Origin of the sequence: Lentzea albidocapillata, from assembly GCF_000719115.1 — a bacterium.
Lineage (GTDB): Bacteria > Actinomycetota > Actinomycetes > Mycobacteriales > Pseudonocardiaceae > Lentzea > Lentzea albidocapillata.
This window is the reverse complement of the sequence record NZ_JOEA01000005.1, coordinates 453,659-510,769: the sequence shown is the minus strand read 5'-3', so window position 1 is coordinate 510,769 and position 57,111 is coordinate 453,659. Positions and strand designations below refer to the sequence as shown.

General features: G+C 68.7%; 51 protein-coding genes, 1 tRNA gene and 1 pseudogene (2 of these 53 only partly in view). 31 read left to right on the top strand and 22 right to left on the bottom strand.

The window, feature by feature from the left end; genetic code table 11:
* Together IG04_RS0109175 and IG04_RS0109170 are read right to left on the bottom strand one after the other, a co-directional pair.
* Positions 1-138, bottom strand: partial view of an ASCH domain-containing protein gene (locus IG04_RS0109175; protein ID WP_036014197.1) — the start only. Its footprint begins 279 nt before the window's first position; 138 of the gene's 417 nt are visible here — the first part of the coding sequence; its start codon is at positions 136-138; its stop codon lies off the left edge, out of view.
* 121 nt (positions 139-259) lie between these two features.
* Complete coding sequence (locus IG04_RS0109170; protein WP_084400827.1) at positions 260-2,344, bottom strand: GNAT family N-acetyltransferase; 2,085 nt, start codon at positions 2,342-2,344, stop codon at positions 260-262.
* Between the two features lie 212 nt (positions 2,345-2,556).
* Between IG04_RS0109170 and IG04_RS46370 the strand changes: the two genes are divergently transcribed.
* On the top strand, positions 2,557-2,748 hold the full coding sequence (locus IG04_RS46370) for a hypothetical protein (RefSeq protein WP_144065156.1): 192 nt from the start codon (positions 2,557-2,559) through the stop codon (positions 2,746-2,748).
* A 204-nt stretch (positions 2,749-2,952) separates the two neighbouring features.
* Here IG04_RS46370 and IG04_RS0109160 read toward each other — a convergent pair whose 3' ends face one another.
* From IG04_RS0109160 to IG04_RS0109155, 3 genes are all read right to left on the bottom strand, one after another.
* Positions 2,953-4,938 (bottom strand): hypothetical protein, encoded by a 1,986-nt coding sequence (locus IG04_RS0109160; protein ID WP_030476134.1) that lies wholly within the window; start codon positions 4,936-4,938, stop codon positions 2,953-2,955.
* 261 nt (positions 4,939-5,199) lie between these two features.
* Entirely contained in the window at positions 5,200-5,340 is a 141-nt protein-coding gene (locus tag IG04_RS46365) for a hypothetical protein (protein WP_157512885.1), read from the bottom strand.
* A 1,250-nt stretch (positions 5,341-6,590) separates the two neighbouring features.
* A complete protein-coding gene (locus IG04_RS0109155; protein WP_030476133.1) occupies positions 6,591-7,979 on the bottom strand; it encodes a KamA family radical SAM protein in 1,389 nt (462 codons plus the stop codon).
* A 130-nt stretch (positions 7,980-8,109) separates the two neighbouring features.
* On the opposite strand from IG04_RS0109155, the gene IG04_RS0109150 reads away from it, so the two are divergent.
* Both IG04_RS0109150 and IG04_RS0109145 read left to right on the top strand, forming a co-directional pair.
* The gene (locus tag IG04_RS0109150; RefSeq protein WP_030476132.1) at positions 8,110-8,574 is read left to right on the top strand and encodes an FxsA family protein; all 465 of its coding nucleotides are present in this window, start codon (positions 8,110-8,112) and stop codon (positions 8,572-8,574) included.
* A complete protein-coding gene (locus tag IG04_RS0109145) occupies positions 8,571-9,131 on the top strand; it encodes a GNAT family N-acetyltransferase (RefSeq protein WP_030476131.1) in 561 nt (186 codons plus the stop codon). Before IG04_RS0109150 ends, IG04_RS0109145 begins: the two co-directional genes overlap by 4 nt.
* Here the strand turns inward: IG04_RS0109145 and IG04_RS0109140 are convergent.
* On the bottom strand, positions 9,128-9,523 hold the full coding sequence (locus IG04_RS0109140; RefSeq protein WP_030476130.1) for an SsgA family sporulation/cell division regulator: 396 nt from the start codon (positions 9,521-9,523) through the stop codon (positions 9,128-9,130). The genes IG04_RS0109145 and IG04_RS0109140 overlap by 4 nt on opposite strands.
* 102 nt (positions 9,524-9,625) lie before the next feature.
* Here IG04_RS0109140 and IG04_RS0109135 point away from each other — a divergent pair, with 102 nt between their 5' ends.
* The 8 genes from IG04_RS0109135 to IG04_RS0109100 all read left to right on the top strand — a co-directional run bounded on the left by IG04_RS0109135 (position 9,626) and on the right by IG04_RS0109100 (position 17,896).
* A complete protein-coding gene (locus IG04_RS0109135) occupies positions 9,626-10,585 on the top strand; it encodes a TIGR03885 family FMN-dependent LLM class oxidoreductase (RefSeq protein WP_030476129.1) in 960 nt (319 codons plus the stop codon).
* Complete coding sequence (locus tag IG04_RS0109130) at positions 10,582-12,090, top strand: alpha-amylase family glycosyl hydrolase (RefSeq protein ID WP_030476128.1); 1,509 nt, start codon at positions 10,582-10,584, stop codon at positions 12,088-12,090. The genes IG04_RS0109135 and IG04_RS0109130 overlap by 4 nt, the downstream gene beginning before the upstream one ends.
* Before the next feature lie 70 nt (positions 12,091-12,160).
* The gene (kdd, locus tag IG04_RS0109125; RefSeq protein WP_030476127.1) at positions 12,161-13,171 is read left to right on the top strand and encodes an L-erythro-3,5-diaminohexanoate dehydrogenase; all 1,011 of its coding nucleotides are present in this window, start codon (positions 12,161-12,163) and stop codon (positions 13,169-13,171) included.
* Positions 13,164-14,711 (top strand): amidohydrolase, encoded by a 1,548-nt coding sequence (locus tag IG04_RS0109120; protein ID WP_030476126.1) that lies wholly within the window; start codon positions 13,164-13,166, stop codon positions 14,709-14,711. The genes kdd and IG04_RS0109120 overlap by 8 nt, the downstream gene beginning before the upstream one ends.
* 3 nt (positions 14,712-14,714) lie before the next feature.
* Positions 14,715-16,286 carry a lysine 5,6-aminomutase subunit alpha gene (kamD, locus tag IG04_RS0109115; RefSeq protein ID WP_030476125.1) on the top strand — a complete coding sequence of 524 codons (1,572 nt, stop codon included), beginning with the start codon at positions 14,715-14,717 and terminating at the stop codon, positions 16,284-16,286.
* A complete protein-coding gene (kamE, locus tag IG04_RS0109110; protein WP_030476124.1) occupies positions 16,279-17,031 on the top strand; it encodes a lysine 5,6-aminomutase subunit beta in 753 nt (250 codons plus the stop codon). The genes kamD and kamE overlap by 8 nt, the downstream gene beginning before the upstream one ends.
* Positions 17,028-17,426: a 3-aminobutyryl-CoA ammonia lyase gene (gene kal, locus IG04_RS0109105; RefSeq protein WP_030476123.1), complete on the top strand. Its 399-nt coding sequence runs from the start codon at positions 17,028-17,030 to the stop codon at positions 17,424-17,426. The genes kamE and kal overlap by 4 nt, the downstream gene beginning before the upstream one ends.
* 116 nt (positions 17,427-17,542) lie before the next feature.
* Complete coding sequence (locus tag IG04_RS0109100) at positions 17,543-17,896, top strand: GntR family transcriptional regulator (RefSeq protein ID WP_030476122.1); 354 nt, start codon at positions 17,543-17,545, stop codon at positions 17,894-17,896.
* A 40-nt stretch (positions 17,897-17,936) separates the two neighbouring features.
* On the opposite strand, the gene IG04_RS0109095 is transcribed toward IG04_RS0109100, so the two are convergent.
* Entirely contained in the window at positions 17,937-18,668 is a 732-nt protein-coding gene (locus tag IG04_RS0109095) for a hypothetical protein (protein WP_051769319.1), read from the bottom strand.
* 229 nt (positions 18,669-18,897) lie between these two features.
* Here IG04_RS0109095 and IG04_RS0109090 point away from each other — a divergent pair, with 229 nt between their 5' ends.
* The 6 genes and pseudogenes from IG04_RS0109090 to IG04_RS0109065 all read left to right on the top strand — a co-directional run bounded on the left by IG04_RS0109090 (position 18,898) and on the right by IG04_RS0109065 (position 25,562).
* On the top strand, positions 18,898-20,064 hold the full coding sequence (locus IG04_RS0109090) for an acyl-CoA dehydrogenase family protein (RefSeq protein ID WP_030476120.1): 1,167 nt from the start codon (positions 18,898-18,900) through the stop codon (positions 20,062-20,064).
* Entirely contained in the window at positions 20,061-22,049 is a 1,989-nt protein-coding gene (locus IG04_RS0109085; protein ID WP_051769316.1) for an acetate--CoA ligase family protein, read from the top strand. The genes IG04_RS0109090 and IG04_RS0109085 overlap by 4 nt, the downstream gene beginning before the upstream one ends.
* Positions 22,050-22,128: 79 nt before the next feature.
* Positions 22,129-22,689 carry a DUF4360 domain-containing protein gene (locus IG04_RS0109080; protein WP_036014094.1) on the top strand — a complete coding sequence of 187 codons (561 nt, stop codon included), beginning with the start codon at positions 22,129-22,131 and terminating at the stop codon, positions 22,687-22,689.
* A gap of 259 nt (positions 22,690-22,948) precedes the next feature.
* Positions 22,949-23,965 (top strand): annotated as a pseudogene (gene rho / locus IG04_RS0109075) (transcription termination factor Rho); the annotation flags it as partial.
* A 25-nt stretch (positions 23,966-23,990) separates the two neighbouring features.
* A complete protein-coding gene (locus IG04_RS0109070; RefSeq protein WP_030476116.1) occupies positions 23,991-25,130 on the top strand; it encodes a Glu/Leu/Phe/Val dehydrogenase dimerization domain-containing protein in 1,140 nt (379 codons plus the stop codon).
* A 9-nt stretch (positions 25,131-25,139) separates the two neighbouring features.
* Positions 25,140-25,562 carry an SRPBCC family protein gene (locus IG04_RS0109065; protein ID WP_211257710.1) on the top strand — a complete coding sequence of 141 codons (423 nt, stop codon included), beginning with the start codon at positions 25,140-25,142 and terminating at the stop codon, positions 25,560-25,562.
* Between the two features lie 3 nt (positions 25,563-25,565).
* Here IG04_RS0109065 and IG04_RS0109060 read toward each other — a convergent pair whose 3' ends face one another.
* The 5 genes from IG04_RS0109060 to IG04_RS0109040 form a co-directional block, all read right to left on the bottom strand.
* Positions 25,566-26,120, bottom strand: a complete 555-nt coding sequence (locus tag IG04_RS0109060; protein ID WP_030476114.1) for an EF-hand domain-containing protein — start codon at positions 26,118-26,120, stop codon at positions 25,566-25,568.
* Positions 26,121-26,138: 18 nt separating this feature from the next.
* The gene (locus IG04_RS0109055; protein WP_030476113.1) at positions 26,139-28,535 is read right to left on the bottom strand and encodes an ATP-binding cassette domain-containing protein; all 2,397 of its coding nucleotides are present in this window, start codon (positions 28,533-28,535) and stop codon (positions 26,139-26,141) included.
* Positions 28,536-28,587: 52 nt separating this feature from the next.
* Complete coding sequence (locus IG04_RS0109050; protein ID WP_030476112.1) at positions 28,588-29,304, bottom strand: GNAT family N-acetyltransferase; 717 nt, start codon at positions 29,302-29,304, stop codon at positions 28,588-28,590.
* Between the two features lies 1 nt (position 29,305).
* The gene (locus tag IG04_RS0109045) at positions 29,306-29,860 is read right to left on the bottom strand and encodes an EF-hand domain-containing protein (RefSeq protein ID WP_030476111.1); all 555 of its coding nucleotides are present in this window, start codon (positions 29,858-29,860) and stop codon (positions 29,306-29,308) included.
* Between the two features lie 73 nt (positions 29,861-29,933).
* The gene (locus tag IG04_RS0109040) at positions 29,934-31,997 is read right to left on the bottom strand and encodes a hypothetical protein (protein ID WP_030476110.1); all 2,064 of its coding nucleotides are present in this window, start codon (positions 31,995-31,997) and stop codon (positions 29,934-29,936) included.
* Positions 31,998-32,251: 254 nt separating this feature from the next.
* Between IG04_RS0109040 and IG04_RS0109035 the strand changes: the two genes are divergently transcribed.
* From IG04_RS0109035 to IG04_RS0109025, 3 genes are all read left to right on the top strand, one after another.
* Positions 32,252-33,040, top strand: coding sequence for a bestrophin-like domain (locus tag IG04_RS0109035; protein ID WP_030476109.1), 789 nt, complete (start codon positions 32,252-32,254; stop codon positions 33,038-33,040).
* Positions 33,041-33,144: 104 nt separating this feature from the next.
* Positions 33,145-34,008 (top strand): helix-turn-helix domain-containing protein, encoded by an 864-nt coding sequence (locus IG04_RS0109030; RefSeq protein ID WP_084400824.1) that lies wholly within the window; start codon positions 33,145-33,147, stop codon positions 34,006-34,008.
* A 120-nt stretch (positions 34,009-34,128) separates the two neighbouring features.
* Positions 34,129-34,680 carry a hypothetical protein gene (locus IG04_RS0109025; RefSeq protein WP_030476107.1) on the top strand — a complete coding sequence of 184 codons (552 nt, stop codon included), beginning with the start codon at positions 34,129-34,131 and terminating at the stop codon, positions 34,678-34,680.
* Here the strand turns inward: IG04_RS0109025 and IG04_RS0109020 are convergent.
* The gene (locus IG04_RS0109020) at positions 34,674-34,868 is read right to left on the bottom strand and encodes a PspC domain-containing protein (RefSeq protein ID WP_030476106.1); all 195 of its coding nucleotides are present in this window, start codon (positions 34,866-34,868) and stop codon (positions 34,674-34,676) included. The two genes, IG04_RS0109025 and IG04_RS0109020, sit on opposite strands and share 7 nt — an antisense overlap.
* A gap of 110 nt (positions 34,869-34,978) precedes the next feature.
* Positions 34,979-35,584, bottom strand: a complete 606-nt coding sequence (locus IG04_RS0109015) for a TetR/AcrR family transcriptional regulator (protein ID WP_030476105.1) — start codon at positions 35,582-35,584, stop codon at positions 34,979-34,981.
* A gap of 262 nt (positions 35,585-35,846) precedes the next feature.
* Here IG04_RS0109015 and lnt point away from each other — a divergent pair, with 262 nt between their 5' ends.
* Entirely contained in the window at positions 35,847-37,394 is a 1,548-nt protein-coding gene (gene lnt / locus IG04_RS0109010) for an apolipoprotein N-acyltransferase (RefSeq protein WP_245815869.1), read from the top strand.
* Positions 37,378-38,145, top strand: a complete 768-nt coding sequence (locus IG04_RS0109005; protein WP_030476103.1) for a polyprenol monophosphomannose synthase — start codon at positions 37,378-37,380, stop codon at positions 38,143-38,145. Before lnt ends, IG04_RS0109005 begins: the two co-directional genes overlap by 17 nt.
* A 60-nt stretch (positions 38,146-38,205) precedes the next feature.
* Here IG04_RS0109005 and IG04_RS0109000 read toward each other — a convergent pair whose 3' ends face one another.
* From IG04_RS0109000 to IG04_RS0108990, 3 genes are read right to left on the bottom strand one after another with little or no spacing between them, the layout of a single operon-like run.
* Positions 38,206-38,634 carry a DUF4383 domain-containing protein gene (locus IG04_RS0109000; RefSeq protein ID WP_030476102.1) on the bottom strand — a complete coding sequence of 143 codons (429 nt, stop codon included), beginning with the start codon at positions 38,632-38,634 and terminating at the stop codon, positions 38,206-38,208.
* A 9-nt stretch (positions 38,635-38,643) separates the two neighbouring features.
* A complete protein-coding gene (locus IG04_RS0108995) occupies positions 38,644-38,925 on the bottom strand; it encodes a hypothetical protein (protein ID WP_030476101.1) in 282 nt (93 codons plus the stop codon).
* Positions 38,926-38,975: 50 nt separating this feature from the next.
* Positions 38,976-41,558, bottom strand: coding sequence for an ATP-binding protein (locus tag IG04_RS0108990; RefSeq protein ID WP_030476100.1), 2,583 nt, complete (start codon positions 41,556-41,558; stop codon positions 38,976-38,978).
* Positions 41,559-41,772: 214 nt separating this feature from the next.
* Here IG04_RS0108990 and IG04_RS46360 point away from each other — a divergent pair.
* The 4 genes from IG04_RS46360 to IG04_RS0108975 all read left to right on the top strand — a co-directional run bounded on the left by IG04_RS46360 (position 41,773) and on the right by IG04_RS0108975 (position 48,916).
* A tRNA-Tyr gene (locus IG04_RS46360) sits at positions 41,773-41,857 on the top strand.
* 77 nt (positions 41,858-41,934) lie between these two features.
* Positions 41,935-42,426, top strand: a complete 492-nt coding sequence (locus IG04_RS0108985; protein WP_030476099.1) for a Gmad2 immunoglobulin-like domain-containing protein — start codon at positions 41,935-41,937, stop codon at positions 42,424-42,426.
* 277 nt (positions 42,427-42,703) lie between these two features.
* The gene (locus IG04_RS0108980; protein ID WP_030476098.1) at positions 42,704-48,169 is read left to right on the top strand and encodes an ATP-binding protein; all 5,466 of its coding nucleotides are present in this window, start codon (positions 42,704-42,706) and stop codon (positions 48,167-48,169) included.
* A gap of 60 nt (positions 48,170-48,229) precedes the next feature.
* Positions 48,230-48,916, top strand: coding sequence for a DUF2625 family protein (locus tag IG04_RS0108975; RefSeq protein ID WP_030476097.1), 687 nt, complete (start codon positions 48,230-48,232; stop codon positions 48,914-48,916).
* On the opposite strand, the gene IG04_RS0108970 is transcribed toward IG04_RS0108975, so the two are convergent.
* A complete protein-coding gene (locus IG04_RS0108970; RefSeq protein WP_030476096.1) occupies positions 48,917-49,789 on the bottom strand; it encodes a 5'-nucleotidase in 873 nt (290 codons plus the stop codon).
* Positions 49,790-49,840: 51 nt separating this feature from the next.
* Here IG04_RS0108970 and IG04_RS0108965 point away from each other — a divergent pair, with 51 nt between their 5' ends.
* The gene (locus IG04_RS0108965; RefSeq protein WP_030476095.1) at positions 49,841-50,155 is read left to right on the top strand and encodes a DMT family transporter; all 315 of its coding nucleotides are present in this window, start codon (positions 49,841-49,843) and stop codon (positions 50,153-50,155) included.
* Positions 50,155-50,562 carry a DMT family transporter gene (locus IG04_RS45080; protein ID WP_084400822.1) on the top strand — a complete coding sequence of 136 codons (408 nt, stop codon included), beginning with the start codon at positions 50,155-50,157 and terminating at the stop codon, positions 50,560-50,562. The genes IG04_RS0108965 and IG04_RS45080 overlap by 1 nt, the downstream gene beginning before the upstream one ends.
* Here IG04_RS45080 and IG04_RS48025 read toward each other — a convergent pair.
* The 3 genes from IG04_RS48025 to IG04_RS47635 form a co-directional block, all read right to left on the bottom strand.
* Positions 50,455-51,792 (bottom strand): glycosyl hydrolase family 18 protein, encoded by a 1,338-nt coding sequence (locus tag IG04_RS48025; protein WP_030476093.1) that lies wholly within the window; start codon positions 51,790-51,792, stop codon positions 50,455-50,457. The two genes, IG04_RS45080 and IG04_RS48025, sit on opposite strands and share 108 nt — an antisense overlap.
* Before the next feature lie 113 nt (positions 51,793-51,905).
* Positions 51,906-52,643, bottom strand: coding sequence for an SDR family NAD(P)-dependent oxidoreductase (locus tag IG04_RS0108950; RefSeq protein ID WP_030476092.1), 738 nt, complete (start codon positions 52,641-52,643; stop codon positions 51,906-51,908).
* A gap of 7 nt (positions 52,644-52,650) precedes the next feature.
* Positions 52,651-54,441: a serine/threonine protein kinase gene (locus IG04_RS47635; RefSeq protein ID WP_051769311.1), complete on the bottom strand. Its 1,791-nt coding sequence runs from the start codon at positions 54,439-54,441 to the stop codon at positions 52,651-52,653.
* Between the two features lie 93 nt (positions 54,442-54,534).
* On the opposite strand from IG04_RS47635, the gene IG04_RS0108940 reads away from it, so the two are divergent.
* Entirely contained in the window at positions 54,535-55,200 is a 666-nt protein-coding gene (locus IG04_RS0108940; RefSeq protein ID WP_030476090.1) for a Clp protease N-terminal domain-containing protein, read from the top strand.
* Here IG04_RS0108940 and IG04_RS0108935 read toward each other — a convergent pair.
* Positions 55,154-56,119 (bottom strand): helix-turn-helix transcriptional regulator, encoded by a 966-nt coding sequence (locus IG04_RS0108935; protein WP_030476089.1) that lies wholly within the window; start codon positions 56,117-56,119, stop codon positions 55,154-55,156. The two genes, IG04_RS0108940 and IG04_RS0108935, sit on opposite strands and share 47 nt — an antisense overlap.
* A 103-nt stretch (positions 56,120-56,222) precedes the next feature.
* Between IG04_RS0108935 and IG04_RS0108930 the strand changes: the two genes are divergently transcribed.
* Both IG04_RS0108930 and IG04_RS0108925 read left to right on the top strand, forming a co-directional pair.
* A complete protein-coding gene (locus tag IG04_RS0108930; RefSeq protein WP_030476088.1) occupies positions 56,223-56,639 on the top strand; it encodes a VOC family protein in 417 nt (138 codons plus the stop codon).
* A 33-nt stretch (positions 56,640-56,672) separates the two neighbouring features.
* Positions 56,673-57,111 carry the 5' portion of a hypothetical protein gene (locus IG04_RS0108925; RefSeq protein ID WP_030476087.1) on the top strand. Its footprint extends 35 nt past the window's final position, so 439 of the gene's 474 nt are visible here — the first part of the coding sequence; the start codon lies at positions 56,673-56,675; the stop codon falls past the right edge of the window.

The following is a 57,111-nucleotide window of genomic DNA, read 5'->3' as shown; positions in this document are numbered from 1 at the left end:
GCCGACGACGGCCATCACCGGTGAGCTGGCGTAGAGGATCAGGTGTGTTCCGTCGGGCGCGGACAGTCGGGTGCGCCGCAGTTCGACGGTCTTGGTGCCGTCCAGGATGGCTTCCGCGAATCGCGGACGCAGCGACATCAGCAAAGGGCGCACAGCAGGTGTCCACGCGCTCGATTCCACCGCTGTTGCAGTCACAGGGGGTGACCTTAGCGGTCGACGGGGTCGAAGTGATGTTGCACCACGATGATCGTGGATCACGTCACCGCTTCGTCGTGTTCGCCATGTCGTAGATCGCGGCGAACGTCGCGGTCGGCATTCGAACCGGTCCCTGGATCCGTTTCGGACCGTCCATCGATTGGATCAGGTCGAGGTACTCGGACCAGCGGATGTGACGCGGGAACAGCTCGGTGTAGGACACCCGGAGCGCCTGCGCGCTACCTCGTTGCCCTGCGGCGCCGTCGATGTCAGCAAGGGTGAAGACCCCGTAGTGGGCGAACTGTTCGTGCAGTTCCAGCGGCGCTCCGATGTCGATCGCGTCGAGAAGCGACGTGCCGATGAACCGTCCACCACCGGTGGTGGCGTCCTGCGTCAGGTACCACAGAACTCGACCAGGGGCCTTGAGCACGCTGGGGTGATTGCCGCGGTAGTAGACGTGCTCCCGTCCCAGGGCCAGCGTGGTCGGCCGGTGGGTGAGGGTCTGCGGCTCACCGAGGAGCTCAGCGCTCCAGCGCGGCTGGATCGCGACGGCGAAGTGGGGTAGGTCGCTGTCGGTGATCTTGGCGGGCCACCAGGTCCGTTCGTACTGCGCGGCTGATTCGGGGGCGAGACGAGGTGGAAGCAGGGCGGCAGGCCCGAGACCGACCTGGGCCTGCGCTGCGGAGACAGCGGAGCTGACCTGGGCGCCGGTTCCGGCGGCCTCAACCACCCAGCTGTGCCATGTGTCGTTGACGCGCTGGTAGCTCTCGTGGCTCGCCGCACGTTCGATGGCGGGGGAGAGATAGGGGTCCTCGATGCGTACCACGTGGGCGCCGTGGCTCCGTGCTTCCAGTCGCAACGTCCAAAGCAGGTAGCGAGCCATGGTGTCGGCGTCCGGGTGATCCGGGACGCGTAGCAGCGGTGCTTTGAGGACGTGGTCGTCGACGATCGACGCGTAGCAGCCGACGGTCGTCCCGTCGCTTGCACGCACGATGGAGTGAGATCGCGGTGCACGAGCTAGTGCGTTCAGGCGGGACTTGAGTTCCTGCTTTGTCTCGCCGCCGCGCCGGTCCAGGAAGGTCAGGAGTACCGCCTCGGACTGGGCGTTCGCCAGCTCGGTGCTGAACGAACTGCCGGCGAGCGTCCTGGGTTGGTAAGCCACCGAGTGGGCCAGCTCATCGAGATGAACGACCAGGTGGTGCGGGTCGATCACACGCAATGCCATGAGTTCGGGAAACGCGACGAGCCGGGGGAGCAACGGGGCCATCTGAGACCGCAGTCGTTCGTCCCAGGTCAGGAACACCTGGATGCCTGCCCCGGCGGTCTCAGCGAGATGCCACAGGTCTCCCTTGTCCTGCGGGGTCAGCGCACGGTCAGGTTCGGCCGTTCGAACCGCGTCGAGTAGCACCTCGTGCAGCTCTTCGGCTCGCTTCGGCGGCCCGCTCGGGCGCCGGTAACGCGCGGCGACATCGGCCAACCTGCTGCGCGACTCGGCCGAGTGCCGGTCGAGGTCACGTTCGAGTCCGTGCGGCACGACCATCTCGATCCGGTCCGCTACATCGGGTGCGAGCAACACCTGGGACCGTTCCGCCTGAGGATGGTCCTTGCGGGTGTGCAGGTCCATCAGGATGTTGACGTCGATCGCCACGGCCAGCTCGGTTGGCTCGTCCACCGGAGTGAACAGGTTGGCGTGCTCGTGGTCGAGCCACCACACAGTCATCGGAGCCTTGTCTTCACCACGCCCACGCGCACGTCCGAGGTGTTTGAAGCCGAGCCCACGCCACACCCGCTGGATGTCGGCGTAGCTGTCGCGGCACTTCGCGCGAACGCCCAACCTCGCCCGGTGCCGACGGCTCACCTCGTCGACGAGCAGCTGAGCCACGCCCTTCTCCCGGAAAGGCTTGTCGACGCAGAGGTGCACCAGGGTGACCTCGTTGCGTGGCAAGCGAAACAGCGCGTAACCGACCAGTTCGCCGTCTCTCATCGCGCCGAGCAAGCAGTGTTTGGCCGCGTACTCGAAATACGCTTCGCGCGGGAAGAGACCGAGCGTCTTCTTTGCCGTGTTGCCGAGTTCAACCGCACGCTCGATCGTCGCGGCGTCGGTACCGGCCACGACCTCGATGACCACGTTCGCGGACTTCGTCGACATCACCGCAGTGTGACTCACCTGCGCCGACCTCGGCCCGTATGCGCTGATCAGTCACCTGACAGGCCTATTTGCAGACGCACAAGTGTTCGGTTCGAGCTGAATCGCGGCGCCAGTCGCACATCTGTTCGTTTGCTTTCACCCGAAGCGACCGTCACGATTTCCGGACCACAATCTGACATTTTCAGGACATCCACTCTCTAGCTTCGCTACACATGCGACTTTCTATCGCGTTGGCGAGTGTCGTGGTGGTGGCCGGTTCGAGCGGCGCCGCCGCCGACGTCCCGGCGGTCACCTACCAGGACATCGTTCCCCGCCTTCGGAAGTTTCAGTCGATCGCTGATCAGAACGGCGGCAACAGGGCACACGAACGTGCCCAGGGTTCGCGGCGTCGATCGACCACGTGAAGTCCACGCGGGACGCCGAGGGTTTCGTGACTCGCGTCGACGTGTTCGAACAGAGCGGCGCGGTCGGATGCAACCTTGTCTCGGACTGGCTGGGTGAGGACGAGAACCACGTGCTGAGGCTCGGCGCCCACCTCGACGGCGGCTCCAGACGGGCCGGGCATGAACGCCTCGGGATACACAGGCGTGCTGAACCACTCTGCCTCGCTAGAGATCATCGACAGGGCGGAGATCGTGCTTGGACAAGATAAGTAGCCGCAAGCCTGCCGCATCTGCCAACTCTTGGCTCGTACGCTTGACTTCGCTGGGGATTTCATCGACTGCGGCGAGCAGGTGAGTCTCGGCGCCCAGGCGTGAGCTGACGGAGAGGTCTCGTTTGAGCTGGGCCGGGGTGAAGTCGCTAGCCTTGGTCTTGACCTCGCCGGCGATGAACTGCTGGGCGTGAACACCGAGGACATCTATCTCGTTGACCGTGCCGTTCTGGAAGGTGGCGAGCACGCCACCCAGCAGGTGGGTGTGCGGCTCGCGCTTGTGCAGCGCGGCGACAACCAGCAGATGCGGGATCACTCCTTGATCACTTGCCAAGTCGATGAAGGAGTTCAGCCTGTACTGCAAGGTGAGGCCGGCATCGGTGGACGTGTAGTAGGTGGCGGCTCTGCAGCCAGGACAGCGAGCCACTGAGCTCACGTCGGAGATCGGTACGAAGCTGCTCAGCCCGCAGCGCGCGCAGACAGTCTCGAATCCTCTTTCCGCCCAGTTCATCGCGCACAGCGACTCCAGGGCTTCGACAGGCTGGACCGCGGACTTGCCCAGCCTGTTCGTCAACCCTTCAGCGCTGTCGTATCGCCGTACACCGCGACCACCCCAGCGCGCACCAAACGCCTGCACCTCGTCCTCGGACGTGCCGCTCTTGCGCATCTTCTCCATCTGGCGCAGGTACGAGGTGGAACGAGGCGAGGTCAGATGAGAGATCGCTTCGTGCACGCTGGGCCGTAGCAGGATCGAGAGATCCGAGTCGGCGTTGAGTGCGTCGGCGATCTTGCCTTTCTCCGAGAGGTGCCACTCGGAGGTGTGCTCACCGATGAGGAGGGTTGTCGCCTCGTGCAGCGATGGGAAGTGCAGCTCCAGTTGGTAGGAGTTCATCGCATTCGTTGCGATCTCAAGACGATCGCTTCGCCAGGTCGCTCCGTTCGTGATCCGTTTCGCAAGGATGTCCTTGCGGGGAAACGGATCGAACAGCGGGCTGGACATGCGGAGCAGTGTCTTGCCTGAGCCGGAGAACTCGATCGGCGAGGTGAACCGCAGTCGTGCTCGACCGGCGGTGGCATAGGTCTCTACCTCACGTGACTCTCCGTACCTTCGTTCGAAGAGCAGGAAGTCGCGCAGTTCGAGATTGGTGAGGTAGGTGTGCGGCGGCACGCGAGCGTCAGCGGGAAACCTGATGCGTGACGTCAGCTTCTGCTCCGACACGTGCAGACCGAGGAACTCCTGTGCGAGCGAGTGCAGTCTCTCTTCCGAGACAGAGAAGCTGTTGACGACCACGTCAGGGTCGAACTCGTCCGGTCGATCCAACTGATGGGCGAGATTTCGGTCGAAGCCAATCCAATGAGGAAGGTCGTCGGCCGAGACGATCATCATTGGAGCGGGGTTGTGTCCCCGGTCGTTCAAGGCGCGGAAGTTCCAGAACCACAAGCAGTCGCGGTACGTATCCCTGGTTGTCATCCAGATCAACGCCGGTATGGACGAGGCGCCGGCGGTGTAGTTCTCGGCGAAGTTGCTGACGGTCTGATCGAGACACGTCTGGCCGTGCAGCGCCGCGCGGGCGACTTGATCGGCAGTCGGGGCCCTGCGGTAGCCAAAGCTTCCGTCGAGAGCTTGCTCGTGCTCGGCGGTGAAGTCACCAGCCAAGACGACCTGCCACAACGGGCTTCCGACCGCAGGGATCACCCGGGCCTGCGTTGGGTCGCCGTAGTCAGGAAGACGTGCAGGATGCGTTGAGAAGCGGGTAATTCCGCCCCGGTCTATGTGCTTCAGTTCGGTCACCGGCAGTTTGAACGACTTGGCCACGTCGGCGGCTACAGAGGCGCCGACGTCCACGTCGACAAGTCCTTCGACGCCGGCGAACTCCACGACTTGCCGCCACCATCCCTCGACCGATCCGTCGCGCCGGACAGGGATGATCGGTTCGGCCATGCCGCCCCAGCGTGTGGTGGCTTCTTGGACTGCGCGTCGCAGGCCGCGCCGACTGCCGGCGCGTATCAGGTATGCGGCCCGCGCGGGTAGGAGTTCGGCCCTCACCGCGACTGGGCCGGAGTGCTCTCCAGGAGTCATAGAGCGAAGACTTCACCACATGGGGCGGTGCTCGACACGGCGCCACGCTGAACGGAAGCTGCCACTTCCGAATCTCCTTGTTGACGTGTCTCCAACGGTCTCCAATCTCGGACTTCAAGGTCGTCAACCCGCTTGCCATGGCAGCGCATCCAGCCGCCGGTTGGAGACGGATTCGAAGCGAATCTTGGTCAGCTCGCCGGCGCTCTCTGCCTTAATCTTTCGGTAGATCGTCCCGAATCCCTCAAGCGTCTTCTTGAGGCCCAAGAAGGGGACTCATCCGCTGCGTGACGAGCCGAGTGCTTGAGCTGGCGGTATATAACCCGGTGCGCTTCCTGAGGAGTTGTTCCTCCGTAGTAGTCGGCGAGATCGATTGCCTCCTCGCCGTCACCGAGGTCGGAGTCTCCGATTGCGCCACTCTCCGCGTGGATAGTCGTCAAGTCTGGGCTCGGGCGTAGGAGTCGAAGTGACTGGCGTGAAACTGGTCGTCATCCCTGCCCAGGCGATGTGTGGAATAGCCCGCTCTGGGAGAAATTGCCGAATATGTAGCCCGAACCAGTGCGCGATCTGACCGAGTTTTGGCTCGTAGTTCCGCTAACCGGTCGCGCTCGTGGTTCGGACTGGACATGGGTACGTCTTGTGCTAAGGCCGTGGTCCGCCGGGTATCTGGTCATGTCCGGGTGCCGGTACAGATGAAATCACTGACAGTGCCGGGCTCGGTTCGACAAGCGGGGGAGTCAGGTTGTCCGGCCCCCTCGCCGAAAGTGCGACGTCTAGGAGGGACTGCGCGAGCTTGCCTGGAAGCTGCGCTACAGCCGCCAGCGAGCTCACGATCAGCTCTCGGAGCGCGTGGACTACGAGCTGCCGGTCTTTCGGGTCATTAACATCCCGAAGAACAATAACGAGCGGTGGGCACAGTCCGATCAGGACTGTCAGAACGACCGCGCAGACGCCGATGATGATTGAGAGCACGCACGCAGTCTTGTAGACACACGTCGTCCATTGAAAGAAGGAAGGTAGCAGCTACCCGCTTCAAGCACGCGTATTTTCGCTGAAGTGGCCTAGTGTTCGCGTTACAAGCTTCACCTGGATGACCTAGCGTCGATAGCGATGAACTGCGCTTTCTATTTGTCCGAATTTGGTGACGTGTTCTCGGTCACAAGGACTGCCCGTCTGCGGTCGGTGACCCGTGAGTCATCGACCGGAATCGCGGTGAGGGAGTCAGGGATAGCTCGGTGCGCGAGGGAGCAGTGGTTGGCTTCGCTGTAGGCGCGATCTTCCATCGCGGGAGAACGACCCCTGTCTGATGGCAGACGTGCGAGTCGCCGCGCGCTAGACCATTCGCTGGCCGGCGGTGTCCACTGTGTACCTGAAACAGTGTCCACTGTGGACTTCTGGGGCCCCTTCTGGGCCCCTTCTCGTCGAGACCCAATGAGTCACGATGGGCCTGAACAGGCAAAACATGCCGACGGGGCCGCCTCCGGGAGGTGTCCCGAAAACGGCCCCATCGTGGCCCGTCAGGCCTGGTCGGTCCACCACTTCTGGCCGGCCGCGCCGAGGGTGGAGATCGGGTCGTAGTAGGGGTAGCGACGGTCGAGAGCCTCCGGGTCCTCGAGCTCGATCCCGGTGCGGTAGTTCTTCGTCCAGTAAGAAATGCCCAGCTCACGGTCATATTCGGCGAGCTGGTGCACCCACCGCTTGCCCACGTACGGGACGTCGCAGACGATCCGCGGCGTCGCGTAGCCGGGTAGGTAGCCCATGATCGCGTGCTGAAGTTCTTGGGCTTCCCAGACGGACACCCTCCAATGTTCTGCGTTGGGGATCATGTCGCACATATAGAAGTAGTACGGCAGGATGTTCGCTTCCCCTTGCAGCGCAAAGCAAAGATCCAACAGGTCGTCCGACGTCGCGTTGACGCCCTTCATCAGAACACCCTGGTTGCGCACATCCCGCACGCCGACTTCCAGTGCGGTACGGGCGGCCTCGGCGACGAGAGGCGTCACGGACTGTGCGTGGTTCACGTGCGTGTGGATCGCGAGGTTCACGCCACGCCGGGACGCGGTGCGGGCCACGCGTTCCAGGCCCTCCACCACGCGGGGCTGGAGCCAGTGCTGCGGCAACCCGGCCAGCGCCTTGGTGGCCAGGCGGACGTCGCGGACCGTGTCGATGTCGAGCAGGCGCATCAGGAACGACTCGAGTTGTGGCCACGGCACGTTCGCCACGTCTCCGCCGGAGACCACCACGTCGCGGACGCCCGGGGTCTTCTTCAGGTACTCGATCATCTGGTCCTGGCGGTCGACCGGCTTGAGCGAGAGCTTGTGCTTGTCGATCAACGGCGTGGAGTTGCCGACCAGGTCCATGCGGGTGCAGTGCCCGCAGTACTGCGGGCAGGTCGACACCATCTCGGCCAGGACCTTGGTGGGGTAGCGGTGGGTGAGGCCCTCCACCACCCACATCTCCGCCTCGTGCAGCGAGTCGCGCTGGGAGTGCGGGTGCGACGGCCACTTCGGGTCGCGGTCCGAGGACACCGGCAGCATGTAGCGGCGGACCGGGTCGTTCAGGAACGCCTCGGTGAAGGCGTCGGGAGAAAGTTCGGCGTCGACCGCCATCGTGTTGAACATCTGCGGCGGGATCAGCATCGACATCGTCGCGAAGGCGTCCATGTCCTTGGCGAGGTCGTCGTAGAACCTGTCGGTCAGCAGGTCGCCCGCGACCTTGCGGAGCTGCTTCACGTTCTTCACGCAGTTCACGCGCTGCCACTGGGCGTCGCGCCACTGCGTCTCGGTCACGTGGGACCAGCCGGGGAAGCGCCGCCAGTCTGGTTCGACCAGCTCACGGCGGACGTACGTGTACGGCTGGCGGTCCAGCCGCTCCAGCGCCGTGGGGGCGTCGTGCAGCGCGGTCATCCGTACTCCTCAGCGTCGAGGTGGCGTAAAGATATCCTGTCATATCGCTAGGCTGCCGTAAATATTTCTGCTCAAGGCCTGGTCGAAGGCCGGTCGGGAGCAAAGACGGCCTGTTGTGCGTTGAACGGGCATGCCCCTCTTCGCGCTGCTGCTGCTCGGGATGTTCGCCGAGATCGCGGTCATGGTCGCCGTCGGCAACGCCATCGGCGGGCTCTGGATGATCGCGTTGCTCCTGCTCGGCACACTCGTCGGACTGTCGCTGGTGCGCCGCCAGGGCGCGCAGACGATGGCCGCGTTCTCCGAGTCGGTGTTCAAACGCCGGCAGCCCCACCAGGAGATGGCGGACGGCGTGCTGATCGCGGCGGCCGGTGCGTTGATCATGGTGCCGGGCTTTATCAGCGACGTCGCCGCGTTGTTCCTGCTCTTCCCGCCCACGCGCAAGCTCGTGAGCCGGCGGATCGCGCGCAAGGCGGAGGCGGCGGCGCTCAAGTTCGAGCACGAACGCCGCTTCGGCGCCGGTCAGGTCGTCGAGGGCGAGGTCCTCGACGTCGACACCGAGCCGGTCGTCATCACGGAGCGGCGCGAACTCAGGTGATCCGCACGTACCGGCCCGCTGACCTGGACGCGCTGTACGACATCTGCCTCGACACCGGCAATGGTGGCCTCGGCGCGCGTCACCTGTTCGACGATCCACGCCTGATGGGCCACGCCTACGTCGGCCCGTACGTGGCGTTCGAACCCGATCTGGTGTTCGTGGCGGAGGACGACGAGGGGATCTGCGGATACGCGCTCGCGGCGTCCGACACGGAGGCCTTCGAGGACCGCTGCGACCGCGACTGGTGGCCTGACCTGCGCGTCCGCTACCCGATGACGCCGGACGCGAACCGGATCGTGCAGCAGATCCACCACCCGGCCCGTGCCGATCTGATGATCGCGAGCGACTATCCGGCGCACATGCACGCGAATCTGCTGCCCCGCGCGAAGGGCAAGGGGTTCGGTGGCGCGCTCGTTCGCAGCGTGCTCGAACGCCTGGAGAAGGGCGTCCATGTGCACGTGCGGCACCACAACACACACGCGGTCGGCTTCTGGGAGCACATGGGCTTCCGCGTGGTCGACTCCGCGGAGAAACTGGTCCTGGGACTGCGTCTCTAGCCGAGGAGGTCCTTCATCAGGAGGTCGAAGTCGATCGCCTCACGCCCGGCCGGGACTGCCGCGTAGGTCGAGTCGAGGAACCGCTGCAACTCGGCCGCCGACAGGTGGAACACCGCGTGCGAGTCCTCGGTCAGCAACTCCAGCACGAGCACGTCGCCGTCGCCCGGCCGCAGCCGCACGTCCCCGAGCCCGGTCGGCGACAGCAGCCCGTCCGCGAGCAGTTCGCGGCCGACGAGCCAGGTCGACTCCTGGTCCCGCGCCTGAAAACGCATGGTCACGGCATGCGGATCGTCTGATCGGTACTGGAAGTCGACGTTCATGGGCTCGACCGAGCCGTCCGGCCGGATGAACTCAACGACGGTGGCAGTGCCGACCCGGGTCTCGTTGAACATCGCCGTTCCTCCTCCGCGGTGAGGGTGCTGCACTCAACACGGACGCCGTCCGGAGTCGGTTCAAAGCTTTCCCGAACTTCTTCATTGGGTACCTGAAGTCCCATGACGGTCTATGGCATCCATGCGTCACACGAGCAGATACACCCCGCAGACCTGCTGACCGCCGTGCGCAGGGCTGAGGAGGCAGGGTTCGGCGCGGCGATGAGCTCGGACCACTTCTCACCGTGGAGCGCGCGCCAGGGGCAGTCCGGGTTCGCCTGGTCCTGGCTCGGCGCGGCACTGCAGGCCACCGGACTGCCGTTCGGCGTGGTCACGGCGCCGGGGCAGCGCTACCACCCGGCGATCACCGCCCAGGCGATCGGCACGCTGGCCGCGATGAACCCCGGCCGGTTCTGGGCCGCGCTCGGCACCGGCGAGGCGAGCAACGAGCACATCACCGGCGACGGCTGGCCCCGCAAGGACGTGCGCACGGCACGGCTGCGTGAGTGCGTCGACGTGATCCGCGCGCTGCTGTCGGGCGAGGAGGTCAGCCACGACGGCCTGGTGACGGTCGACCGCGCCAAGCTCTGGACCCTGCCCGGCGAGGTGACGCTGCTGATCGGCGCCGCCGTGAGCCCGGCGACCGCCCGCTGGTGCGCCGAGTGGGCCGACGGGCTGATCACCGTCAACGCGCCGCCCGAACGACTGCGCGAGGTCGCGGACGCCTATCGGGACGCGGGAGGCAAGGGCAAGCTCCACCTGCAGGTGCACCTGAGCTGGGCCGATGACGACGACACGGCTCTCGCGATCGCGCACGAACAGTGGCGCACCAACGTCTTCCGTCCACCGGTCTGCTGGGACCTGGAACTGGCCGAGCACTTCGACGTGGTCGCCGAACACGTCACGCCGGCCGAGGTGGCCGAGGTCGTGAACGTGTCCTCCGACCTGAAGTGGCACGCCGAGCGGCTGAACGAGTACGCGTCGCTGGGGTTCGAGGAGATCTACCTGCACCACGTGGGCCAGGACCTGATCCCGTTCGTCGACGCGTTCGGCGAGCACGTGTTACCGGAGGTGACCGCGTGATCCGCACGTCCGACGTCTGGTGGAAGAACGCCGTTCTGTACTGCCTTGACGTGGAGACCTTCTCCGAAGACGGCTTCCGCGGTGCCACCGAACGCATCGACCACCTCAACGCCCTGGGCGTCACGTGTGTGTGGTTGATGCCGTTCTACCCGACCGCCGAACGCGACGACGGCTACGACATCACCGACTTCTACTCCGTCGACCAACGCCTGGGTTCACTGGGCGACTTCGTGGAGTTCGTGCGTGCCGCACGAGACCGAGGCATGCGTGTGATCGCCGACCTCGTCGTCAACCACACGTCCGACCAGCACCCGTGGTTCCACGACCCGGAGAAACGCGACTGGTACGTCTGGGCCGACGAGCCCCAGAGCGACGGGCCGCAGGGGGTCACGTTCCCCGACAAGGAGAACTCGCTCTGGGAGTACTCGGAGGAGGTGGGCAAGTACTACCTGCACCGCTTCTACAAGCACCAGCCCGACCTCAACGTGTCCAACCCCGAGGTGCGGGACGAGATCGCCCGCGTCATGGGCTTCTGGATGGAACTGGGGCTGAGCGGGTTCCGGGTCGACGCCGTCCCGTTCCTGCTGGAGCACAACGACCCCGTGGACGCCGTCTCGCTGCCCGACCCGCACGACTACCTCACCGACCTGAGGGCGTTCCTCAACCGCCGCAACGGCGAGGGCGTGCTGCTGGGCGAGGTGAACCTGCCGTACAAGGACACGATGGCCTTCTACGGCCAGGGCGTCGGCGACGAGCTGACCATGTGCTTCGACTTCGTCGGGATGCAGGCGATGTACCTGTCGCTGGCGCGGCGGTCGAGCGGGCCGCTGGTCAAGGCGCTGCAGGAACGCCCGGAGCCGCCACGGGACGGGCACTGGGCGACGTTCGTGCGCAACCACGACGAGCTGACCCTGGACAAGCTGCCCACCGACGAACGTCAGGAGGTCTTCGACGCCTTCGGGCCGGAGAAGTCCATGCAGCTCTACGGGCGAGGCCTGCGCCGGCGGCTGCCGTCGATGCTGAACGGCGACCAGCGCCGCATCCGGATGGTCTACAGCCTGCTGTTCACGCTGCCGGGTACGCCGGTGCTGTTCTACGGCGAGGAAGTCGGCCTGGTGGAGGACCTGTCGCTGGAGGGCAGGCTGGCGGTGCGCGTGCCGATGGACTGGGAGGCCGCGGGCGAGCAGCGCCACGACCCGGAGTCGTTGCTGATCTGGATGCGGCTCATGATCACGCGGTACCGGGAGTGCCCGGAACTCGCGTGGGGCACGTTCCAGGTGCTCGACACGGGAGAGCCGTGCGTGTTCGCTCACCGCGCCGACTGCGATGGCGGCTCGGTGATCGCCGTGCACAATCTCGCGGATCGGGGGATCACGGTGCGGGTCCCGGCCGAAGGTGTGCTCGCCGATCTGCTGACGGGCGGCCGCGTGAAGCCCGCGAAGACCGGGGCCAAGGTCGACCTCGAGCCCTACGGCTGCCGCTGGTATAGGCTGTTGCCTGAGTGATACTTGCGCAATCTTGACGTCTCACGTGAAGATATCTTCGAGACAGCGTCGTCGACCGAAGGATTTTCGCGTGAGCGCGTACGGACTGCACCGCGTCATCGAGCCCGCCGGTGTTCTGCCGCAGCAGGCCTGGCGGCTCGACGCGGAACCCGTGCCCGCTGCCGACGAGGTGATCGTCTCGGTCGAGCGGCTCAACCTGGACGCGGCCTCGTTCCGGCAGCTCAGGGAGCAGCACGGCAGCGGTTCGGCGGTGCGGCAGGCCGTGCTCGACATCGTCGGCGAGCGCGGCAAGATGCAGAACCCGGTCACCGGCTCGGGCGGCATGCTGCTCGGCACCGTGCTCGAGGTGGGGCCGGAGTCGCCGCTCGGGCTCAAGGCCGGCGACCGGATCGCGACGCTGGTCAGCCTCACGCTGACGCCGCTGCGGATCAACGACGGCCTGCAGGACTGGGACGGCGAGGACGAGCAGGTGCCGTGCCGGGGGACCGCGGTGCTGTTCGGGCGCTCGATCGCGGCCGTGCTGCCGGACGACATGCCGAACGAACTCGCGCTGTCCGTGCTCGACGTGTGCGGTGCGCCGGCGCTGACCGACCGTGTCGTGCGCAAGCACCCTGGTGGCTCGGTGCTCGTGCTCGGCGGTGGAGGCAAGTCCGGGTCACTCTCTCTTGCGGCCGCGCGTCAGGCCGGTGCGTCGCGCCTCGTCGCGTTGGTGCCGACCGAGCGTGAGGCCGCGCAGGTGCGTGAGTCCGGTCTCGCGGACGAGGTCGTCATCGCGGACGCACGCAATCCGGTGGCCGTGGCCGAGGCCGTGGGCAAGCAGGTCGACGTCACGGTCGTGTGTGTGGACGTGCCGGGGTGCGAGCACGGCGCCATCCTCGCGACCGCGGACGGCGGCACCGTGATCTTCTTCTCGATGGCGACCTCGTTCAGTGCCGCCGCTTTGGGAGCGGAGGGTCTCGCGGCGGACTTGGAGATGATCGTCGGCAACGGGTATGTGCCTGGTCACGCCCAGTTCGCGTTGGACCTGGTCCGGACGCGGGCGGGTGTGCGGGCGTTGTTCGAACAACGGCAGACTGCGTGACGTGAGTACGCAACTTTTGGTCGGCGGCCGCATCTACGCACCGGATGCGACGGCGATGGCCGTCACGGACGGCGTCGTCGTGTGGATCGGACAGGACTCGGTCGGGCACACGCTGCACCCGGACGCCGAGGTCATCGAGCTCGACGGCGCCTTCGTCGCGCCCGCGTTCGTCGACGCGCACGTGCACGCCACGTCCGCCGGCCTGCTCCTGACCGGCCTCGACCTGACGAAGACGTCCTCTGTGGACGAACTGCTCGACCGGGTGCGCTCCGCCGAGGGCCCCCTGGTGTGGGGTCACGGCTGGGACGAGACGCGCTGGCCGGAGAACCGCCCGCCGACGCGCGCCGAGATCGACGAGGCCGCCCAGGGCAAGACGGTGTACCTGTCGCGCATCGACGTGCACTCCGCCCTGGTCTCCTCGGATCTGGTCAGCGACGAGGCCCGTGCCGCCGACGGCTTCTCCGCCGACGGCCCTCTCTCGCGGGCCGCCCACCACCACGTGCGCGGCACGGCGAAAGCCGCCATCACGCCCGAACAGCGCCAGGCCGCACAACGCGCGTTCCTGAACTACGCGGCTTCTCGCGGCATCGCGTCCGTGCACGAGTGCGCGGGCCCGGACATCTCCGGCGAGGACGACCTGCGCGAACTCCTCGCGCTCACCGAAGGCCCCGAGGTGGTGGCCTACTGGGGTGCCCACGACCTGCCTGCGGTGCCGGTGCGCGGACTCGCCGGCGACCACTTCGTCGACGGCGCCATCGGCTCCCGCACGGCCGCGCTGACCGAGCCCTATGCCGACGCCGACACGTCCGGAGCGCTCTACCTCGACGGACGCCAGATCGCCGACCACCTGGTCAAGTGCACCGAACTGGGCATCCAGGCGGGGTTCCACGTCATCGGCGACGCCGCGATGGCCGCCGTGATCGAAGGTTTCTCCCTCGCGGAGAAGACACTCGGCACCCCCGAACTCGCGTCGGCCCGCCACCGCCTCGAACACGTCGAGATGGTGTCGAAGGAGCAGGCGGAGAAACTGGCCGGGTGGGGCGTCGTCGCCTCCGTCCAGCCGCTGTTCGACGCCGAGTGGGGCGGACCGACCGGCATGTACGCGCAGCGACTCGGTGACGAGCGCGGTGTGGGGCTGAACCCCTTTTCGCGGCTCGCCGCCGCGGGCGTGGTGCTCGCGTTCGGTTCGGACACCCCGGTGACCGCCATCGACCCGTGGGCTGCCGTGCGCGCGGCGGTGCACCACAAGACCGACGGTCACGGCGTTTCCCCGCGTGCCGCCTTCACCGCGCACACGCGTGGTGGCTGGCGTGCGGCGGGCGTGAACGACGGCCTGACCGGCACCCTGCAGCCCGGCGCGCCCGCGACGTACGCGGTGTGGGAGACCGGGGACCTGGTCGTCGCCGGCAGCGACGCGCGGGTGCAGCGCTGGTCCACCGACCCCCGTTCGGGCGTGCCCGGACTGCCCGACCTCACCGGCCCGGCGCCGGTCTGCGTGCGCACCGTCCTGAACGGCCGGACGATTTACGAAAGGAAGTGACTCATGGCGTTGCTCGACCTCGACCCCTCGGTGGTCGCCACCGCGCGCGAACTCGCCGCGCGGGCGGCCGAACCGGTGGTGTCCCTCGCGAAGGCGCACACCACCGTCGCCGTCGAGCGCGCCACACTCCGCCTGGCGGGCATCACCGGCGCGGACTCCACGCACCGCGCCGGTGACGTCCCGTGGGTCAACCGCGTGATCGACACGGTGCGCGAGCAGTGCGGGCTGGAGCACGGCGTCGTGCTGCCGGCGTTCCACGCGCTGCGCGAGCACAACCTCGGCACCCTCACCGAACTCGCCGAAGCCACGGCGGCCGGCCAGATCCAGTTCAGGATCCCCACCGGCAAGGACCTGACGGCGGCGCGCAAGGCGTCCACGTCCGCGGTGTCGAAGGGTCTCAAGTCGGTCGACCGCAACCGGGCCCAGCGCGACAAGCTGATCACCAAGTGGGGCGACCCCGCGCAACGCCCGTGGATCTACCTGATCGTCGCGACCGGCGACATCGACGAGGACGTCGTCCAGGCCCAGAACGCGGCCCGCGCGGGTGCCGACATCATCGCGGTGATCCGCTCGACCGGGCAGTCGCTGCTCGACTACGTCCCGGAAGGCGCCACGCACCACGGGTTCGCGGGCACGTACGCCACGCAGGAGAACTTCCGGATCATGCGCGCGGCCCTCGACGACGTGTCGAAGGAGGTCGGCCGGTACGTGCGGCTGACCAACTACGCGTCCGGCCTGTGCATGCCGGAAATCGCTGTCCTGGCAGGACTTCAGCGCCTGGACATGATGCTGAACGACTCGATGTACGGCATCCTGTTCCGCGACATCAACCCGATCCGCACGTTCGTCGACCAGCGGTTCTCGCGTCAGGTGCACGCCCGCGCCGGCATCATCATCAACACCGGCGAGGACAACTACCTCACCACCGCGGACGCCGTCGACGCCGCGCACACCGTCACCGTCTCCCAGCTCCTCAACGAGCACTTCGCCCACGAGGCGGGACTGCCCGACCACCTGCTGGGCCTCGGGCACGCCTTCGAGATCAACCCGAAGGTGCCCGACTCGTTCCGGCTCGAGCTCGCGCACGCGTTGCTGGCCCGCGAACTCTTCCCGGACGCGCCGCTGAAGTGGATGCCGCCGACCAAGCACATGACCGGCGACGTCTTCGACGGCTATCTGCTGGACGGGTTCTTCAACCTCGCGGGTGTCCTCACAGGACAGTCCATCCTGCTCGTCGGCATGATGACCGAGGCGGTCGTGACACCGTTCCTGTCGGACCGCGACCTGGCGCTGAAGAACGTGCGGTACGTGCTGAACGCGGCGGGCAGCCTCGCCGAGGACTTCCGTCCCGCGCCGGACGGTCTCATCGTCAAGCGGGCGCACCAGGTGCTCGGCGAGGCCGTCGGCCTGCTGGAGCGCATCGTCGACGACGGCCTGCTCAACGCCATCGCGGACGGCACGTTCGGCCTGATGAAGCGCCCGGCGCACAAGGGCAAGGGCGCGGACGGCGTCGTCGAGAAGGCGCCCGAGTACTTCAACCCGGCGAGCGAGATGCTGGAGGCACAGAGTGGCTGACGCGAAGAGGTACGTGCGCCCCTACGGCGACACCACCGGCGACGGCATGATCCAGACGTCGTTCACGCTGCCGATCCCCTTCGGCCCCAAGGCGGACGGCGCGGCGCTGCAGCTCGCGAACAAGATGGGCATGGACCCCGCGATGGTGGTCCACTCGAACCCGATCGGCGACGACTTCACGTTCTTCGTCGTCTACGGGTCGGTGAAGCACCTCGTGGACCTCGACGAGGTCAAGGTCGTCGAGCGCGAGTATCCGCTGCTGTCGCCGGCCGAGGTGAACTCGGCGCTCAAGAAGGTGTTGCGGCGCAAGCTCGTCGTCGTCGGCGGGTGCATCGGCACGGACGCGCACACGGTCGGCATCGACGCGATCCTCAACATCAAGGGCTTCGCGGGCGAGAAGGGCCTGGAGTACTACCGGGAGCTGAAGGTCGTGAACCTCGGCGCCCAGGTCTCGGTACCGGAGCTGGTCCGTTCCGCCCGTACCGAGAAGGCCGACGCGGTGCTGATCTCCCAGGTCGTGACCCAGCGCGACGCGCACATCCTGAACACGCAGGAGATGTCGGCGGCGTTCCGCGAGGCGATGGGGGACCGGAGGCCGCTGCTGGTGGCCGGTGGTCCGCGGTTCGACCCGTTGATGGCGGGCGAACTGGGGGTCGATCGAGTGTTCTCCCGGGGTACCACTCCGGGTGAGGTCGCGAGCTACCTGGTGCACGCGATGCAGGAGAAGAAGGGGGTTGCCGCGTGAGCGGGGCTTTGGTCGAAGGTTTCTCGGTGACGCACCGCCGTTACGTCCCGCACTCGCACGCGCACTACGGAGGCAGTCTGGTCGACGGGGCCTACGGGCTCGGCATGTTCGGCGACGTCGCCACCGAGCTGCTCATCCACACGGACTCCGACGAGGGGCTGTTCGCGGGGTACAGCTCCGTGGAGTTCGTGGCGCCGATCCAGGCCGGTGACGTCATCGAGGCGTCCGCGACGCTGGTGCGCATCGGCAAGCGGTCGCGTGAGATCGAGTTCGAGGCGCGCGTCGTGTGCCGTTCGGCGCCCGAGCGCGGTCCGTCGGCGGCCGATCTGCTCACTGAGCCGATCGTCGTAACGCGTGCCCGCGGCACGGTCGTTGCTCCGAAAGCCGCTGAATAACCCGGAAACAAACAGCGACACCCGGCTCAGACCGATTCGCGCTGAATCGACCGCAACCTTCGCCGCCTTCTCCCGTTGGTCAATACAGAAGTAGCTACATGCGGGGAGGATGCGGCGTGGTGAAGATCGACCACCAGGGGGAGACACCTCCCTACGAGCAGGTGCGCGTGCACTACGCGCACGCCATCTCGAACCGAGAGCTGCCGGTGGGTGCGAAGCTGCCCACGGTGCGTGCCCTGGCGAAAGACCTGGGGCTGGCGGTGAACACGGTCGCTCGCGCCTACCGTGAGCTGGAGGAAGCCGGCCTCGTGGAGACCAGGGGCCGCGCCGGCACCGTGGTCAGCGCGAACGGCGACAGCAACCGCGAGCGGGTGCGTGCGGCGGCGGCCCAGTACGCGGCCATGTCCGCGGAGCTGGGCCTCTCGTCCCAGGAGGCCATGGAGATCGTGCGGGCGGCCCTGCGGGCGTAAAACTGCCGCTTCGGGAACGGCGACGTTTCACAATGGTCGCCTAGAGCGGCAACAGGTCCTGGGCGAGGCGACTGGTGACCTCCCGCGCGTCGGCCTCCTCGCCGTCGGCCATGGGGAACCCGCCGGTTTGGAATGCCCGGTTCAGGTAGGAGACGAACGGCGTCATGCCGTTCTCCCAGCTGAACAAGCCGTCCACGCGCCTGTCAGGCAGGACGACGCCGTAGGGATCGCCACCGCTGGTGTTGTCCTTGTGGAGGTGGTCGGGCGAGAGCGGGAGCACGAACACGCCGGCGCTCCCGTCCTCCTGCCACATCTGCCATTCGTCCTCGACGTAACGGCGCAGCGAGGCGTCGGAACAGCGTGACCCCTCCACCTCGACCACGAGCGGGTCGGAGCCCGCGGAGGTCTGCCACCGCGGGTGGGTGCCGACGAGCCACACGTCACCGACGATCCGCGTCCATGACGACAACGTCAGCGGCACGGCTCCGAGGCGCTCCTCCATCCACTCGACGTGGGCGGCCGCTTCGGTGGTGGGTGGGGTGTGGGGCCTGGCAGGGGTCTGCTCGTCATCATTGTCGTGGAACAGGAAACCGTCCGCGGTCAGTCGTTCGACGATCAGTTCGACGTTCTGCCGGGCCCGGTGTGCCATCTCGTCGCACACGGCCTGCGCCTCCTCGAGCCGCCCGGACCTCCGCACGTCGCCGAGCAATGCCAGTTCCTGCCACACCACGTGTCGCTGCCCGTTCCGGTAACGGGTGAGCCAATCCGCCATCCTGTGATCATTCCTCAGCGCGTCCGTTCAGGTACGCCCAGGCCTCGGGCTGCTCCATGCAGGTGATCAGTACTCCTTCGGGGCTCGCGGCAGGTCGGTCGGACCGACTCACTGTTGTGCATTTGCCCTGGTAGTCACCCGTTCGCGACCCCGCTGACCCGCCGTGGCGGAGCTAGGCTGCCCCGTGGATCGTGAATAACTGATTCGTCAGTCAATCTAGGAGTGCGCGATGGGGCGGACCGTCCGCGACGGCCTGCGGCTCACGGCCGAACAGGAGCAGTTCGTCGAGGTGGCCAGGGAGTTCGCCGCCAGGGAGATCCGGCCGCGCGGACGCGCCGTCGACGAGGCGGACACCGAGTCACCGCTCGACGTGTGGGAGAAGGCGTCCGAGCTCGGGCTGACGTCGTTCATGCTCCCCGAGAAGTTCGGCGGCGGTGGTGTCACCGACCTGCTCACCCAGGTGCTGGTCCAGCAGGAGCTGTGCCACGGCGACATCGGCATCGGCAACCTGGTCACGTCCAACGGCTTCTTCAGCGCACCGGTCGAGCACCTCGGCACGCCCGAGCAGCAGGACCGCTTCCTCAGTCCGCTGGGGGCCGCGCAGCCGCCGCTCACCGCCGTCGCCGTGACCGAGCCCGGCAGCGGATCGGACGCGGCGGGCATCCAGACGTCGGCGCGGCGCGAGGGCGACGGTTACGTCCTCAATGGACAGAAGACCTGGATCTCCAACGCTCCGTACGCCGAGACGTTCGTGATCTTCGCGACGGTGGACCCGTCGCTGAGGTCCCGCGGTGTCACGGCATTCGTCGTGCCGCGCGCCGCGGCGGGGCTGACGGTCGGCCCGCCGTTCCGGAAGATGGGGCAGCGCGCGATCGTCAACGCCGAGGTGTTCCTCGACGACGTGCGCGTGCCCGTGGAGGATCGGCTCGGCGAGGAGGGGCGGGGGTTCGCCGGGCTGATGCGGACGTTCGACGCGTCGCGCATCCTCATCGGCGCGGCCACGACGGGGCTCGCCCGTGCCGCGCTGGACTTCGCCACCTCCTACGCCGCCGAGCGCGTGCAGTTCGGGGTGCCGATCATCGAGCACCAGGCGGTGGCGTTCCGGCTCGCGGACATGGCCACGCGTGTGGACACCTCGCACCTGCTGACCGTGCGCGCGGCGACGTTGTACGACGCCGGGCACGCGGTGGCGCAGGAGTCGGCGATGGCCAAGCTCGTCGGCTCGGAGAACGCCATGTGGTGCACGCACGCCGCCGTGCAGACGTTGGGGGGCTACGGATACTCCCGTGAGTACCCCGTCGAACGCTGGATGCGCGACGCGAAGCTCGAGGAGATCGAGGAAGGCACCTCGGACATCCAGCGCCTGATCATCTCCCGCGGCCTCGGTGCGAGATGATCTTCTCCGATCCCGCGTCCGTCGCCGTCGTCGGCGCCAGCGACGACCCCGCCAAGTGGGGCCACTGGCTCGCGCGCGGCGCGCTCGTCGGTCATGATCGCCGCGCCGTGCACCTGGTGAACCGTGGTGGTGGCGCCGTTCTGGGCCAGCCCACCGTGCGCTCGCTCTCCGAACTCGCCGAGGCTCCCGAACTCGTAGTGCTCGCCGTGCCCGCGGCGCACGTACCGGCCGTGGTGGACGAGGCGCTGGCGGCCGGCGTGCGCGGATTCGTCGGCATCACCTCGGGTATCGACGATCGCGTCATCCGCCGGATTCGTGACGCGGGCGCACGGCTGCTCGGGCCGAACTGCCTGGGCGTGTTCGACGCGGCGACGTCGCTGCACCTCGCCTGGGGCCGGTTCCAGGCCGGTTCGCTGGGCGTGGTGTCGCAGAGCGGGCAGGTCGGGCTGGAGATCGCCGGGCTCGCGGCGTCGTCGGGCACCGGGGTCTCGCGGTTCGTCTCGGTGGGCAACCAGGCGGACGTGACGGCGACGGAAGCGTTGCTGGACCTGGTGTCCCACGACCTGACCACCGTCGTGGGGGTTTACCTGGAGAGCTTCGGCGCCGGGATCGTGGCGGCCATGTCGGAACTGCGCGCGGCCGGCAAGCCCGTGGTGCTGCTGACCGTCGGAACGTCGGTCGCCGCCCGCGAGGCCGCCCGCACGCACACCGGTGCCCTGACGTCGTCTTCGGACGTGGTGGACGCGGCCTGCCGGCGCGCGGGCGCGGTCCGCGTGACTACACCCGCGGCTCTGGTGGACCTGGCGGCCGTGCTGACGTCCGGGGTGCCACGTGGGGGCAGGGTGGGGGTCATCTCCGACTCGGGCGGCCAGGGCGCGATCGCGGCGGACCTCGCGGTGGCGGCGGGCCTGACGATGCCCGTGCTGTCCGTTGTGGACGGTCTGCCGGCGGGTGCGTCGACGCGGAACCCGATCGACCTCGCCGGGACGGGGGAGCAGGACCTGGCGAACTACGCCAGGGCGGTCGAGGTGCTGGCGCGCGGAGGTGAGGTCGACACGGTCGTGCTGTCGGGCTACTTCGGCAGCTACGGGCCCGACGCGCCTTCGCTGGAGGAGGCGGAAGTGGCGGTGGCTGCCCGGATCTGTTCGCTGGCAAGGGAAACCGGCGTCACCGTCGTCGTGCACAGCATGCGCGAGGACTCCGCCGCGGTACGTACGTTGCGGACGGGCGGCATTCCTGTCCAGCACACGATCGAACGTGCCGTCGCCGCGCTGGGTCACGCGAGCAGGCTGGGCAGGAACTCGCTGGAGGTCGTGCCACGCACTACTTCCGCCACCCCCTTCCGCCCCGGTTACCTCGCGGCCCGCGAACTGCTGAGCTTCGTCGAGTTCCCCAGTGCCCACGCCGTCACGACCGCCGCCGACGTCACCGCGACCGCTCTGAAGGGCCCGTTCGCGCTCAAGGCCGACTGGCTGCCCCACAAGAGCGAGCACGGCGGAGTGCGGATCGGCCTCACCGAGCCCACGGCGGCGTTCGAGGAGATGCGGGCGAGGCTCGGCCCCGGCACGTACGTCCTCGAGGAGATGGACACGCGCGAACACACCGTCGAACTGATCATCGGCGCGAAGCGCGACCACTCGTTCGGCCCGGTCGTTCTCGTCGGCTCGGGCGGCGTCCACGCGGAGTTGTTCAGGGACACCGCGATCGAGCTCGCCCCCGTGACCCCCGCGACAGCCCGGGACATGCTGGCGCGCCTCACATGTGCCCCGCTCCTGTCAGGCTGGCGTGGCGCCCCGGCACCCGACGTGACGGCGTTGGCCGAGGTGATCGCCCGGATCTCCGAGACGCTCGCGGCCAGATCGGACCTCGCCGAGATCGAGCTGAATCCCGTGCGCGTGGGTCCGGACGGCGTGCTGGCCGTGGACGCGCTGATCATCCCTTCGGAGGAGACGGTGAACGACACGGGCGGGCAACGCGTGGCTTGAGCCGGACGGCACAGGGCTGGTCCGATTGCGGGATTGCGGGCCCCGATAGGTTCTCCTGCAGTGACGTGAGGAGTCCTCGATGCTGGTTGTGGTGGCGCTGCTGGCCTTCCTCGTGCCGCCGCCCGGTCCGGTGACGATCGACGTGGCCGGCGTCGGTGGCTCGGGGTGCCCGGCCGGCACGACGAACGTCGCCATGTCGCCGGACAACGAGGCGTTCACGGTCACCTACAGCGACTTCCTGGTGCAGGGCAACGGGAGCGAGGCCAAACGGAGCTGCACGATCGCGCTGAGGATCAACCACGCGGCCGGGTACACGTACGGCATCGCGGCCACGGACTATCGGGGGTTCGCGCATCTGACCGGCAAGGCCCGCGGTGTGGTGCGCAACGACTACTGGTTCCCGGGATTTCCCACGCGGCACAGCAGCCGCACGTATCAGGCGCCGATGAGTGACAACTGGCAGGTGACCGACATGCCCAGCGGGGTGGCGCACGGGCCGTGCAAGGATCGCAAGCCGTTGACCGTGGAGACCGAGCTGAAGCTCACCGGCAAGGGGAGCGGCAGCTTCATGACCATGGACTCGACCGACTCGAGTGTGAGCACGACGTTCCGGCTCTCGTGGAAGAGGTGCGCGGAATAACAAGCGCGCTGCCGGCGTTCTCTGTTATAGTTCGTTTGTACCGGCGGTGCGCAGGTAAGCGCACGTAAGTTCCGACCAGCTGCTGGACGATCACAACGCCGCAGCCACTCCCCCCGGCTTCTCACGCCGGCGGACCCACATCAGATGCAGTCGGATCAACGGCATCTGCAGCGCTCTCCTCCCGTCGCACCTCGTGCGCGGAGTCGATGAAGCGCGTCTCGAACAACCCTCCTGAAAGGACACACCCCCGATGCACATCGGTGTACTCGACGTACGTAACAACAAGGCGTTTCTCGTTGACGGGCCGCAGGTCCCGCAGAGTCTCGTGAGGCAGTACGACCTGCGGCGCGGCGACCAGATCAGCGGCGAAGCGGAGAACGACAAGCTCGTCGGTGTCGACACGGTCAACGGACGTGCGCCGCACAAGCGGCCACGGTTCGAGGACCTGACGCCGCTCTATCCCAACGAGCGGCTGCGGCTGGAGCACGATCCGAACGAGCTCACCAGCCGGGCGATCGACCTGGTCATGCCGGTCGGCAAGGGGCAGCGGGCGCTGATCGTCGCGCCGCCCAAGGCAGGTAAGACCATTGTGCTGCAACAGATCGCGGCCGCGATCGCCAAGAACCACCCCGAGGCCCACCTCATCGTCGCGCTCGTCGGCGAACGGCCGGAGGAGGTGACCGACATGCGCACCACCATTCCGGGCGAGATGTTCACGTCGACCTTCGACGAGCACCCAGGCGAGCACATCCGGGTCGCCGAACTCGCCGTCGAGCGGGCCAAGCGGCTCGTCGAGGACGGGCAGGACGTGGTGATCCTGCTCGACTCGCTGACGCGGCTCGGGCGTGCCTACAACCTCGCGCAGCCCAACGGCGGGCGCATTCTCAGTGGCGGCATCGACGCCAGGGCGCTGACGCCCCCGAAGCAGTTCCTCGGCGCGGCACGCAACATCGAGGACGGCGGCAGCCTCACGATCTTCGCCACCGCGCTCGTCGAGACCGGGTCGCTCGCCGACACGGCGATCTTCGAGGAGCTCAAGAGCACCGGCAACGCCGAACTGAAGCTCGACCGCAAGGCGGCGCAGCGGCGGATCTACCCCGCGATCGACCTCCAGCAGTCGAGCACGCGCAAGGCGGAACTGCTGGTGTCGCCCCAGGAACTCGTCATCACGAACGCGCTGCGACGCGCGCTGGCGGACCGCGACATCGACGTGATCGTCGACGGACTGCGCAAGACGCAGAGCAACGCGGAGTTCCTCATGCAGATGTCGCGGTGACGCTCCAGGTGGTTGACTGGCGGCGATGAGTCTCCTCCAGGTCACGTGGACCGACCCGGCTACACAAGCGCGCGGCTACCTGGTCATCGACCGGCTGGTGCGCGGGGTCAGCAGTGGGGGTCTGCGCATGCGTGCGGGCTGCACGCTCGACGAGGTTCGCGCCCTGGCCGAGGGCATGACCGCCAAGGAAGCCCTCAACTACGACCCGGCGGCGCGCTATGTCCCGCTCGGCGGCGCCAAGGGCGGTATCGACTTCGACCCCTACGACCCGCGGGCGAAGGACGTCCTCACGGCCTACCTGTACGCCATGTCGCCCTACATCGAACGCTTCTGGACGATGGGGGAGGACCTGGGGCTGCGGCAGTCCACCATCGACGAGGCCATCGCGAAGATCGGCCTCCAGTCGTCCATCCAGGCGGTCTACCCGCTGCTCGACGACGAGAAGAAGGCCAGGCAACGCCTCGCGGACGCCTTCCAGGTCACCGTCGACGGTGTCAGCCTCGACGAACTGGCCGGTGGCTACGGAGTGGCCGAGGCCGCGCTGACCGGCATCGAACATCTCCACCTGCACAACCCCACCGCGTTCGTGCAGGGTTTCGGATCGATGGGTGGCGCCACCGCCCGTTACCTGGCCAGGGCGAAAGTCAGGATCGTCGGGCTCGCGGACGTCCACGGCGTCGTAGCGAACCCGGCCGGGCTCGACGTGGAAACCCTGCTGCTGTCCCGCGACGCGCACGGAGCCATCGACAGAACGAAACTCCGCCCAGAGGACCGGGAACTCGCCGGCGACAGCTGGCTCGGCGTCCAGGCGGACGTCCTCGTCCCCGCCGCCACCAGCTACGCGATCGACAGCGGCAACGCGGGACAGGTCAGGGCCAGGCTCATCGTCGAAGCGGCGAACATGCCCGTGACACCCGAGGCGGAGGCGATGATCGACGCGTTGATCATCCCGGACGTCGTCGCGAACTCCGCCACGAACTCCTGGTGGTGGTGGACCCTGTTCGGCGACATCGACGCCACGGCCGAGTCGGCGTTCGAGAAGATCGGCACGAACATGCGCCGGCTCGTCACCGCGGTCATCAGCGAACCGTCACCGCGAACAGCGGCACGGCACCTCGCGGCCGCCGCCGTGAAGGAGATCGAACTGCGGTTCCCCGAGTCGTAGACTCGGCGCATGCCAGGCATGGAGCACACCATCACGATCGCGGCCCCGCCGGAACGCGTCTGGGCGATCCTCGTCGACATCGAGCGCTGGCCGGAACGCATCCCGACGGTCGACTCCGTGGAACGCCTCGACGAAGGACCGCTCGTCGTCGGCTCCAGCGCCCGCCTCCGCCAGCCGAAGCTGCCCGAGGCCGTGTGGACCGTGACCGAACTGACCGACGGCACCTCGTACACCTGGGAGTCGAAGTCGCCCGGCGTCCTGGGCGTCGCCTCGCACGTCGTCGAGCCGCATCCCGGCGGCACCCGGCTCACCCTCGCACTGACCGTGTCCGGCCTGCTCGCGGGTGTCGGCTGGCTGATGACGAAGGCGCGGGCCAAGCGGTACGTCGAGACCGAGGCCGCCTCGATCAAGAAGGCAGCCGAGCAGAGCTAGTGGCTAGAGCGGGCCGAGCAGCCAGGCTCCCGGCCCGTCCTCGTCCTCCGAGAAGTAGAACGCCCGCCAGGCGGCGAGCAGGTCCTCGGTCCCGATCAACCCGTCACCGTCGTGGTCGAGCCGCGCGTGCACGGCCCGTGCGTCGGCCTCGGACACGTGCATCAACGCCGTAGACCACCGCACGTGCTCGTCCACGCCGAGCCGGCCGTCACCGTCGTGGTCGGCGACGGCCAGCAGCGCGTCGAGGTACGGCACGTACACGTCGTCGAACGCCTCGGGGCGCCCCAGCAGCCCGCGCACGAACGCCGTCCGGTACTCGGCCAGGCTGATCCGGCCGTCGTCGTTCGTGTCCGTCACGGCGACGAGGTGGCTCCACACGCCCAGCAGCTGCTCGTGCAACCGCTTCGCGCGCACATCGTCGTCCGTCAGGCCGAACGCCGAGGTCAGCCGAGTGCTCGCCAGGTCGAAGTCCTTGCGCTCGACGTACCCGTCCCCGTCGCTGTCGTAGGTCTCGAACCTGCGACTGAGCCTGCGGTCCAGGAACGGCGTGATCTTCATGCCCCCTTGTGTACCCCGTCAGCGCCTCTTCTTGCGTGCCGGGGCTCCCACGTAGTCCGCGAGGTGCTCGCCGGTCAGCGTCGAGCGGCCGGCGACCAGGTCGGCCGGGGTTCCCTCGAACACCACCTTGCCGCCGTCGTGACCGGCGCCGGGGCCCAGGTCGATGATCCAGTCGGCGTGCGCCATCACGGCCTGGTGGTGCTCGATCACGATCACCGACTTGCCTGACTCGACCAGGCGGTCCAGGAGCGCCAGGAGTTGCTCGACGTCGGCCAGGTGCAGGCCGGTCGTCGGCTCGTCGAGGACGTAGACGCCGCCCTTGTCCGCCATGTGCGTGGCGAGCTTCAGGCGCTGCCGCTCGCCGCCGGAGAGGGTCGTGAGCGGCTGGCCGAGCGACAGGTAGCCGAGGCCGACGTCGTTGAGCCGCTCCAGGATCGCGTGCGCGGCTGGCGTGCGAGCCTCACCGGAGCCGAAGAACTCCACGGCCTCGGCGACGGGCATCGCGAGCACCTCGGAGATGTCGCGGCCGCCGAACTTGAACTCCAGCACGGCCTGGTCGAACCGCTTGCCCTCGCAGACGTCGCAGGGGGACTCGATCGTCGCCATGATGCCGAGGTCGGTGAACACCACGCCGGCGCCGTTGCAGTTCGGGCACGCGCCCTCGGAGTTCGCGCTGAACAGCGCGGGCTTCACACCGTTGGCCTTGGCGAACGCCTTGCGGATCGGCTCCAGCAGACCGGTGTAGGTGGCGGGGTTGGACCGGCGCGAACCCTTGATGGGCGTCTGGTCGACCACGATCGCGCCGGAGTCGCGCGGCAGCGACCGGTGGATCAGCGACGACTTGCCCGAGCCCGCCACACCGGTGACCACGGTCAGCACCCCGAGGGGGACGTCGACGTCGACGTCGCGCAGGTTGTTCGTGGACGCCCCGCGGATCTCCAGGACCCCGGTCCTCTCCCGCACCGACGGCTTCAGCACCGCGCGGTCGTCGAGGTGGCGGCCGGTCACGGTGTCGCTCTTGCGCAACCCCTCCAGCGTTCCCTCGAAGCAGATCGTGCCGCCGCCCCGGCCGGCACCGGGACCGAGGTCGACGATGTGGTCCGCGATCGCGATCGTCTCGGGCTTGTGCTCCACGACGAGAACGGTGTTGCCCTTGTCCCGCAGGCGGAGCAGCAGGTTGTTCATCCGCTGGATGTCGTGCGGGTGCAGCCCGATCGTCGGCTCGTCGAACACGTACGTCACGTCGGTCAGCGCGGACCCGAGGTGCCGGATCATCTTGACGCGCTGCGCCTCACCACCGGACAGCGTGCCCGCCGGCCGGTTCAGGGACAGGTACCCGAGACCGATCTCCACGAACGAGTCCAGGGCGTGCGCGAGCTTGTCCACCAGCGGCGCGACGGACTTGTCCCGCACACCGCGGATCCAGTCCGCCAGGTCCGTGATCTGCATGTCGCACAGGTCCGCGATCGACACGCCCTTGATCCTGGACGACCGCGCCGCCTCCGTCAGGCGGGTACCGGAGCAGTCGGGGCAGGTGCCGAACGTCGCCGCGCGGTCCACGAACGCGCGGATGTGCGGCTGCAGCGCCTCGCGGTCCTTGGACAGCATGGACTTCTGCAGCTTCGGGATCAGGCCCTCGTAGGTCACGTTGATGCCGTTGACCTTGATCTTGATCGGGTCCCGGTACAGGAAGTCGTGCAGTTCCTTCTTGGTGTACTTGCGGATCGGCTTGGCCGGGTCGATGAAACCGGACTGTGTGAACGTCTGCACGGTCCACTGGTTGTCGATGTTGTAGCCGGGCACCCTGATCGCGCCCTCCATGATCGACTTCGCCTCGTCGTAGACCTCGGTCAGGTCGATGTCGGAGGTCTGGCCGCGCCCCTCGCAGCGCGGGCACATGCCGCCGGTGATGGAGAACTCGCGGCGCTCCTTGATCTTCTGGCCGCCCTTCTCGATCGTCACGGCGCCCGCGCCGGAGATCGAGGCGACGTTGAACGAGAACGCCTGCGGGCCGCCGATGTGCGGCGTGCCGAGGCGGCTGAACAGGATGCGCAGCATCGCGTGCACGTCGGTCGCGGTGCCGACGGTCGAGCGCGGGTCGGCGCCCATCCGCTGCTGGTCGACCAGGATCGCCGTGGTGATGCCCTCCAGGAGGTACACCTCGGGGCGCGGCAGCGTCGGCATGAACCCCTGGATGAACGCGCTGTAGGTCTCGTTGATAAGCCGCTGCGACTCCGCGGCGATGGTGCCGAACACCAGCGAGCTCTTGCCGGACCCGGAGACACCGGTGAAGACCGTCAGCCGGCGCTTCGGGATCTCCACGTCGACGTCGCGCAGGTTGTTGACCCGCGCGCCCTGCACACGGATCAGGTCGTGGGTGTCGGCATCATGCGCCGCCGGTGCTGTCCTGGTCATGGCGCAAAGCTAACTCGCGCCACTCGGCTCTGCCTTCTTGATTCCTGATTGGTTATGCCCGAATCCGGTAGTGGTAGGTGCACACCTCGCGGAACCCCGTCCGTTCGTACAGCCGGAACGCCGTGGTGTTCGCCTTCTCCATCTGCAGGTACATGTGGTTCGCCTCGCGCGCGGCCGCCCATGAGGCCAGTGCGGCGAGCACGGACCGTGCGGCGCCCTGACCGCGTGCGTGCGGGAGCGTCGCCATGCCGAACACCCCGGCCCACCCCTCCTCGGTCACCGCACGCCCTACGGCCACCACCTGACCGTCCACCTCGGCGTACGCGTAGGCGGACGGATGCTCGACGCGGCTGAGCAGGTCGCGTTCGGCACTGACGTCGCGTGTGGTCGCCGCCTGCCACGCCGCGAGCCACTCGTCGGTCGGCCGCGCCGTCACCTCGCCCGCGTCCGAGTGGGACTGGCGCAGCACCTCGGAGGTCGACGCGATCTGCAGGGACATGTCATGACCCCGCGCATAACCCCGGTCGTCCAACGTCCGGTCGAGATCGTCCGCGCACACGCCCGGCGTGATCTGGAACCGCGCCCCGGCCCCGCGTTCGGCGCAGAACTCCTCGGCCCGCGCCACCCGGTCCTCGCGGTCGTGCGGCAGCACCGCGCTCACCCACCAGGCGTCGCCGGGGGAGTGCCGCAGCCACCAGCCGCCGGCCTCCTCGACGTGCGCGGCGGGCTGGGCCCGTGCCGCGTACTCCTGCAGCGTCTTCAGCAGCACGTCAGTCCAACGACCCCAGCAGCCAGTTGCCTGCCTCGGCGGGATCCTCGGAGAAGTAGAACTCCCTGATGGCCGCCAGCAGGGCCTGCGTGGACAGCAGCCCGTCCTCGTCGGACAACAGGTCGTGGATCCCGCGCGCGTCGCGCTCCGAGAGGTCCATCAACGCGCCGGTCCACTTCACGTGCTCTTCGAGCGTGAGTTTGCCGTCGTCGTCCTCGTCCGCGACCGACATCAGCGCGTCCAGGAACGGCACATAACCCTCGTCGAACGACTCCGGCGTCTCCAGCAGCCCGTTCGCGAACGCGTTCTTGTACTCCTCGACGCTGATGCGCCCGTCGCGGTCCAGATCGGCGGCCGACGCCAGGTGCTCCCACAGCCCGATCAGCATGTCGTGGAACCGCACGGCCTTCGGATCGTCCGCCGCCAGCCCGAACGCCTTGGTGGTGCGTTCGCCCGCCTGTGTGAAGTCCTCCCGCTCGATGAACCCGTCGCCGTCGATGTCGTACGTCCGGAACCTGCGGGCGAGCTTGCGGTCGAGGAAGGCGGTGATTTCCACAGGACCCTTCTACCGCATCCGGCTCTGGAGCAACACGCCCGTGTTCACACCACCAGAACGAATTCGCCGGACCTCAGCGACGCCCCAGCCCGGACAACGCGCTCGCGACGACCACCATGCCGATCATCCCGATCACCGCCGCCACACCGCCGACCGCGGGTTTCGACACCTGCTGGACGTGCGCGACCGGCTGCGGAGGCGGTGGTTCGTCAGGTGTCGGCGCGGGCGGAGCGGGATCGGGCGGGAGCGGGGCGTTCACCGACTCGATCCGGACGACCGCGCTTTCGCTGATCGCTGCGCCGGCACCCGCGCCGGACACCGTCAGCCGGGAGTTCATCGGGGCGGTGACCTGGCAGGTGTAGGTGACGCGGGCACGGGGTGCCAGCACCGGGAACGTCCGGCGGCACGCGGCGGGCTCGCCGGTCACCTGGACGTCCGCGATCGGCAGGTCGGACGGGTTGCCGACCGTGACCGTGACGGTGACGACCTCGCCGTCCCGCGCGCGGTCCTTCGACCAGACCGCGCTGATGGTCAGGCGCGGGTAGATCACCTCGACCCGCACCGATGCCGACGCCTCGACCTTGCCACCGATCCTGTCGGCGGCCGAGATTGCCGAGGTCAGCGCGCCGCTCTCATCACCCGCCGGGGCGGTGCAGGCCACCACCGCCGTGGCTCCGGGGTCGAGCTGACCCTGCATGGGGTCACACCCGGCACCCGCACGGGCGACCAGGCCGTAGAGCGGGGTGTCGCCGGTATTGGTGACCGTCGTCGTGAACTTCACGGCCTGGCCCGGGAGCGCCGTCAGCGGTTCGGACGCGGTGGTCGCACGCAACGCCGGGTGCAGCACGTCCACGGTCGACGACTGCTGCGCCGCGAGTGGATCGCCCGCGAGGCTGGTGCCGCTCACCGCGACCGTCGTGGCGTAGTCGTCGTCGGCCGCCGTGGACGAGCACGTGCGCGTCGCCGTGGCGTGCGGGGCGATCGTGCCGACCTGCTGACCGCACACGGTCACGCCGGTGGCGGGCGCGTCACCGGCGTTGGTGACCGTCGTGGTCTGCGCGACGGTGTCCTTCGGGTGCGCGACGGGCTTCACGGGGTCGACGGCGAGGGTGAGTTCGGGGAGCGGGAACGACCACGCGATGCTCTGCACGAGGAACGCGTCCTCGGCCCTTCTGAACGCCAGCTCGGCGCTCTTCGTGCCGGGCTTGAGGACGTTGGCGTCAACGGTGACCGTGCGCGCGTCGACGCTCATGTTGTTGGGATACGCGGCACCTTGTGCGGACGACACGAACGCGTTGCGCCCGCCGACCGCGGTGCCGTTGATCAGCATCTGGTCGCCGTCCGTGGCCCAGTCGCCCTCGTACGCGGTCATACCCACCCGGATGACCCCACCGGTGGGGTGCGTCGGCGCGATCGGGGTGTGCAGCACCGGCTTCCTCGTGGGAAGCCGGACATGTCCGCCGTGCACCGCGATGTGCCGCTTCGCGGGTGCTGCCGCGGTGGCGTTCGCGAACTTCCACACGACCGTCAGCGACCAGCCGCCGAAACAGTCGAACCCCTGCGGCGCCCAGACGTTGCCGACCGTCACGGTGCCGCTCGTCAACGCCCGCGTGACGTCGGCCTCGGCGCTGTAGAAGGCGTTGTCGGTGTGCGAGAGGTCGTCTGGGCCGTCGATGACGAACCGGCCGGGGCTGACGCGGGTGCCGTTGAACGTGACGGGGTCTCGTGGGGTGCCAGGTGGGGTCACACCGTCACGGCAGGTCGCGCTGCCCGCCCAGCCGAGCTTGGCGTAGGCGACGGTCGCGCCGGCCGGGATGCCGATCTGGGCGTTGGACGAGTTGAACGTCGCCGGGTCGTCGTCGACGTCGGTCCAGGACATGGGGTGGCTGTTGTTCAGCGCGGACGGCCCGTGCCCCTTGCGGTTCAGCGCGTCCACACAGGACTTCGGCGAGTACTTGGGGTCCGGTCCCGCCTGCTCGGGCGTCGGGCAGGTCAGGACGGAGTTGCCGACGACCGTGACATCTCCGTACACCGCCTCGTCGAACTGGGTGCGCCACACCTCGGCCGCGGCGACCGGCGGACCCGGGGTGAGCAACGGAACCAGCAGCACGACGGCGATGAGGATCGGTACACGCATGCCACGCCTTCCGGTGGGGTCGCCGCACAGGTTGGCACGGTTGGACCGGCGTTGTCACCGCCCGTTGACCACCACGTCCTCACTCTCCGTCGAGGACTGACGTCGCTGGTTCTCCTGTTCGTGTCAAAGGCTTCCGAGCCGGCCGTTCGAAGTGGACTTGCTGTGTACTTGATCAAACTCCGTTGCTCTTGTCGGGCGGGGAAGACTGCCGGGAAGCGTGGTGTTGGTGGTCAAACGGTGTCCGCTGTGGGGAGATGGAGGCCATGTGGACCGGGCTCGTCATCATTCTCGCGTCGGTTGTCGTCACGGCGATCGCCCTCCTGCTGTTCGGGCGTTCCCGTGCCCACGACCAGGCCGACGACAGGGACGCGGACTCGCGCGGCTTCCTCGGCGCGGTGATCAGCGGCCTGTTCATCGTCGCGCTGGCCTTCTACATGGTGATCGTCTGGGAGGAGGGCGGTGCCGCCGAGGACAACGCCGCCCGCGAGGCCGCCGCGGTCGCCGACGTCTACTGGCAGACCGCGGTCGTGCCGCAGCCGCAGCGCGACCACATCCGCTCACTGCTCACCGAGTACCCGAAACTGGTGGTGGACCAGGAATGGCCCAAGCTGGCGGCGGGGGAGCCCGACGACAAGACCACCGAGACGCTGAACTCGCTGCACACCGAGATCCTGTCGCTGCCCACGTCACCGGACCAGGTGAAGAGCGCCCGCGAACGGTCGCTGGAACGGATGCGGGAGATCACCGACCTGCGGCGCGACCGGCTGGATTCGGCCGGTGGCCTGGACAACACCGGCCGGATCATGCTGATCGGGACGATCGCGGGTGCCGTCGCGATGATCGTGTTCCCGATGCTGATCGGGTTCACGGCGCGCAAGCGGCACATCCTGCAGATGAGCCTGACCTCCGCCGTGCTGGCGTTCGTCTGCGTGCTGTGCGTGGGGATGACGCAGCCGTTCGACGGGTGGTTCCGGGTGCAGCCGGAGGCGTTCACGAGCCTCACGGAGGAGCTGGCCGGCATACCCGTGGAAGAGAGCCGTTAAAGTCGTAGAACCCTTCTACATCTGCTTCTTTCAGGTCAATTTGGGCCCGAAATGATGGAGGCGCGGGGAGCGGCGGGGCTAATTTCTCTGGCATGCCAAAGAGAGTGTCCACTGTGCTGGGGCGCGAGTTCGGTGAATGCCTGCGGGAAGCGATCGCGCGAACCGGAATGCTGGAGAGTGAGTTGGCGCGGCGGGTCAAGTGGGAGCACGCCAAGCTGTCGGATCTGGTCAACGGCAAGGCCGGGGTGTCTCTCGACGATTTCACCTACCTGCTGGGCATGTGTCAGGCTGCGCCAGATGAGTTCAAGTACTTGAAGGATCTCTACCTGGAATCCAGGGAGAGAGGCTGGCTGCAGCTTTACGATTCGCCGGTGCCGCCCCGTCTTCGGGCGCTCAACCGCCAGCAGAAGATGGCCGAGACGGTGGTGGCCTGGAGTTTGTTGTTCCTGCCAGGTCTGACTCAGGTCGAGTCGTACATCCGCGTTCTGGCCGAAGACTCGCCGTTTGTGGAGGCGAAGGATGTGGAGGCGCTCGTCGCCGCTCGCGTCGAGCGCCGAGAGCTCGTCGACAACACCAAGCGATTCGTCTTCTACGTGTACGAGCCCGTGTTGTACTCGCCGGTGGGAGGTCTCGATGTGTTGGCGGAGCAGCTCCACGAGATTCTGCGCCTGATGATTCGGCCGTACATCAGCGTTCGGATCGTGCCAGCCGGCCGGGCGTTGACAGGCGACTTCACCATGCTGTCGTTCGCCAAGTACGAACCGATGGCCTACGTCGAGGGCCTGAACTCGGCGCTGTTCCTCGACGACAGGGCATCGATCTCGCTCTACTCGAAGGTGCTCAAGAAGCTGGATGGAGTCGCGCTGAGTGAAGACGCTTCGCGGAGATTGATCGATCGTGTGCTGACACGCGGCTTCGATCCGAACGACCCGCCGGTGGAGCTGTTGGGCCGTGCCGGAATGTACTGAGCATCGTTCACGCGTCGCCCGAGCCAGCAGCGTGGGAGGCGTTCCTGCGCCTGGTCACCGGACCCGCCGGTCGAGGCTTCTGCGATGATCCCCCGACAAGCCTGACCTGGGGGGAAGCACATGTGGGGACGCAGGACCGCGCCGCAGCGGCTGGCCGAGTCGGCCGGGTTCACCTGGAAGCACGTCGAGGACCAGAGCGAGCTGAACGTCGCCACGATGGCGGCGTATGTGGCCGCGAACCGGGCGGCGCCCGGCGACGTGCTGCCGATGGTCGGGAAGGTCGCGGAGAAGCTGGCCGCCGAGGAGGCCAACCACGACCTCGTGGTGGCGCTGGTCGAGGACCTGCAGAACCTCGCCTCGCACAGCCTGGAGCAACTGTGCACGGCGGACGAGATCCGGGCGGTGCTCGGGCCGCGCTGCCTCGTCGTGTGGAACGCGGTCGACGAGTTCTGGACGGCGGTCGCCGAGTGGCGGCGGGCCACCGGCGAGCCGCTGCGGTCCAATGAGGACATCCTGTCCGTCGAGAACCAGGGACTGCGCGCGAACCTCTGGACCTCGAACAGGAGCCTGGGCGACGGCACGCGTGCCGGCCTCAGTGAGGCGCTCCTGTTCGAGAAGGCGGGCGGTGCCCCGATCCCCGGCTACCGCGCGCTGATCGCCGCCGGTCAGTAGCCGCGGTCGGGCAGCATCACCCAGAGCACGAGGTAGACGACGAACTGCGGTCCGGGCAGAAGGCAGGACAGCAGGAACAGAAGACGCACGGTGCCCGCCTTCATTCCCCAGCGCTGGGCGAGCCCCGCGCAGACACCCGCGATCATCCGGTTGGTCCTGGGCCTGCTCAAAGCAACCTTCGTGGTCATACACCCAGGATGCCCACTATCGGCCATCTCTCGCATCGGGACGAACCCTGGTTTGACCCGGATGAGGCACGTCACCCGATGCCAGGGGTCCGCACTGCAACAGCGCGGGGCTATCCGACGTTGGCGGTCGAGAGCTGGTCGACGAACCTGAGGCACGTGGTGCGCATCGCGTCCACCGTCATGGCCCGCGAGCCCGCCAACACCTGGAGCGCGAGGCCGTCGAGCATGCTGACCATCATGTTCGCCAGTTCGAGCGGGTCGCCGGACAGGTGGATGTCGCCGGAGGCCTGGCCGTCGCGGAAGATGCTCGCCACGATGTCGCGCCACTCGCCGTAGAAGCGCTCGTTGAGCTCCTGCAACTCGGGGTTGCGGATGGCCTCGACCCAGAGTTCGGCCCAGACCTTCCATGCCTCGACGGTCTCGGCGCCCTCGGGGAGGTACGACTCGACCACCATGCGCAGGCGCGAGAGCGGCGGCTCGTCGGACTCGAGGATCCAGCGGCGGCGGGCCACCGAGACCTCGAAGCAGTGCTCGAAGGCCGCGTCGGTGAGTTCGCGCTTGGTCTCGAAGTAGTAGTGGACCGTGCCGCCGGACACGCCGGCGTCCTTGGCCACGTCGGACACCCGGAGGTGGCGGAAGCCCTCAGCCGCGATCACCTTGCAGGTGGACGCGAGGATCTGCGCCTTGCGTTCGGCTTCCACGCTTGGACGGGGCATCCGTCACCTCCTGATTTGGCCCGACCCTACCGAAACAGGGAACGAAGCTTGCGCTTGCCGACCTTTTCCGCCTCGGCCAAGGGGCCACGCGGGAAGGATCGTTACCTGCCTTCGCCAGTGCTGAACAAGCCATCGGCCGTTTCGCTCAACGCACGTTCGGCCCTTCGGCTGTTCACCGCCGAACCGTCCGTGGACAGCGCTCCACCCGGGATCGACATAGGTCATACGTCCCGTGTACATCCAGGGCTCGTACGCTGACCGGGTGGTCGCACCCCCCATCGCGCCGGAATCGCCGGAACTGCCCGCGCGCAGGCGAAGAGTGAGCCGTCCGGTGTTGTCGCGCATGGCACTCGCCGTCGCCGGCGGCGCGCTGGTCTACCTGAGCTTTCCGCCGCGTCCGCTGTGGTTCCTCGCGCCGGTCGGGTTCGCGCTCCTCGCGTATGCCATCTACGACCGGCGTGCGCGCGCTGGATTCGGGTACGGACTGCTGTTCGGGCTCGGGTTCATGGTGCCGCTGCTGCGGTGGACCGGTGAGTTCGTCGGGCTGGTCGCCTGGCTGCCGCTGGCGCTGGCGTGCGCCCTGATGATCTCGATCGGCACCGCCGCGATGGCGTTCGCCTCGCGCGTGCCGGGGTGGCCGCTGTGGGCCGCGTGCCTGTGGGTGGCGGACGAGGCGCTGCGTGGTGTGGTCCCGTTCGGCGGCTTCACCTGGGGCAAGATCGCGTTCGGCCAGCCGGAGGGCTGGTTCCTGCCGCTCGCGTCGCTGGGCGGGGCGCCGCTGGTGACGTTCGCGGTGGTGCTGACCGGCTTCGGGCTGTTCTGGCTCACGAAGAACTGGAGGCTCGCCGCCCCGCTGGTCGTCGTGCCGCTGGGGGTAGGGCTGGTGGTACCGGTGGGGGTAGATGCCTCCGCGGGGACCGTCACCGTCGCCGCGATCCAGGGCAACGTGCCGCGCGCCGGGCTCGACTTCAACGCGCAGCGCCGGGCCGTGCTCGACAACCACGCCAAGCGCACCCTGCAACTGGCCGCCGACGTCGCCGCTGGCCGGGAGAAGCAGCCCGACATCGTGATCTGGCCGGAGAACTCGTCGGACATCGACCCGTTCCGCAACCCGGACGCCGCCGCGGTGCTCGACGCGGCCGCCGACGCGATCAAGGCGCCGATCGCGGTGGGTGCCGTGATCCTCGACAAGAACGACGGGCTGCCGCGCAACACCGTGGTGCTCTGGGAGCCCGGCAAGGGGCCCACGGACACCTACACCAAGCGCAAGCTGCAGCCGTTCGGCGAGACGATGCCGATGAGGTCGTTCTTCCGGTTGTTCGCCTCCGAGGTGGATCGGGCGGGCGTGTTCCAGCCCGGCACGGACCCGGAGGGTTTTGTCATGGGGCCCGCGAAGGTCGCACTTGACACATGTTACGAAGTGGCGTTCGACTCAGTGGTCCGCGACTCCGTGACGGCCGGCGCGACGATCATCGCGATCCCGACGAACAACGCCACGTTCGGGTACACGGAGATGACCTACCAGCAGCTTTCCATGTCCAGACTGCGGGCGGTGGAGCACGGCCGGGCCGTGGTCGTGGCGGCGACATCGGGGGTCAGCGCGATCGTCGAACCCGACGGTTCCGTCACTCGGAAGACTGGGCTTTTCGAGCCTGGTGCCCTGGTCGCGACACTGCCGCTGCGGTCGCAGACTACTCTGGCGACTTGGCTAGGAGCCTGGCCCGAGTGGGTGATTACCGCTGCGGGCCTCGCGGCGTTGGCGCTGGGCTTCACCCGACGACGGAAGGACTCGAATGGCGCAGCAGCCTGACCAGGAACTCGGGCAGGTGCTGGTGGTGATCCCGACGTACAACGAGCGGGACAACATCGGAAAGATCGTCAAGAGGCTGCACACGGCACTGCCCGACGTGCACGTGCTGGTGGTCGACGACGGCAGCCCCGATGGCACCGGCCAGCTCGCCGACGAGATGGCGGCCGCCGACGACCGTGTCCACGTGATGCACCGCACCGAGAAGGCCGGGCTGGGCGCCGCGTACGTCGCGGGCTTCCAGTGGGCGCTCGACCGCGAGTACGGCGTCATCTGCGAGATGGACGCCGACGGCTCACACGCCCCGGAGCAGCTGCACCGGCTGCTCGACGCGCTGCCGAAGGCCGACCTGGTGCTGGGCTCGCGCTGGGTGCCGGGCGGCGAGGTCGTGAACTGGCCGGCGCAGCGCAAGTTCCTGTCGCTGGGCGGCTCGCTGTACTCGCGGCTCGCGCTGGGCGCGAACATTCGCGACATGACGGGTGGCTACCGCGCGTTCCGCGCGGACACCCTGCGCAAGCTGAACCTCGCCTCGGTCGCGTCGGCCGGGTACTGCTTCCAGATCGACCTGCTGTGGCGGACGCTGGAGCTGGGCTTCCGGGTGCGCGAGGTGCCGATCACGTTCCTCGAGCGCGAGTTCGGCGAGTCGAAGATGAGCGGCAACATCGTCCGCGAGGCACTGATCCGCGTGACGAAGTGGGGCCTGCGCCGCCGCGGCAACCAGGTCAAGGACCTGTTCACCGGCAAGAGGAAGTAGTCGCGCGGCCACTTCGGACCGTTCGTTGTGGACGGTCCGAGGTGGCGGCCGTCACGGGTCTCAGTTGACGGGCGAGTTGCTGCGCGCGCGTTCGACCGCGGTCGTCGCGATGCCGAGCACGATCATGCCTGCGCCGAGGCCGAGGTGCAGCCAGTTGTCGGCCGTGTTGACGGGCAGGAAGTTCGCGCCGGTGTGTTCGCCGATGGCCGAGCCGTACACCCACAGGAACACGTAGACGCCTCCGCCCGCCACCAGGAACGCACGGGCGAACTGGGACCGCTTCGCGGCGAGCAGGCCGAGGATCCCGAACAGCAGGTGCACGAGGTTGTGCAGTACGGACACGGCGAAGAGGCCGAACAGGAGTGCGCCCGAGTGGCCGGCGAAGCTCAGCTCGTCGTAGTGCGTGGTGATGCCCGGGATGAAGCCGAGCACACCGACGAGCAGGAACGCCGCGCCGACCACCGAGGCCGCCGTTTGTACTGGTCGCATGCGAGGTGGCTACCCGGTGACGGCCGGGATGAACTCCCGCAGCACCTCCATGCCGGTCATCGTGGGCGCTCCGGCCGGTTCGGGGCCGAGCACGCGGGCCAGGACGGGGCCGAGCACCTCGCGGAAGAAGCGGTCGGCGTGGTCCTTGCTCTCCCACACGGCGATGATCCGGAACTCTCCGTCGGCCCGGCAGGCGTAGCGGGCGCGCAGGCCGTCGGGGGTGGCCGCGCCCATCACCCGGTCGAGCTGGTCGAGGGACTGGGTGGGCGGGGTCGCGATGGTGAGCCACATGGGGTTCCTCCTCGGTCGGTGTGGCTCCCAAGGTAGGAAGTTCGCGCTGGTCAGCCATCCGCCGGAGTACTCGGTGCGGTACTCATCCACGCCGCGATCTGGCTGCGGGTGCGGAAGCCGAGCTTGGTGAGGACGTGCTGGACGTGGTTCTGGGCGGTCCGTTCGGAGATCACCAGCCGGCGCGCGATCTGCCGGTTCGTCAGGCCCTCGGTGACCAGCGTCGCGACCTCGTGCTCGCGGCTGCTCAGCTCCGTGGTGGTGAACGCCGTCATGCCCAGTGAGCGGATCGCCCGGTCGGCGGCGCGCTGCACGGCGTCGGCGTCGCGGCCCAGGGCGCGCAACGCCGCCGCCAGGTGCCAGCGGGCCTCTGCGGCGAACGCGGGGGCGCCCGCCCGGGAGGCCTCGTCGGCGGCGGCGGTGAGGTCGGTGACGGCCTGCTCGTACTCGCCGAGGGCCAGGTGACCGCGCCCCAGCGCGAGGGTCACCGGCCCCATGTACGCGACGCCGTTGCCGGCCGCGTGCTCGCCGCGGAAACCCGCGAGCCGGGGCAGGATCAGGCGCAGGTCGCCGGTCAGGCCCAGCCCCGCCGTCACCAGAACGGCGTCGACCAGCCCAGGTAGCACGAAGAACGCGGGCAGGTCCCACTCGGCGACCGGGCCGGAGCGGCGATAGAACTCCAGTGCCTCGTCGCGCAGACCCGCGCGCAGCAACAGGAACGCCCGCGTGAGCTTCGACATCAGCCGGAACCGCGGCGGCGGGTCGTGGAAGTGGCGGGCCAGCGCCAGGCCGTCCTCGGTGGGGCCGAGATGGCAGGAAAGCCCGCACTGCAACGCGAAGTAGGCACCCGACGCCGGTTCACGCTCGATCACCCGCATCCGGTCGTAGCCCCGCCGCCCGACCTCCTGGGCCTCCGCGAAACGGCCCTGCGCCTGGGCGATGCACGCCGTCACGACGTCGAGGTGCCACAACGGGACCTGGCCGCCGACGCGTTCGCAGGCGAGCTTGAGCGCAGGCAGTTCTTCTTGTGCGGCAGCGAGTTCGCCGCTCTCGACCAGCGCGTGGATGCGCCACAGCGAACCCCACATGGCACCGCGTGGGCTGTGCGTGCGGTGGGCGAGGGCGATCATCTCGGTGGCGAGGCCGAGGCGTTCGGCCCGACCGGCAGGGCCGGGACACGCCTCCTGCCTGGCGTGCAACGCCTCGGCGAGCGCGCGGTCGTCGCCCCGTGCCAGGCGCAGGGCCTCCCGGCTGAGTTCGTCGAGCCGGTGCTGTTCGCCGCGGTAGAACGCGAGGTGGCTGCGCTGGGCGAGCAGCCTGGCGCGGGTGGCCGGGCTGACGTCGTGGCGAAGGGCGTTGTCGCACAACGGGGTCGCGATCGCGTTGACGCCCGCGCCGGGTGCGGCCTCGAGGACCAGGGCGGCTTCCGCGATCTCCTCGGAAGTCGCGGCCAGTTCGGCGGCGCGCTGGGCGGCCTGGACGCACCCCGCGAGATCCCCGGCGAAGTAGGCGGCCCGGCCCAGTGCCACCTGGACCTCGTGGCTGTCGCCGAGGGCCGCCGCGGCGCGGTAGAGACGCGCGCCCTCCTCGTAGGCGAGCCGTGTCACCGCGTCCTGCGCCGCGCGGACCGTCCACGTGCGGGCTTCCTCCGTCGCACCGCAGGCGTTCCAGTGCCGGGCGACGTCCGCGTAGTGCGTGCTGTCCGCCATCGCCTCGGCGATCCGGCGGTGCAGCGCGCGGCGTTCGGCGGGGGTGAGCGCGGCCTCGACCGCGTCCCTGGTCAGCGCGTGCACGAACCGGTGCCCGGTCGCGTCGATCAGCGTCGCCGCCTCGTCCAGCGCGCTGACGGGCACTCCCGAGGCCGCCTCGGCGAGGTCCAGGTCGAAGTCACGGCCGATCAGCGCCGCCGTCCTGATCAGCTCACGGGCGTCGGGGGACAGCCGGGCGAGGCGGGCGGTGACGATGTCGCGGACGCTGCGGGGCGGCTGGTCCGCGTGCCACGTGCCGTCCTCGACCGCGCGCGCGATCTCCGTGACGAACAACGGGTTACCGCTGGTCAGCTCCATGATCGTGGCCGCGTGCGCGGCACCGGCCAGTTCGGCGACCTCGTCGGCGGACAGCCCGTGCAGGTCGATCCGGTCGGCCGAGCGCATGAGGTCCGCCACCGCCGGGCACGGGTCGCGGAAGGTCGCGAACAGCAGCACGTTCCGCAGTCGGGTGGCGAGGTGGGCGAGCACGAGCAGCGACGCCTCGTCGGCCCAGTGGACGTCCTCGATCACGATCACCAGGCCGTCGCGGTCCAGCGCGGACGCGATCGCGTCGAACACCCGGAACCTGTCCTGCGGCACCTCGGCGTCGTGCGCGAGCACCCGGTCGGGATCGGCGTCGGCCGCCTTGAGCACCTGCCGCCACGGCCAGAACGCCGGTGCGCCCGCGGTCTCGACGCAATGCCCCCACACGACCTCGCGGCCGAGCGCGAGCGCGTGCCCGGCCAGTTCCTGGGCCAGTCTCGTCTTGCCGATGCCCGGCTCGCCGCCGCAGAGCACCAGCCGTCCGGTCTCCGCCGCCAGCCACGACCGTGCCGCAGCGAGTTCCCGAGCACGCCCCACGACCTTCACGCCTGGATATCGCTCCACCGCGTGACCCCGTTTCCTGCGAATGCGGAGATAAATGGTTGACCGCCGCGCGGACGGTCCGGCAAGGTAGCCCGCATGCGCCGCTATCGCAGCTATTTGCCCATCTCAGGCTCTCCGTCGTGACGCCGTAAGGCCTCGCTGACGTCGAGAGCCGCCCTCCCGTGAGAACGGGTGAGGGCGGCTTTTTCGTGCGCTCGAAAAGTGCTCGAACAATGGTGGAGACGGGGCTGTGGAGCCCCGCCCGTCTGTAAAACGGGAGCCCCCGCGCAGAGTCGGTTCGACTCCGACCTCCACCACCATCCGTTGCGCCACCGGGGTGAACCCCGGCAACGACCCCCTTCCTCCCCGCGACCTAACTGGTGGAGGAAGGGGAAACATGTCCATCGACATCCAGCAGCCCCGGCCGCAGGGCCTGGTCGGGAGCCTCGTGCACATCGCCGGCACCGCGGGCGGAGCGTTCGAGGCGCAGTTCAACTACCGCATCCACGAGGGTCACGACGAGGTCGTGGGCGGGTTCATGGCAGGAGACGGGACCGGCGGCCACGGCCAGTTCCAGGTACAGGCCGACGTGTCGGGTGCGTCGTTCGCGCTCGACCGGCTCTTCGTCGAGGTGTTCTGGGTGTCGCCCAAGGACGGCGCCGAGCTCGACAAGATCATCGTGCCGGTCGTGTACGGGCCGCGCATCGTGCCCGGCTACCGTGTCTACCAGGAGTACGAGATCAAGCCCGGTGACACGCTGTGGGGGATAGCGACGCAGTTCTACGGCGCCGGCAACCTCTACCCGCGCCTGGTGCGGGCCAACCCGCACGTCATCACGAACCCCAACGTGATCACGCCCGGGACCGTGATCCGGATTCCGCAGTCCTGAACCCGGCGGGTCCTCCCTCGACCGCGGACAAGGGGGAGGACCCGCGTTCTTTCCGTCAGAACACCTCTGTGACGGCGCCGACACCCCCGGTCGTGAGTTGGGACACGGGCTCAAGTGATGCTGTGCCGAGGACCTGGTGCCTTGTTGGTTTCATACAAAGCACGCTGCTCAACTCGTTCCGCTCCAGCGGTTTTGTTACCGGGTAGTAGACGAGAGTGTGTACATCGATTGGGCGGCGACTGCCGCTGAGGTTGTCTGTCCGCGAGGAGAGAAGTCGTTGTTCAGTCGTGTAGCGATCGTCAACCGCGGGGAAGCCGCAATGCGGCTGATCCACGCCGTCCGTGAACTCGCCGCCGAGTCAGGGGAACGGATCGAGACCGTCGCCCTGTACACCGATGTCGACAAGTCCGCGCCCTTCGTCCGGGAAGCCGACCTCGCCTACAACCTCGGTCTGGCGGCGGACCGTCCGTACCTGAACCTGCAGGTGCTGGAGAAGGCGCTCGTCGAGACGAAGGCCGACGCCGCGTGGGTCGGCTGGGGCTTCGTCGCCGAGATCCCGGAGTTCGCCGAACTGTGCGAGAAGGTCGGCGTCACGTTCGTCGGCCCGTCCGCCGAGGCCATGCGCAAGCTCGGCGACAAGATCGGCTCGAAGCTGATCGCCGAGGAGGTCGGGGTCCCGGTCGCGCCGTGGTCGCGCGGTGCCGTCGAGAACCTCGAGCACGCCCTGAAGGTGGCCGACGAGGTCACCTACCCGCTGATGCTCAAGGCGACCGCCGGTGGTGGTGGCCGCGGCATCCGCAAGATCACCTCTCCTGCCGAGATGGAAGAGAACTTCGACCGCACCAGCATGGAGGCCGAGCGCGCGTTCGGCTCCGGCGTGATGTTCCTGGAGCGCCTGGTCACCGGCGCCCGGCACGTCGAGGTGCAGGTCATCTCCGACGGCCAGGGCACGGCGTGGGCGCTCGGCGTCCGCGACTGCTCGGTGCAGCGGCGCAACCAGAAGATCATCGAGGAGTCGGCCTCCTGCGTGCTGGAGCCGCACCAGGTCGACGAGCTGAAGACCTCCGCCGAACGGCTCGCGAACGCGGTGGGCTACCGCGGCGCGTGCACCGTCGAGTTCCTCTACCACCCCGGCGAGAAGCTCTTCGCGTTCCTCGAGGTCAACACCCGCCTGCAGGTCGAGCACCCGATCACCGAGATCACCACCAGCTTCGACCTGGTCAAGGCTCAGCTGCACGTCGCGGGCGGCGGCAGGCTCGAAGGCGAGAAGCCGGTCGAGCTCGGCCACGCCGTCGAGGCCCGCCTCAACGCCGAGGACCCGGACCGCGACTTCGCGCCGTGCCCCGGCAGGATCGTCCGGCTGGAGCTGCCCGCCGGCCCCGGCATCCGCGTCGACACGGGCGTGGCCGAGGGCTCGCAGATCCCCGCCGACTTCGACTCGATGATCGCGAAGATCATCGCGTACGGCCGCAACCGCGACGAGGCGCTGGGCAAGCTGCGCCGCGCCATGGCCGAGACGACCGTCATCATCGAGGGCGGCACCACCAACAAGAGCTTCGTGCTCGACCTGCTCGACGAGCCCGCCGTGATCGACGGCTCCGCCGACACCTCGTGGATCGACCGCGTCCGCGCCGAGGGCGGCCTGATCTCGCACCGCCACTCCGCGATCGCCCTGGCGGCCGCCGGTATCGAGGTGTACGAGGACGAGGAGCAGATCAACCGCACCGCACTGCTCGCGTCCGCCCGTGGCGGCCAGCCGCGCACGAACCACGAGGGCGCGGTCAAGCTGGAGTTCGTGCTGCGCGGCCAGCCGTACATCGTGACCGTCGCCCGCGTCGGCGCCACGAGCTACCGCGTCGGTGTGGCCGCCGCCGACTCCGAGACCGTGCTGACCGGTGACGTCGACGTCGAGCGGTTCGACCACCACGTCGGCCAGATCACCGTCAACGGCGCGCGGTTCCGCGTCGTCACCGGCACGCACGGCCCGGTCCACCAGGTGGAGGTCGACGGGGTCACCCACCGCGTCACCCGTGACGAGGGCGGTGTCCTGCGCTCGCCGATGCCCGCGCTCGTCGTCGCCACGCCGCTCGCGGTCGGTGCCGAGGTCGAGGCCGGTGCCCCGGTCCTGGTGCTCGAAGCGATGAAGATGGAGACGGTGCTGCGCGCGCCGTTCCGCGCCCGCCTCAGGGAACTGAACGTCGTCGTCGGCACCCAGGTGCCCGCCGGTGGCGCGTTGCTCAAGCTCGAGGAGATCGAGGACGAGGCCGGCGCCGTCGAGGAGCAGAGGTCCGAGTCGGCGGTCGAGCTGGAACTGCCCGCGCCGCGCACGGACGTCCGGCCGGAGGAGCTCGTCGCGAGCGGCATCGACGACCTGCGCAACCTGTTGCTGGGCTTCGACACCACCGCCGCCGACACCGAGCGGGTGCTGAAGAACTACATGGACGCGCGGCACGACCTGCCGGAGCGGCCGCTGGTCCTGGAGGCCGAGCTGCTCGGCATCTTCGCCGACCTGTGCGACCTCTCGCGTAACCGCCCCGCCGGTGAGGAGTCCAAGCCGGAGAACCACATCCACTCTCCGCGCGAGCACTTCCACACCTACCTGAAGACGCTCGACGCCGACCGCGCGGCACTGCCGGAGGGCTTCCGCGCCCGCCTGCAGAACGTGATCGGCCACTACGGCATCACCGAGCTCGACCGCACGCCGGAGCTGGAGCAGGCCGTCTTCCGGATCTTCGTGGCGCTGCGCCGCGGCGTGTTCGACGCGGCCGTCGCGACGACCCTGCTGCGCCAGTGGGTGCAGGAGGCGCCGCCGGTCGAGTCGGAGCAGGTCCGGATCGGCCTGGTGCTGGAGCACATCGTCGCCGCGACGCAGGTCCGCTACCCGGCGGTGGCCGACCTCGCCCGCAGCGTCGTGTTCACCTGGTTCGCCCAGCCGCTGGTGCGCCGCAACCGCGCCCGCGTGCACAGCGAGGTCCGCAAGCACCTGATCCACCTCGACGCGCAGCCGCAGGCGGCGGACCGCGAGGAGCGGATCGTCGCGATGGTGGCGTCGGCCGAACCGCTGGTGCGCCTGCTCGGCCAGCGCATCGGCAAGCCCGGCGCGGACAACACCCCGCTGCTGGAGGTGCTGGCCCGCCGCTACTACACCAAGAAGGCACTGGAGAACCCGCGCGTGCACGGCGCGTTCTTCATCGCGGAGAACGAGCCGGAGCAGACCCGTCTCGTCTCGACCGCGGTGGAGTTCCCGTCGCTGACCGACGCCATCGGTGACGTCGTCAAGCACGGCACCGGAAGCGCGGTCGTCGCGGACCTCTACGTCAACTGGCCTGGCGGACCGTCCGACCAGGACGAGATGGCCGCCGGCCTGGGTGCCGCCCTGGCCGCGCACCAGCTGCCGCCGACGATCACGCGCATCACCACCACGGTGGCGGGCCGCCGCGGCGAGTCGATGCACCACCACTTCACGTTCCGCCCGTCGTCCCACGGGTTCGCGGAGGAGAGGCTGGTGCGCGGGCTGCACCCGCGCATCGCCGAACGCATGCAGCTGGAGCGGCTGCGGGAGTTCGACCTCACCCGGCTGTCCTCTGTGGACGAGGACGTCTACCTGTTCCGCGCGGTCGCCAAGGCGAACAAGTCCGACGAGCGCCTCGTCGCGCTCGGCCAGGTCCGCGACCTGACGCCGTTGCGCGACGACGAGGGCCGGATCGTGGCCCTGCCCGCCGCCGAGGACGTCCTGGCGACCTGCCTGGACGGCATCCGCAGGGCTCGCGCGCAGGCCGGCGGCCGCACGCGCCTGGCCACGAACCGCGTGGTGCTCTACGCGTGGCCGCCCACCGAGCTCGGCTCGAAGGACCTGGACGCGGTCGGTCAGCGCGTCCTGCCGACGACCGCCGGCCTGGACCTCGAGGAGGTCCTGTTCCTGGCGCGCCGCAGGGACCCCGTCTCCGGTGACGTCTCCGACATCGGCGTGCGGATCGCGAACGACGCCGGTTCCGGTGTGCGGTTCTCGTTCGTGCAGCCGCCGACGGACCCGATCCAGCCGTTGGACGACTACCGCCAGAACGTCCTGCGCGCTCAGTCGCGCGGCACGATCTACCCGTACGAGCTGGTCGAGATGCTCGTCGGCGACGGCGGGTCCTTTGTGGAGCACGACCTGGTCGACGGTGCGCTGGTGCCGGTCGACCGCCCGCGCGGTGGCAACAAGGCCGGCATCGTCGTCGGTGTCGTGACCACGCCGACGCCCGCGTACCCCGAGGGCATGAAGCGCGTGGTGCTGCTCGGCGACCCGACGAAGTCCCTGGGCGCACTGGCCGAGCCCGAGTGCTCGCGGGTGATCCACGCCCTCGACCTCGCCGAGGAGCTCTCCGTTCCGCTGGAGTGGTTCTCGCTGTCGTCCGGCGCGAAGATCTCGATGAGCTCCGGTGTCGAGAACATGGACTGGGTGGCCGCGGCGCTGAAGCGGATCGTGGAGTTCACGCAGGACGGCGGCGAGATCAACGTTGTCGTCAACGGCATCAACGTCGGCGCCCAGCCGTACTGGAACGCCGAGGCCACGATGCTCATGCACACCAAGGGCATCCTGGTCATGACCCCGGACTCGGCGATGGTGCTGACCGGCAAGCAGGCGCTCGACTTCTCCGGTGGCGTCTCGGCCGAGGACAACTACGGCATCGGCGGCTACGACCGCGTCATGGGCCCGAACGGCCAGGCGCAGTACTGGGCCCCGAACCTGCGGTCGGCGTTCGACGTGCTGCTCGGGCACTACGAGCACAGCTACATCGCGCCGGGCGAGACCGGTCCGCGCCGGGTGTCCACTTCGGATCCGGTCGGGCGCGACGTCTCGTCCTACCCGCACGTCGTCGGCGACAGCCCGTTCGCCACGGTCGGCGAGATCTTCTCGGTCGAGTCGAACCCGGACCGCAAGAAGCCGTTCGACATCCGCACGGTCATGCGCGCCCTGTCCGACCAGGACCACGAGGTGCTGGAGCGCTGGGCCGGCATGGCCGACGCCGACACCGCCGTCGTCCAGGACGTGCACCTCGGCGGCATCCCGGTGACGTTGCTCGGTGTCGAGTCGCGCGGTGTCGCCCGCACCGGCTTCCCGCCCACCGACGGCCCGGACACCTACACCGCCGGCACGCTGTTCCCGAAGTCGTCGAAGAAGGCGGCCCGCGCGATCAACGCGGCCTCCGGCAACCGGCCGCTCGTCGTGCTGGCGAACCTGTCCGGCTTCGACGGTTCACCGGAGTCGATGCGGGAACTGCAGCTGGAGTACGGCGCCGAGATCGGCCGCGCGATCGTCAACTTCCGCGGCCCGATCGTGTTCACCGTGATCTCGCGGTACCACGGCGGCGCGTTCGTGGTCTTCTCCAAGGCCCTGAACCCGTCGATGACGGTGCTCGCGGTCGAGGGTTCGTTCGCCTCGGTCATCGGTGGCGCGCCCGCCGCGGCCGTGGTGTTCGCCCGTGAGGTCGACGGCCGCACGGCCAACGACCCGCGCGTGAAGAAGCTGGAGTCCGCGGTGGCCGAGGCCTCCGGTGCCGAGCGGTCGGCCCTGACCGCCGAGCTGACGTCCACGCGGCAGTCGGTGCGGACCGAGAAGCTGAACGAGATGGCCGCCGAGTTCGACCGGGTGCACAGCGTGCAGCGCGCGGTCGAGGTCGGGGCGGTCGACGCGATCATCTCGGCCGCCCAGTTGCGGCCGGCGATCATCAAGGCGATCGAGGACGGTCTCGCGGGCTAGCGCTTAGGATCAGGCCCGGTCATCCCGTTGGGGTGGCCGGGCCTTTCCTTGGGGGGAACTGTGCGCGACATCGCCGAACTGACCGAAGTGGACGAGCCGGGGTGGCCGTTCGTCGTGGAGGCAGTCGCCGCCGGGCCGACTGAATGCGTGGTGTTGCCAGGGGATCCGGGCGCGTGCCGGACGACGTTGCTGCAGCTGCAGGTGACCGCGCGGTCGTTGCTGGGCGCTGTCGTGCTGAACAGCGGTGGGCTGGTGCTGCATCACGGCTGGCTGCGCGTATACGGCGGGTCGGGCGGCGAGCTGGCGGGCCTCGCCGAGGTGAACGGGTTCCCGGCGGAGGTGGACCCCGCGTGGGCGCCGCCGGCGGGGCTGGTCGTCGGGCACGACGTGCTGGGTGGTGAGTTCGCGTTGAACGGCATGGATCCCGCACGTTCCGGCAGGCCGGGTGAGCCGGGGCAGATCGTCTACTTCGCGCCGGACACGCTGGAGTGGGAGACCTTCGATGGCGGCTACAGCCACTGGTTGATGTGGATGCTCGCCGGCGGGCTGGCGGAGTACTACTCGACGGTGTTCTGGCCGTCCTGGCGGGAGGAGGCGGCGGCTCTCGGCCTGGGGGAGGGGATCGCGATGTACCCGCCGCTGTGGTCTGCCGAGGGCTCCGCGGACATCGCGGGCACCAGCCGCAAGCCCGTGCCGATGCCCGAGCTCGTCGCGTTCCACGCGGACACGGCCAGGCAACTCGGCTGATCACTCGTTGACCACCCCGAACGGCACGTGCACGCACGGCACGCTCTCGATCAGGTGCCCGCGCTGGTCGTCGAAGAAGATGTGCGGCCGGAGCACGTCCAGGATCGGCGCCTTCTTCAACCCTCCCAAGAAGAACGCGTCGTTCACCGTCAGGCCCCAGGCCTTGAGGCTGTTGATCGCGCGCTCGTGCGCCGGGGCGGACCGGGCGGTCACCACCGAGACCCGGATGCGGTCCTCGGCCTGCCGCTGGATCCGGTTCACGCCCGCGAGGAAGTTCCGCAACGGCCCCGGATCCAGTGGTGTGACGACGTTCGTGGCCTCGTGCTGCTGGAATCGGTCGAGGCCGCCGCTCTGGTAGATCCGCTCGGACGCGTCGTCGGCGAGCACGCCGTCGAAGTCGAACGCGATCCGCAGCGCCGGATCGTCGTCGTCCCGGAACGACGACTTGAGCACCTGACCCGCGGGGAGTCCGGCCGCCGTCGCCCTGCGGACGTCCTTCTCGTTGGCGGACAAGAAGAGTGACATGTTCAGGGCCGGCATGAACTCGTGCGCCGCGCGGCCCTCGGTGAAGATCGCGCGGGTGATCCCGAGGCCGTGGTGCGCTGCCGACCTCATGATGCGCAGGCCCGTGTCGGGGGAGTTGCGCGACAGCACGACCACCTCGACCAGCGGGCCCAGCGAGTTGAGCCGCAGCAGCCGGTGGAGGAACGGGAACGCGACTCCCGGTGCGAACGGTTCGTCGAGGTGCGCTTCCTGGTAGGCGCGGTAGGCGTGCTCACCCTCGGCTTGGAAGACGGCGTCGGACTCCGTCAGGTCGAACAGGGCGCTTGACGCGACGCCTATGACCAGCAGGTTTTCCAGGCTGGGAGCCACATCACGTGATCGTAGCCGCCCGGTCGACGCTTTTCTGGTACGGTCGTACCAATGTACTGGGTTGTGCTGGTGGTCTCCGGGGTGCTGGAGGCCGTGTGGGCCACGGCGCTCGCGGCGTCGAAGGGTTTCCGCCGGCCGCGGCCGGTGGTGGTGTTCGCCGTGTCGATGACGCTGAGCGTCGTCGGGCTCGCGTGGGCGATGCGGGGAATTCCGGTCGGCACGGCGTACGCGGTGTGGGTCGGCGTGGGGGCCGTGCTCACGGTGCTCGTCGCGGTGCTGCGCGGCGAGGAGAAGCTCGGGGTGGCCAGGGCGTTGCTGCTCGTCGCGTTGATCGGCTGCGTCGCGGGCCTGAAGGTGGTGAGCTGATGTACTGGGCCGTGTTGCTGGTCAGCGCCGTGCTCGAAGCGGTGTGGGCGACGGCGTTGTCCCAAGGGGCCTACGTGCTCTTCGTGATCGCCGCGACGTTGAGCATGGTCGGGCTTTCCGTTGGCATGAAACGAATTCCGGTCGGGACCGCGTACGCCGTGTGGGTCGGCATCGGCGCTGCCCTGACGGTGGCGTGGGCGATGATCACCGGCGAGGAGACGGTCTCCGCGTGGAAGATCGTGTTCCTCACCGGGATCATCGCCTGCGTCATCGGCCTGAAGTTCCTGAAGTCCGGAGGATCAGGCGTTGATGGTCCACCGCTGGTTGGCGGTGCCGGCGCAGTCCCAGAGCTGAAGCCTGGTGCCGTCGGCGGAGCTGTTGCCGGTGGCGTCGAGACACCTTCCTGACGCCGTGTTGCGCAGCTGGCCGTTGGCCTCGGCCGTCCACTGCTGGTTGCCGCCGCCCGTGCAGTCCCACAACCTGGTCACCGCACCGTTGGCGGTGCCGGACGCGTCGAGGCACTTGCCCAAGGCGCGCAACGTGGAGCCGTTGCGAGTCCACTGCTGGGCGTTGGTGCCGTTGCAGGTGTAGAGCTGCACCGCCGTGCCGTTGGTGGCGTTCGCGCCGGCCACGTCGACGCACTTGCCGCCGAAACCGGTGATGGTGCCGCCGGTGGGCGGCTGGGGGTTGCCGCCGCCGGCGGTCTCCCAGATCGCGTTGAGCAGGCTGGTGCTGCCGGTCGTGTCCTGGGAGAGCTCCCAGTTCATGATGCCGCCCGCGTTGGCCATCGCCCACTGGGTCTTGCGACGGATCGTCGGAAGACCGTTGTAGGAGTTGCCGTTGTAGCTGTCGCGGTTGGCGTTGGCCGGGTCCTGCGCGACGAGGTCGCGGTAGGAGATGTAGGTCGGCCGGCTGTAGAACGGCACGCCGAGAACCGCCTTGGCGGCCGGGAGGCCGCGGTTCTTCCAGAAGTTGACCGACGCGATCGACCAGTCGTAGTTCGCGTGCGGGCTGCCGCCGTCGTAGGCCATGATGTTCAGCCAGTCGACGATGCCGAACACCGCGGGCTGCACGCCGTTCGCCGTGCCGCCCTCACTCACGACCGCGGCCGTGAGCAGCTTGCCGCGGCTGTGCAACTGGTCGCCCAGCTGGCGCATCAGCAGCGTGTAGTTGTCGCCCTCGACGCCTGGATCCGGGTACTCCCAGTCCATGTCGACGCCGTCGAGGTTGTACTGGCTGACCAGGTTGATCAGCGCGTTGACGAACGTCGTGCGGCCGTTGGCGCTGGCCGCGAGGATCTCGAAGTTGTCGTCGTTGCCGTTGTTCCAGCCGCCGACCGCGATCGAGACCTTGACGCCGTTCTGGTGGCTGAGGCTCACCAGCTGCTGCAGCTTGCCTGGGTCCGGCACGCCCTGGAGCGTGCCGTTGGAGTTCGGCAGCACGAACGAGTAGTTGATGTGCGTCAGCTTGTTGTAGGGAAGCGTGCTGACGTTGCCGGACCACGACGGCATGTAGCCGACGCTCTTGAACCCGGCGGGGTAGGCGGCCTGCGCGGCAGGCGCCATGACTGACAACGTCGCCGCGGCGGCGGCCAGCGCTAGGCCGGCGGCACCGAGGCGTGAGCGGAATGAACGCATTGCAGGGAGAGGCCTTCCACTTCGTCGAGCGCCCACCGCGACGTTAGTGGTCTAGACCGGTTGCGGGAAGATCAACTGGGTACCGGAACTGGTTCCGGTCTGCTGTCGGCGAATCACCGCAGGTGGGAAGCGCCGTTCACGTCGATGATCGTGCCGCTGGCCCACAACGCGTTCTCCGTGGTCAGCCATGCGACGGCCGCGGCGACCTCCTCGGGCTCAGCGACGCGGCCGAACGGGCTCTGCGCCCGGATCCGCTCACCCTCGGGACTCGCGAGGAGGTCGGTGACCATGCCGGTCCTGACGAAACCCGGTGCGACGCCCGCGACCGCGATGCCCTGCGGGGCCAGCGACTGGGCGAGCGACTGCGTCATCGCGTGCAGGCCCGCCTTCGCCGCGCCGTACGCGGGGGCATCGGGCTCACCCCGGTAGGCACCCCGCGAACCGACGTTGACGATGCGACCGCCGCGGGGCATGTGCCGGACCGCGTGCCAGGCGAGGTCGGCCGGCCCGTACAGGTTGAGCTCGATCGTGCGGCGCCAGGCCTGCTGCCACTCCTCGAAGCTCGTCGTGGCGATGGGGTGGTGGAAGTAGGTCCCCGCGTTGTTCACCAGGACGTCGAGACCGGCGAGCTTCTCGGCGGTCTCCTGGACTACCTGCTCGGCCTGGTCCGCGCCGAGGTCGCCCTGGACGGTGACGTGTCCCTCGCCGGGGAGGTTCTCGGCCACGGTGCGCGCCTCGTCCGCGCCGGAGCGGTAGTGGACGGCGACCTGGTGGCCTTGCTGGGCCAGCGCGTGGGCAACGGCGGCACCGATGCCGCGCGATGCCCCGGTGACGAGAGCGCGTCGAGTCATACGACGATCATGCCTGATTGTCGATCAGCCACTTGCCGTTCTGCTGCACGAACGTATACGTGTGCGTCTCGGTCGTGGAGACGCTCGAACCCTGCATGTACTGCAGTGTCACGGTCACGATGTTGTCGCCCTGTGGCACGAAGTTCGACAACTGCACCGAGGTGTACCTGCCCCAGAACTGCTGGTAGTTCGCGAAACTCGGCGTCCGTACCGCCTTGAACCGGTCCGTGAGCGACGCGTAGCCGGCCTGCAGGTCGCCTGGGATCAGCGCGTAGTAGGCGGTGATCGCCTCCTGGGCGTTCTTCGGTCCGGCGGGCGGCGGGGCCTGGCTCGGAGTGCCGGCCGGCGGGTTCGTCCCGGTGCTGGGCGGGGGCTGCGTCTGGCTGTCCGCGGGCTGCTGCGACTGGCTCGGGCCCGTCGACGGCTGGTTCGTCGGCTGGCCGGTCGGGGTGCCCGTGGCGGACCGGCTGTCGGTCGGCGACAGGGCGTTGTTCTGGTTGCCCTTGGGCCACAACAGGAACGAGCCAATGCCGACGGCCAGCACGAGGAGAACGATCGCGATGGGGACGAGAGGGAACTTGCGGCGGTTCTCGTCGGGTTCCGCCGGGGGTGCGGGCGGGGGCACAACGGCCGGGAGAACGGGAGTGACAGCGGTCTCGCGGGCCGGGGCTGCTTCCGATGCCTTCTGCTCCGGGAGCACGGGAGCCGCTGCTTCCGGTGCCTTCTGCTCCGTCACGGGCGCCGGTTCCGGTGTGGCTTCCGGCTCTGCCTCGGGTTCCGCCTCGGGCTTCGCGTCCGGCTCGGCCTTGGGTTCCGCGGGCCGCGCGGTCAGACCCGCTGCCTCCACGGCCGCGGCACCCGCGATCAGTCCCGCCGCGGCGGCCGCGGCCTCCTGCTTCGCCTTCTCCTCCGGCTGGGCCTCCACCGGGAGCTTGACTGTCGCCGGGATGACGGCGGTCGCCTCGGAGACGTGCGGCGTCTCGTTCACGACCGCGGCCAGCAGGTGGACGGCCTCCTGCATGGTCGGGCGGCGCGCGGGGTCGGTCGCGAGGAGCCGGAACAGCACGGGGGAGAGCAGGGGGCCCGCGTTGGCCGGCGGCATGATCGAGCCGGCGGCGACGCGGTGCAGCATCACGAGGTTGTTGTCCGCGGTGCCGAACGGCGGGCCGCCCTCGACGGCGTTGTAGAGCGTGGCGCCCAGCGAGAAGACGTCGGAGGGGAGGCCTGCGTCCTCGCCGCGGGCCACCTCGGGGGAGAAGAAGGCCGGGGTGCCGACGGTGCCCGTCGCGGTGGCGGTGCCGTCGTCGCCGGTGGCACGGGAGATGCCGAAGTCCGTGATCTTGACTTCCTGGTCGCCGATCAGCACGTTGCCGGGCTTCACGTCGCGGTGCTGGATGCCGTGGCGGTGCGCGGCGGCCAGGGCGGCGGCGGTGTAGCACCCGATGCGGGCAACCTCGCGGGCGGGCAGCGTGCCCTGCTCGGCGATCACGGCGGCCAGGCTGCGGGAGGGGAGGTACTCCATGATCAGCCAGGGGCGGCCGTCCTCCTCCACGACGTCGTAGACGCGGATGGCGTTCGGGTGCTCCAGCCGTGCGGCGAGGCGGGCCTCGCGCATGGCCCTGGCTTTCGCGCGGTCCACTCGGGCGTCGTCGAGGCCGTCCAGCGCGAGCAGTTCCTTGGCCGCGACCACGCGGTGTAGTTGCTCGTCATAGGCCTGCCAGACGACTCCCATCGCCCCTTGGCCGACCTTCTGCTTCAACTGGTAGCGGCTTCCGATCAGCCTGCTGCTCTCCTCCACGCGGGTGCTCCCGTCCCCTCTCGTCACTCACAAGTGTGACGGTTGCCGCGTGAGCCGTTGACCATAACCCTACTTGGGGGTACATATGGGGTTATGCCGAAAATCAACGTGTACCTCCCCGATGAGCTCGCCGAATCCGTGAAGGACATGAACATTCCCGTCTCGGCGATCTGTCAGAGAGCCCTCGAGGGCTCGGTCAAGCGGATCACGGCGATCCGGGCGCTCACCGTCGAAGACCTCAAGCGCGACAACTTCCCGCACTTCACCGACCGCGCGTGGAAGGCGCTCCAGATCGCCGCGGAGTGCTCCCAGGGCACCAAGATCGGCACGTCCCACCTCCTGCGCGGCATCGTCAGCGAAGGCGGGAACCTCGCTCTGGACGTGCTCCGCGCGATCGACATCACGCCGGACGGGCTTCCCTCCTTCATTCCCGCGGACATCGGCAGGAAACCCGGTTTCGCCGCCGACGGCGCCGCCGCGCTGGAACTCGCCGTCACCGAGTCCATCGCGCTCGGGCACAACTACGTGGGCTGCGAACACCTGCTGCTCGGCATCGTGGCCGAACCGGACGGCGCGGGCGGCGAGGAGCTGCGCGAGCTGGGCGCGGAGATCAAGGGCACGCGCCGCGCCGTTCAGACCGCGCTCGCGGGCATCGTCCATCTGAAGAAGCAGCAGAAGGCGGCCCCGGACGCGGCGAAGGTCCTGGAGATGATCATGGCCCGGCTGGCGCGGCTGGAGCAGCACGCGGGTATCGGCTGACGAGCTCGGCGCCGATGCGCGCCAGGTGTTCCTCCACCTCGGGCGACTCGACGGTGATCAGGCCGCCCCACCCGGCGACGTTGCGGGCGATGTCGAGCGGTCGCGGCGCCGTCAATTCCACCTTCGTGTGTTCGCCCTGCTCCTCGACGACCGTGCAGTGGCGTCCGTGCTGGTGCTGGAAGACCTTCAGGAACCTGGTGGGCACGAGCACGGTCGCCGACGTCTCCGACCGTCTCGCCTCCATCCTCGTGACCACCTCGTCCCAGGCGCCGGTGAGCTCGAAGTCGGCGGGGCGGGAGGACGGGGTGCCGGTCAGGGAGACACCCGTGACGCGATCGAGCCGGAATGTGCGCCGCCCGTCGCCGGTACCGGCGATGAAGTACCAGATGCCGTCCTTGTCGACGAGTCCCCACGGGTCGACCTCGCGCACCGTCGGTGCCTCGCCCCGCTTCTGGTAAGTCAGCCGCACCCGGACCTGTTTGACGACGGCCTGCTGCAGCGCGGTGGCCAGCGCCGGCCTGTTCTTGGTGTCCTCGCCCCACGCCGCCGTGTCGACGATCGTCGCGTCCGCGGCGGCCTCGGCCTCGGCACGGAACGTCTGCGGCAGCGCGCGGACCAGCTTCCGCAGAGCCGACTTGATCTCCGGGGCGACGGACGCGGCCGGTCCGGCGACCAGGAACAACGCCTGGGCCTCCGCCGAGGTCAGGCCGCTCAGGTCGGTGCGGGCGCCGCCGACGAGCGACCAGCCCCCGCCTCTCCCCGGTTGGGGGTACACGGGTACCCCCGCCGCGGACAGCGCTTCGAGGTCGCGCCTGGCGGTGGCGTTGGAGACTTCGAGCTCTTGGGCCAGCTCGGCGGCGGTCACCCGGCCGCGGGCCTGCATCAGCAGCAACGTGGCGACTAGACGGTCTGCGCGCATGTCTCCAGATTTCCGCTAAAAGTGCTCATTGGATGAGCACTTTACGGCGGAAGCTGAGAACACAACCGAACGAGACCTTCTGGAGGCAGTTGTGTTGCGAGGCATGTCGACCGTGTCCTACTTCGCCGACGACCTGACCGAGGCCCGCGACTGGTACGCGTCGTTCCTCGGCGTCGACGCGTACTTCGAGCGGAGCACCCCGGACGGCGTGCTCGCCTACGTCGAGTTCCGCATCGGCGACTACCAGGCCGAACTCGGCCTGGTGAACCGCCGCTTCGAGGTCACGCCGTCCGACGGACCGGCGGGCCAGATCCTCTACTGGGCGGTCGACGACCTCGACGGGACGCTGGCGAGGTTGCTGGAGCTGGGCGCCAAGCTCCACGACGAACCTCGGGTGCGCGGCGAGGGGTTCGTGACGGCGTCGGTGACCGACCCGTTCGGCAACATCCTCGGGGTCATGACCAACACCCACTACCTGGCCATCGCCGAGCGGAACCAGGCCGGCCGCCGCGACGGATGACACAGGTCCGCATGGTCCGCATATCCTCCGGTGATGACGACGCGGCTCGCCATCACCGGACATCGTGGACTCACCGCGGCACTGGAGGCCGAGATCGACCGGATGATCCGCGCCGCCGTGGCGGAGAACGGTTCCGTGGTGGGTGTGTCGTGCCTCGCGGACGGTGCGGACGCGGTGTTCGCGCAGGCCGTGCTGGACGCGGGCGGGGCACTGGTCGCGGTGCTGCCGGCATCGCGGTACCGCGACACGTTGCCCGAGGCCTACCGGCCCGTCTACGACGGACTGCTCGCGCGGGCGGGCAAGGTCGTGCGGCTGGAGTACGTCACGCCGGACCCGCACGCCTACATGGAGGCGGGCGAGCGGATGGTCGACGAGTCCGATGCGTTGCTCGCAGTGTGGGACGGGCTGCCGGGACGTGGCCCTGGTGGGACGGCCGATGTAGTGGCGTACGCGCGATCGAAGGGCGTGCCGG

Excerpts from the sequence above, each read along its gene's own strand:
- IG04_RS0109155 (WP_030476133.1), bottom strand. The coding sequence starts at position 7,979 with ATGACCGCGCTGCACGACGCCCCCACGGCGCTGGAGCGGCTGGACCGC.
- IG04_RS0108950 (WP_030476092.1), bottom strand. The coding sequence starts at position 52,643 with ATGACTCGACGCGCTCTCGTCACCGGGGCATCGCGCGGCATCGGTGCC.
- IG04_RS0109040 (WP_030476110.1), bottom strand. The coding sequence starts at position 31,997 with ATGCGTGTACCGATCCTCATCGCCGTCGTGCTGCTGGTTCCGTTGCTC.
- IG04_RS0109170 (WP_084400827.1), bottom strand. The coding sequence starts at position 2,344 with ATGTCGACGAAGTCCGCGAACGTGGTCATCGAGGTCGTGGCCGGTACC.
- IG04_RS0109160 (WP_030476134.1), bottom strand. The coding sequence starts at position 4,938 with ATGGCCGAACCGATCATCCCTGTCCGGCGCGACGGATCGGTCGAGGGA.
- IG04_RS0109015 (WP_030476105.1), bottom strand. The coding sequence starts at position 35,584 with ATGCCCCGTCCAAGCGTGGAAGCCGAACGCAAGGCGCAGATCCTCGCG.
- IG04_RS0109090 (WP_030476120.1), top strand. The coding sequence starts at position 18,898 with ATGGGGCGGACCGTCCGCGACGGCCTGCGGCTCACGGCCGAACAGGAG.
- IG04_RS0109035 (WP_030476109.1), top strand. The coding sequence starts at position 32,252 with ATGGAGGCCATGTGGACCGGGCTCGTCATCATTCTCGCGTCGGTTGTC.
- IG04_RS0108940 (WP_030476090.1), top strand. The coding sequence starts at position 54,535 with ATGCCGAAAATCAACGTGTACCTCCCCGATGAGCTCGCCGAATCCGTG.
- IG04_RS0109135 (WP_030476129.1), top strand. The coding sequence starts at position 9,626 with ATGACGGTCTATGGCATCCATGCGTCACACGAGCAGATACACCCCGCA.
- IG04_RS0108985 (WP_030476099.1), top strand. The coding sequence starts at position 41,935 with ATGTCCATCGACATCCAGCAGCCCCGGCCGCAGGGCCTGGTCGGGAGC.
- IG04_RS0109085 (WP_051769316.1), top strand. The coding sequence starts at position 20,061 with ATGATCTTCTCCGATCCCGCGTCCGTCGCCGTCGTCGGCGCCAGCGAC.
- IG04_RS48025 (WP_030476093.1), bottom strand. The coding sequence starts at position 51,792 with ATGCGTTCATTCCGCTCACGCCTCGGTGCCGCCGGCCTAGCGCTGGCC.
- IG04_RS0109055 (WP_030476113.1), bottom strand. The coding sequence starts at position 28,535 with ATGACCAGGACAGCACCGGCGGCGCATGATGCCGACACCCACGACCTG.
- IG04_RS0108935 (WP_030476089.1), bottom strand. The coding sequence starts at position 56,119 with ATGCGCGCAGACCGTCTAGTCGCCACGTTGCTGCTGATGCAGGCCCGC.
- IG04_RS0109005 (WP_030476103.1), top strand. The coding sequence starts at position 37,378 with ATGGCGCAGCAGCCTGACCAGGAACTCGGGCAGGTGCTGGTGGTGATC.
- IG04_RS45080 (WP_084400822.1), top strand. The coding sequence starts at position 50,155 with ATGTACTGGGCCGTGTTGCTGGTCAGCGCCGTGCTCGAAGCGGTGTGG.
- IG04_RS0109020 (WP_030476106.1), bottom strand. The coding sequence starts at position 34,868 with ATGACCACGAAGGTTGCTTTGAGCAGGCCCAGGACCAACCGGATGATC.
- IG04_RS0109080 (WP_036014094.1), top strand. The coding sequence starts at position 22,129 with ATGCTGGTTGTGGTGGCGCTGCTGGCCTTCCTCGTGCCGCCGCCCGGT.
- IG04_RS0109095 (WP_051769319.1), bottom strand. The coding sequence starts at position 18,668 with ATGGCGGATTGGCTCACCCGTTACCGGAACGGGCAGCGACACGTGGTG.
- IG04_RS0108965 (WP_030476095.1), top strand. The coding sequence starts at position 49,841 with ATGTACTGGGTTGTGCTGGTGGTCTCCGGGGTGCTGGAGGCCGTGTGG.
- IG04_RS0108995 (WP_030476101.1), bottom strand. The coding sequence starts at position 38,925 with ATGTGGCTCACCATCGCGACCCCGCCCACCCAGTCCCTCGACCAGCTC.
- IG04_RS46370 (WP_144065156.1), top strand. The coding sequence starts at position 2,557 with ATGCGACTTTCTATCGCGTTGGCGAGTGTCGTGGTGGTGGCCGGTTCG.
- kamD (WP_030476125.1), top strand. The coding sequence starts at position 14,715 with ATGGCGTTGCTCGACCTCGACCCCTCGGTGGTCGCCACCGCGCGCGAA.
- IG04_RS0108930 (WP_030476088.1), top strand. The coding sequence starts at position 56,223 with ATGTCGACCGTGTCCTACTTCGCCGACGACCTGACCGAGGCCCGCGAC.
- IG04_RS0109000 (WP_030476102.1), bottom strand. The coding sequence starts at position 38,634 with ATGCGACCAGTACAAACGGCGGCCTCGGTGGTCGGCGCGGCGTTCCTG.
- IG04_RS0109065 (WP_211257710.1), top strand. The coding sequence starts at position 25,140 with ATGCCAGGCATGGAGCACACCATCACGATCGCGGCCCCGCCGGAACGC.
- IG04_RS0109025 (WP_030476107.1), top strand. The coding sequence starts at position 34,129 with ATGTGGGGACGCAGGACCGCGCCGCAGCGGCTGGCCGAGTCGGCCGGG.
- IG04_RS0109150 (WP_030476132.1), top strand. The coding sequence starts at position 8,110 with ATGCCCCTCTTCGCGCTGCTGCTGCTCGGGATGTTCGCCGAGATCGCG.
- IG04_RS0109070 (WP_030476116.1), top strand. The coding sequence starts at position 23,991 with ATGAGTCTCCTCCAGGTCACGTGGACCGACCCGGCTACACAAGCGCGC.
- IG04_RS0109140 (WP_030476130.1), bottom strand. The coding sequence starts at position 9,523 with ATGTTCAACGAGACCCGGGTCGGCACTGCCACCGTCGTTGAGTTCATC.
- IG04_RS0109060 (WP_030476114.1), bottom strand. The coding sequence starts at position 26,120 with ATGAAGATCACGCCGTTCCTGGACCGCAGGCTCAGTCGCAGGTTCGAG.